Origin of the sequence: Neobacillus terrae (genome assembly GCF_011393025.1) — a bacterium.
In the GTDB taxonomy this organism is placed as follows: Bacteria; Bacillota; Bacilli; order Bacillales; family Cytobacillaceae; genus Neobacillus_A; species Neobacillus_A terrae.
In genome coordinates, this window is the sequence record NZ_JAAOEO010000014.1 from 1 (window position 1) to 57,671 (window position 57,671).

Annotated in this window: 52 protein-coding genes and 2 pseudogenes (1 of these 54 running past the window's edge); 18 read left to right on the forward strand and 36 right to left on the reverse strand. The window is 37.8% G+C overall.

The features are described 5' to 3' along the window. From G8761_RS17910 to G8761_RS17930, 5 genes and pseudogenes are all read left to right on the forward strand, one after another. A partial coding sequence (locus tag G8761_RS17910; RefSeq protein WP_166029157.1) for an IS110 family RNA-guided transposase occupies positions 1 to 996 on the forward strand: 996 nt, incomplete at its 5' end. A gap of 1,252 nt (positions 997 to 2,248) precedes the next feature. After that, the gene (locus G8761_RS17915) at positions 2,249 to 2,419 is read left to right on the forward strand and encodes a hypothetical protein (protein WP_166029159.1); all 171 of its coding nucleotides are present in this window, start codon (positions 2,249 to 2,251) and stop codon (positions 2,417 to 2,419) included. A 181-nt stretch (positions 2,420 to 2,600) separates the two neighbouring features. Then, positions 2,601 to 2,936 (forward strand): annotated as a pseudogene (locus tag G8761_RS27345) (aminotransferase class III-fold pyridoxal phosphate-dependent enzyme); the annotation flags it as partial. A 16-nt stretch (positions 2,937 to 2,952) separates the two neighbouring features. Then, positions 2,953 to 3,951 (forward strand): ornithine cyclodeaminase family protein, encoded by a 999-nt coding sequence (locus tag G8761_RS17925; RefSeq protein ID WP_166029163.1) that lies wholly within the window; start codon positions 2,953 to 2,955, stop codon positions 3,949 to 3,951. A 155-nt stretch (positions 3,952 to 4,106) separates the two neighbouring features. Next, positions 4,107 to 5,072, forward strand: coding sequence for a carbon-nitrogen hydrolase family protein (locus tag G8761_RS17930; protein WP_166029165.1), 966 nt, complete (start codon positions 4,107 to 4,109; stop codon positions 5,070 to 5,072). Between the two features lie 1,132 nt (positions 5,073 to 6,204). Here G8761_RS17930 and G8761_RS17935 read toward each other — a convergent pair. After that, the gene (locus G8761_RS17935; protein ID WP_243450075.1) at positions 6,205 to 6,453 is read right to left on the reverse strand and encodes a hypothetical protein; all 249 of its coding nucleotides are present in this window, start codon (positions 6,451 to 6,453) and stop codon (positions 6,205 to 6,207) included. A gap of 345 nt (positions 6,454 to 6,798) precedes the next feature. Between G8761_RS17935 and G8761_RS17940 the strand changes: the two genes are divergently transcribed. From G8761_RS17940 to G8761_RS17970, 7 genes are all read left to right on the forward strand, one after another. Then, positions 6,799 to 7,278, forward strand: coding sequence for a DinB family protein (locus tag G8761_RS17940; RefSeq protein ID WP_166029170.1), 480 nt, complete (start codon positions 6,799 to 6,801; stop codon positions 7,276 to 7,278). Between the two features lie 779 nt (positions 7,279 to 8,057). Continuing rightward, a complete protein-coding gene (locus G8761_RS17945; RefSeq protein WP_166029172.1) occupies positions 8,058 to 8,534 on the forward strand; it encodes a CarD family transcriptional regulator in 477 nt (158 codons plus the stop codon). A gap of 814 nt (positions 8,535 to 9,348) precedes the next feature. Next, on the forward strand, positions 9,349 to 9,762 hold the full coding sequence (locus G8761_RS17950; protein ID WP_166029174.1) for a CoA-binding protein: 414 nt from the start codon (positions 9,349 to 9,351) through the stop codon (positions 9,760 to 9,762). Positions 9,763 to 10,225: 463 nt separating this feature from the next. Next, positions 10,226 to 12,211, forward strand: coding sequence for a DNA topoisomerase IV subunit B (gene parE, locus G8761_RS17955; protein ID WP_166029176.1), 1,986 nt, complete (start codon positions 10,226 to 10,228; stop codon positions 12,209 to 12,211). Continuing rightward, positions 12,208 to 14,646 carry a DNA topoisomerase IV subunit A gene (parC, locus tag G8761_RS17960; RefSeq protein WP_166029178.1) on the forward strand — a complete coding sequence of 813 codons (2,439 nt, stop codon included), beginning with the start codon at positions 12,208 to 12,210 and terminating at the stop codon, positions 14,644 to 14,646. Before parE ends, parC begins: the two co-directional genes overlap by 4 nt. A 95-nt stretch (positions 14,647 to 14,741) precedes the next feature. Then, positions 14,742 to 15,488, forward strand: a complete 747-nt coding sequence (locus G8761_RS17965; protein WP_166029179.1) for a hypothetical protein — start codon at positions 14,742 to 14,744, stop codon at positions 15,486 to 15,488. Positions 15,489 to 15,583: 95 nt separating this feature from the next. Further along, positions 15,584 to 16,063: a staygreen family protein gene (locus tag G8761_RS17970; protein WP_166029181.1), complete on the forward strand. Its 480-nt coding sequence runs from the start codon at positions 15,584 to 15,586 to the stop codon at positions 16,061 to 16,063. 701 nt (positions 16,064 to 16,764) lie between these two features. Here G8761_RS17970 and G8761_RS17975 read toward each other — a convergent pair. The 13 genes from G8761_RS17975 to G8761_RS18035 form a co-directional block, all read right to left on the reverse strand. After that, positions 16,765 to 17,781, reverse strand: coding sequence for a hypothetical protein (locus G8761_RS17975; RefSeq protein WP_166029184.1), 1,017 nt, complete (start codon positions 17,779 to 17,781; stop codon positions 16,765 to 16,767). A gap of 15 nt (positions 17,782 to 17,796) precedes the next feature. Next, complete coding sequence (locus G8761_RS17980; RefSeq protein WP_166029186.1) at positions 17,797 to 17,961, reverse strand: hypothetical protein; 165 nt, start codon at positions 17,959 to 17,961, stop codon at positions 17,797 to 17,799. Between the two features lie 18 nt (positions 17,962 to 17,979). Further along, positions 17,980 to 18,333, reverse strand: a complete 354-nt coding sequence (locus G8761_RS17985) for a hypothetical protein (RefSeq protein WP_166029188.1) — start codon at positions 18,331 to 18,333, stop codon at positions 17,980 to 17,982. A gap of 1,491 nt (positions 18,334 to 19,824) precedes the next feature. Further along, positions 19,825 to 20,646, reverse strand: coding sequence for a BtpA family protein (locus G8761_RS17990; protein WP_166029190.1), 822 nt, complete (start codon positions 20,644 to 20,646; stop codon positions 19,825 to 19,827). Between the two features lie 41 nt (positions 20,647 to 20,687). Beyond that, positions 20,688 to 21,518 (reverse strand): inositol monophosphatase family protein, encoded by an 831-nt coding sequence (locus G8761_RS17995; RefSeq protein WP_166029192.1) that lies wholly within the window; start codon positions 21,516 to 21,518, stop codon positions 20,688 to 20,690. Continuing rightward, entirely contained in the window at positions 21,515 to 22,342 is an 828-nt protein-coding gene (locus G8761_RS18000; protein ID WP_166029194.1) for a carbohydrate ABC transporter permease, read from the reverse strand. Before G8761_RS18000 ends, G8761_RS17995 begins: the two co-directional genes overlap by 4 nt. Then, positions 22,339 to 23,238, reverse strand: a complete 900-nt coding sequence (locus G8761_RS18005) for a carbohydrate ABC transporter permease (protein WP_166029195.1) — start codon at positions 23,236 to 23,238, stop codon at positions 22,339 to 22,341. The genes G8761_RS18000 and G8761_RS18005 overlap by 4 nt, the downstream gene beginning before the upstream one ends. After that, positions 23,235 to 24,488, reverse strand: coding sequence for an ABC transporter substrate-binding protein (locus G8761_RS18010; RefSeq protein ID WP_243450078.1), 1,254 nt, complete (start codon positions 24,486 to 24,488; stop codon positions 23,235 to 23,237). Before G8761_RS18010 ends, G8761_RS18005 begins: the two co-directional genes overlap by 4 nt. A gap of 35 nt (positions 24,489 to 24,523) precedes the next feature. Further along, on the reverse strand, positions 24,524 to 25,306 hold the full coding sequence (locus G8761_RS18015; protein ID WP_166029197.1) for an SDR family NAD(P)-dependent oxidoreductase: 783 nt from the start codon (positions 25,304 to 25,306) through the stop codon (positions 24,524 to 24,526). Further along, positions 25,303 to 26,814, reverse strand: coding sequence for an FGGY-family carbohydrate kinase (locus G8761_RS18020; RefSeq protein WP_166029199.1), 1,512 nt, complete (start codon positions 26,812 to 26,814; stop codon positions 25,303 to 25,305). Before G8761_RS18020 ends, G8761_RS18015 begins: the two co-directional genes overlap by 4 nt. A gap of 29 nt (positions 26,815 to 26,843) precedes the next feature. Then, positions 26,844 to 27,608, reverse strand: coding sequence for a DeoR/GlpR family DNA-binding transcription regulator (locus tag G8761_RS18025; RefSeq protein WP_275940717.1), 765 nt, complete (start codon positions 27,606 to 27,608; stop codon positions 26,844 to 26,846). 1,648 nt (positions 27,609 to 29,256) lie between these two features. Continuing rightward, positions 29,257 to 30,462: an MFS transporter gene (locus G8761_RS18030; protein ID WP_166029202.1), complete on the reverse strand. Its 1,206-nt coding sequence runs from the start codon at positions 30,460 to 30,462 to the stop codon at positions 29,257 to 29,259. Positions 30,463 to 30,824: 362 nt separating this feature from the next. Next, entirely contained in the window at positions 30,825 to 32,732 is a 1,908-nt protein-coding gene (locus tag G8761_RS18035; RefSeq protein ID WP_166029204.1) for a sigma 54-interacting transcriptional regulator, read from the reverse strand. Positions 32,733 to 33,021: 289 nt separating this feature from the next. Here G8761_RS18035 and G8761_RS18040 point away from each other — a divergent pair, with 289 nt between their 5' ends. The 3 genes from G8761_RS18040 to G8761_RS18050 are packed head-to-tail and all read left to right on the forward strand — an operon-like array spanning position 33,022 to position 37,784. Continuing rightward, complete coding sequence (locus G8761_RS18040; RefSeq protein WP_166029206.1) at positions 33,022 to 33,915, forward strand: carbon-nitrogen hydrolase family protein; 894 nt, start codon at positions 33,022 to 33,024, stop codon at positions 33,913 to 33,915. Between the two features lie 11 nt (positions 33,916 to 33,926). Continuing rightward, positions 33,927 to 36,005, forward strand: coding sequence for a hydantoinase/oxoprolinase family protein (locus G8761_RS18045; protein ID WP_166029209.1), 2,079 nt, complete (start codon positions 33,927 to 33,929; stop codon positions 36,003 to 36,005). After that, a complete protein-coding gene (locus G8761_RS18050; RefSeq protein ID WP_166029211.1) occupies positions 36,006 to 37,784 on the forward strand; it encodes a hydantoinase B/oxoprolinase family protein in 1,779 nt (592 codons plus the stop codon). A gap of 58 nt (positions 37,785 to 37,842) precedes the next feature. Here the strand turns inward: G8761_RS18050 and G8761_RS18055 are convergent, their stop codons facing one another. The 20 genes and pseudogenes from G8761_RS18055 to G8761_RS27890 all read right to left on the reverse strand — a co-directional run bounded on the left by G8761_RS18055 (position 37,843) and on the right by G8761_RS27890 (position 53,700). After that, on the reverse strand, positions 37,843 to 38,667 hold the full coding sequence (locus G8761_RS18055; protein WP_166029212.1) for an HpcH/HpaI aldolase/citrate lyase family protein: 825 nt from the start codon (positions 38,665 to 38,667) through the stop codon (positions 37,843 to 37,845). Positions 38,668 to 38,725: 58 nt separating this feature from the next. Continuing rightward, entirely contained in the window at positions 38,726 to 39,913 is a 1,188-nt protein-coding gene (locus tag G8761_RS18060; RefSeq protein WP_166029214.1) for a CaiB/BaiF CoA transferase family protein, read from the reverse strand. Between the two features lie 24 nt (positions 39,914 to 39,937). Beyond that, the gene (locus tag G8761_RS18065) at positions 39,938 to 40,435 is read right to left on the reverse strand and encodes a MaoC family dehydratase (protein WP_166029216.1); all 498 of its coding nucleotides are present in this window, start codon (positions 40,433 to 40,435) and stop codon (positions 39,938 to 39,940) included. 34 nt (positions 40,436 to 40,469) lie between these two features. After that, the gene (locus tag G8761_RS18070; RefSeq protein WP_166029218.1) at positions 40,470 to 41,630 is read right to left on the reverse strand and encodes an acyl-CoA dehydrogenase family protein; all 1,161 of its coding nucleotides are present in this window, start codon (positions 41,628 to 41,630) and stop codon (positions 40,470 to 40,472) included. Then, on the reverse strand, positions 41,627 to 43,015 hold the full coding sequence (locus G8761_RS18075) for an MmgE/PrpD family protein (protein WP_166029220.1): 1,389 nt from the start codon (positions 43,013 to 43,015) through the stop codon (positions 41,627 to 41,629). The genes G8761_RS18070 and G8761_RS18075 overlap by 4 nt, the downstream gene beginning before the upstream one ends. 367 nt (positions 43,016 to 43,382) lie before the next feature. Next, the gene (locus G8761_RS18080) at positions 43,383 to 44,015 is read right to left on the reverse strand and encodes an isochorismatase family protein (RefSeq protein WP_166029222.1); all 633 of its coding nucleotides are present in this window, start codon (positions 44,013 to 44,015) and stop codon (positions 43,383 to 43,385) included. Between the two features lie 18 nt (positions 44,016 to 44,033). After that, a complete protein-coding gene (locus G8761_RS18085) occupies positions 44,034 to 45,812 on the reverse strand; it encodes a hydantoinase B/oxoprolinase family protein (RefSeq protein WP_166029225.1) in 1,779 nt (592 codons plus the stop codon). A gap of 58 nt (positions 45,813 to 45,870) precedes the next feature. Next, a complete protein-coding gene (locus G8761_RS18090; protein ID WP_166029226.1) occupies positions 45,871 to 47,988 on the reverse strand; it encodes a hydantoinase/oxoprolinase family protein in 2,118 nt (705 codons plus the stop codon). Positions 47,989 to 48,561: 573 nt separating this feature from the next. Then, positions 48,562 to 49,047 carry a hypothetical protein gene (locus G8761_RS18095; RefSeq protein WP_166029228.1) on the reverse strand — a complete coding sequence of 162 codons (486 nt, stop codon included), beginning with the start codon at positions 49,045 to 49,047 and terminating at the stop codon, positions 48,562 to 48,564. A 196-nt stretch (positions 49,048 to 49,243) separates the two neighbouring features. Then, positions 49,244 to 49,423, reverse strand: coding sequence for a zinc-ribbon domain-containing protein (locus tag G8761_RS28130; RefSeq protein WP_166029231.1), 180 nt, complete (start codon positions 49,421 to 49,423; stop codon positions 49,244 to 49,246). Continuing rightward, positions 49,396 to 49,698, reverse strand: coding sequence for a zinc-ribbon domain-containing protein (locus G8761_RS28135; protein ID WP_420800267.1), 303 nt, complete (start codon positions 49,696 to 49,698; stop codon positions 49,396 to 49,398). Before G8761_RS28135 ends, G8761_RS28130 begins: the two co-directional genes overlap by 28 nt. A gap of 305 nt (positions 49,699 to 50,003) precedes the next feature. Further along, a complete protein-coding gene (locus G8761_RS27665; protein ID WP_275940718.1) occupies positions 50,004 to 50,135 on the reverse strand; it encodes a hypothetical protein in 132 nt (43 codons plus the stop codon). Positions 50,136 to 50,231: 96 nt separating this feature from the next. Then, positions 50,232 to 50,420 (reverse strand): hypothetical protein, encoded by a 189-nt coding sequence (locus G8761_RS18110; protein ID WP_166029235.1) that lies wholly within the window; start codon positions 50,418 to 50,420, stop codon positions 50,232 to 50,234. Positions 50,421 to 50,466: 46 nt separating this feature from the next. Beyond that, positions 50,467 to 51,321 carry a type II toxin-antitoxin system SpoIISA family toxin gene (locus G8761_RS18115; RefSeq protein WP_166029237.1) on the reverse strand — a complete coding sequence of 285 codons (855 nt, stop codon included), beginning with the start codon at positions 51,319 to 51,321 and terminating at the stop codon, positions 50,467 to 50,469. 162 nt (positions 51,322 to 51,483) lie between these two features. Further along, positions 51,484 to 51,876 (reverse strand): acyl-CoA thioesterase, encoded by a 393-nt coding sequence (locus G8761_RS18120; protein ID WP_166029239.1) that lies wholly within the window; start codon positions 51,874 to 51,876, stop codon positions 51,484 to 51,486. Positions 51,877 to 52,007: 131 nt separating this feature from the next. After that, a pseudogene (locus G8761_RS18125) lies at positions 52,008 to 52,494 on the reverse strand (CocE/NonD family hydrolase C-terminal non-catalytic domain-containing protein). Next, positions 52,424 to 52,576 carry a hypothetical protein gene (locus G8761_RS18130; protein WP_166029243.1) on the reverse strand — a complete coding sequence of 51 codons (153 nt, stop codon included), beginning with the start codon at positions 52,574 to 52,576 and terminating at the stop codon, positions 52,424 to 52,426. The pseudogene G8761_RS18125 and the gene G8761_RS18130 overlap by 71 nt, the downstream one beginning before the upstream one ends. Beyond that, positions 52,569 to 52,880 (reverse strand): CocE/NonD family hydrolase, encoded by a 312-nt coding sequence (locus G8761_RS18135; protein WP_166029245.1) that lies wholly within the window; start codon positions 52,878 to 52,880, stop codon positions 52,569 to 52,571. Before G8761_RS18135 ends, G8761_RS18130 begins: the two co-directional genes overlap by 8 nt. Before the next feature lie 133 nt (positions 52,881 to 53,013). Then, positions 53,014 to 53,301 carry a CocE/NonD family hydrolase gene (locus tag G8761_RS18140; RefSeq protein WP_166029247.1) on the reverse strand — a complete coding sequence of 96 codons (288 nt, stop codon included), beginning with the start codon at positions 53,299 to 53,301 and terminating at the stop codon, positions 53,014 to 53,016. A 327-nt stretch (positions 53,302 to 53,628) separates the two neighbouring features. Continuing rightward, positions 53,629 to 53,700 (reverse strand): DUF1450 domain-containing protein, encoded by a 72-nt coding sequence (locus G8761_RS27890; RefSeq protein ID WP_338000992.1) that lies wholly within the window; start codon positions 53,698 to 53,700, stop codon positions 53,629 to 53,631. Positions 53,701 to 54,227: 527 nt separating this feature from the next. On the opposite strand from G8761_RS27890, the gene G8761_RS18150 reads away from it, so the two are divergent. The 3 genes from G8761_RS18150 to G8761_RS18160 all read left to right on the forward strand — a co-directional run bounded on the left by G8761_RS18150 (position 54,228) and on the right by G8761_RS18160 (position 55,942). Continuing rightward, positions 54,228 to 54,722: a hypothetical protein gene (locus G8761_RS18150; RefSeq protein ID WP_166029249.1), complete on the forward strand. Its 495-nt coding sequence runs from the start codon at positions 54,228 to 54,230 to the stop codon at positions 54,720 to 54,722. A gap of 180 nt (positions 54,723 to 54,902) precedes the next feature. Beyond that, entirely contained in the window at positions 54,903 to 55,226 is a 324-nt protein-coding gene (locus G8761_RS18155) for a winged helix-turn-helix transcriptional regulator (RefSeq protein WP_207789269.1), read from the forward strand. Positions 55,227 to 55,306: 80 nt separating this feature from the next. Further along, positions 55,307 to 55,942 (forward strand): FMN-dependent NADH-azoreductase, encoded by a 636-nt coding sequence (locus G8761_RS18160; RefSeq protein WP_166029251.1) that lies wholly within the window; start codon positions 55,307 to 55,309, stop codon positions 55,940 to 55,942. 48 nt (positions 55,943 to 55,990) lie between these two features. Here G8761_RS18160 and G8761_RS18165 read toward each other — a convergent pair whose 3' ends face one another. Continuing rightward, the gene (locus G8761_RS18165; RefSeq protein WP_166029253.1) at positions 55,991 to 57,328 is read right to left on the reverse strand and encodes a glucose-6-phosphate isomerase; all 1,338 of its coding nucleotides are present in this window, start codon (positions 57,326 to 57,328) and stop codon (positions 55,991 to 55,993) included. A 101-nt stretch (positions 57,329 to 57,429) separates the two neighbouring features. Further along, a protein-coding gene (gene fsa / locus G8761_RS18170) for a fructose-6-phosphate aldolase (RefSeq protein WP_166029255.1) crosses the window boundary here: on the reverse strand, positions 57,430 to 57,671 show its 3' portion. It continues 421 nt past the right edge of the window; 242 of the gene's 663 nt are visible here — the last part of the coding sequence; its start codon lies beyond the right edge, outside the window; its stop codon occupies positions 57,430 to 57,432.

Genomic DNA, 57,671 nt, shown 5'->3' on the forward strand with positions numbered 1-57,671 from the left:
CTATTTAATCATAATATTGAGGTCGTAACGGTAAACCCTTACTCAGTGAAAAGAAATAAAGAAAACCGGGATAATACTCAATCAAAAAGTGATAAAAAAGATGCACTCGTTATTGCAGATATGGTAAATAATGGCTACTACTCATTTGTAAGGAATACCCCGGAATCCTTTGAAAAACTAAGAGTCTTAATGTCTAACCGGGATGTAGTGGTGAAACGTCTAGTTAGTTCTATTAATCAATTAAATCGATGGGTTGATATTGTCTTTCCAGAACTCAGACAAGTATTCAAAGATGTTACTGCTAAAGGAGCTATCGCCACCCTTCGTTTATTTCCAATGCCAACGAAACTCCGTTTCATGAAACCTGATGAGTTGGTCACAAAGTGGAAGTCGATCATGAAAAGGCAGCCTGGATTGAAAAAAGCGCAATTACTTGTTCAAGTCGCTAAGAGATCCATTGGTTCCCTACAGGCACTTGATGCTTATGAATTCCATTTGGAACAGCTGTTAGAGGAATATGATTTGACTGTAAAGCAACTCGAAAGAGTTGAAAGTCAAGTAACCGAAGTACTCCAAAAAATTCCTTATGCGAAGAAACTTCTTATGATAAAAGGTATTAGTGAAGTATCATTAGCTGGCATATTAGGAGAGGCAGGAGATTTGAGTGGATTCTCTCACGGCAATTCTCTCCTCCGTCACGCTGGCCTGCATCTGGCCGAAGCAAGTTCAGGAAAGTGGAAGGGGCAAATTGTGATTTCCAAACGGGGAAGATCCAGGCTGCGGCGTTTCCTCTACCTAGCGACTATGAGCCTTGTGATGAACAATCCAGAATTCAAAGCCATCCACTCTCATAATGTTAAGGTGAAAAAAATAAAAAAAATGAAGTCGATCATGAAACTAATAGGCAAACTGGCGAGGATATTTGTAGGAATGTCAAGACGAAACGAGGCCTATTCTCCGGATAAACTTCAATCCCTATTACCGCAAGCAGCTTAAAAGTATAAGAAATTATTATAAAGCTAGATAACGAATGTTGGCTTATTCGCAGGATTTTAAATATGTACGGAGTACCAGGTTTCTTCAACAAAAGGGCTCTGACCCATCAGGTTAGCATAACTGGCCTCCACCCCTTGGATAGGTATGACGAAGGAATGAAAGGGCCAATGGACCCGTTGAGACATGGGAGGGTAAACCTCCAGGGGCGGTGTGGAGAATGTACATCATATGGTAAAATATGGAGTTTTTTATTACTCCTTTATTTGACTATGCCTCCACGAGCTATTATTATCTGAACTCATTACCTTTTAATCGATTCCTTTCTATAAAGGGTTATGAAATCCTGCGAATAAGCGAGTATTTGCTAGAAAATCGTATTAAACTGAGGGAGTTGAAGAGTCTTGATAAACAGTTATTCAAAAAGCGGGCAGATTGTTGAACACGACCTTTTCGTGTTGCACGCATCGATCACGTTTACCAGCTGATCACCAAGACGTAAACCTGTTCGTCTGTTGGGGAATGGTACGCGTTAATCATCTCAATGGCCAAGTCATTATTACCTTTAAACACAAGGCCATTTTCATGGCAGTAGATCTCGCGAAAATAGGAGCGGAAATCCAAGGCAAAGGAATGTCCTTCGCTTAAACATGAGAGGTTACCACACAATGAGCCGTACACTTTCCCGTCCTGTGGTAAAGTGTACGGCTCATCTTTCTATTCTGGGGATAAACCGGTCCTTCTTGGATTAAGTGTCTTCAATAATCAAAGAAGTGAGGGGACCGAGGTCGCCTTGCTTGACCCAAAGCTTTTTAATTTTATTCATCATAAACTGAATGTGCCGGCGGGTCCCGGTTAGGCACCAGGGAGGTTCTTTCAGGAATCTCGTGTATAAATGTCAATAAATAATGCCTTTGTGTTTTTGTGAGTTTAAGGCACCGAGCAAAAAAGAATTGACTATATGAAAGAGAAGGTTTCCGATGAATTGATGCTTCTTATTTGAAATAGATTTGTGGTATCAACATTAAAAAGAGAAGTCCTTTTTTATTTTCTTTGTTCGACATAAGCATCTAAAGAGTGTTATTTAAAGACAGTATTCTTCATGACAAACTTTTGCAGAACTCAAGGTAAATATTAAGTATTGTATATTATATCCAAAACTGAATATTTAGAGTATTCTATATAAAATAGAGGTTTAAATAAAACGAAGGAAATTAATATTCAATTTTGAATAATGGGAAAGGAACTGGAGCTTATGACCCTTCAAAAGCAAACATGGAACGAATATGAAACGATTCTTCGCTCACTTAAGGATGACATTTTGGTGACCAATACGAATGGAGTTATTCTCAATGTTAGTGAGGTAACTGGTTCAATACGGTGTAAAGACAGAACAGCTTATTGGGAAATCGGTATATCACCTTGAAAAGGAAGGGTTATTTACTCCTCTTGCTGTTCCGATGGTCCTAAAAAACAATGAAAAAACAACCTTTGTTCAAACAACACGCAATGGAAAAAAGCTACTGGTTACAGGAATTCCTGTCTTTGATGCAAATAAAGAGATATTTCGTATTGTCAGTTACTCCCATGATGTAACGGAGTTATTAGAGATGGAAAAATACCTGATTCAAATGAAAGGTGAGAAGGAGAGAGTAAAAAAAAAAATTGAACCTGTCATTGGCAGCATACGTTCTGTTGGACTCATGATCGGTATTGAAATCGTACATTCAGATTCAAAAGAACCGAATGGTGAGGGATTAGTAAGAATTCTCGATCTTGCCCTTGAGAAGGGGGTATTGTTTTATTTATGCGGTAACTTTGGAGAAGTGATCCGTATGATTCCGCCATTAACGGTTAACCAAGAGCAGATCGATGAAGGTCTGCAAATGCTGGATGAGGCTTTATATGCATACGAAAGAGAGATTCATATTTTTATCAATTAAAGAGGAGTGGGATAAATTGACAGATGTTATGTTGATTTCACAAAATCAAGTAAAGAATGCTTTAAGCATGGAACGCATCATTGATATCGTAGAGCAAATTTTTAGTGTACATGGAAATGATCAAGTGCTTATGCCTTCCAAGATTACTCTAGATTTGGGAGAAGGAAATGAATGGCCGCCATATGGTGGGTCTTTCAACGCAATGCCGGCTTACATTGGAAAAGAGATGGATATTTCGGGGATAAAGTGGGTTTGTGGATTTGAAGGGAACAGGGCCAAAGGACTTCCGTATATCAGTGGTACCATTTTACTGAATGATCCGAGAACAGGTGAGTTATTAGCGCTTATGGATGGAAGCTATATTACGGATTACCGCACTGGTGCTGCAACGGGCGTAGCGGTTAAATACTTAGCTAAAAAAGACGCCAGCGTTGTCGGAATTATCGGTGCAGGCATCCAGGCCAGGACAAATTTGGTGGCTATCGCGGCAGTAGCCCCAATCCAAAAGGCCAAAATCATTGATATAAATAAAGAGGTTGCGAGTGCATTTGCGGAAGAAATGAGTAAAGAGCTGAATATTGAAGTTGTCGTGGCCGACACGAATCAGGAAGTTGTAGAAGAATCAGATATCATTGTAACAGTCACGACAGCTAATACGCCACTAGTTATGAAAGAATGGCTACAAGAAGGTTCACTTGTTATCTCGGTGGGCTCGTTCCAAGAATTGGACGAGACAATCCCTTTAACAGCAGACAAACTTGTGGTCGATCATTGGGAGCAAAACACTCACCGCGGGGAGCTAACTAAACTCATAGAAGCTGGGCATCTAACCGAGAAAAATCTCTATGCTGAACTTCCCGAAATTGTTACAAATAGAAAAAAAGGCAGAGAAAACGAGAAAGAGATTATTTGTGCATGCTTGATTGGAATAGGCTCTACAGATATCGGGATAGCTAATGAAATATATAAAGACATAAAAAAGTCTGGTGAATTTCAAGTGTTTCCCATTAGATAAATTGAAGATGGGAACCTAATATTCTCTGAGGGTACATACGCCCGTCAACAATTGTAATCTACCTTTTAATATCAAACTTATTGACTTTTAGGATGAGGAGCAAAATTTTGCCACTCTAATCATAAGTTCAGCCATTTAGAAAAGAGGATCGAGAAATGAATAACCAACAGCAAAGCGTACGAGTGGCTGTCGTCCAAGCTGCTTCTGTCATCATGGATAGGGAAGCTAGTACGGAAAAGGCCGTTTCGTTAATAAGACAAGCAGGAGAAAGTGGAGCTAAGATTGTCGTATTCCCTGAAGCTTTTATTCCTGCTTATCCACTTGAGCTCTCCTTTGGAACGAAGGTAGGGGCACGATCCCCGGAAGGACGAAAAGATTGGCTTCGTTACTGGGAAAACTCGGTATCCGTCCCAAGTGGCACGACAGAAATTTTAGGAGAAGCAGCCCGCAAGGCAGGTGTCTATCTTGTGATCGGAGTAATTGAAAGAGACAATGAATATAGTGGAGGGACCCTCTATTGCACGGCATTGTTTTTTGGGCCGGATGGGGCATTGCTTGGCAAACACCGCAAATTAAAGCCTACCGGTGCAGAGCGATTTATCTTTGGAGAAGGAGATGGCAGTACTTTGCCGGTATTTGATACGCCCTACGGTAAAATAGGGGCGCTGCTTTGCTGGGAAAATTACATGCCGTTAGCTAGAGCGGCGATGTACGCGAAAGGAGTTCAAATCTATATAGCTCCTACAGCAGATGACCGGGAAGTCTGGCAATCTACCATTCGCCATATCGCCCTCGAAGGAAGGTGCTTTGTTCTATCCTGCAATCAGTATGTTACAAAGGATATGTTCCCCACTGATTTGGCCTGTTATGATGAGCTGGCATCTTCTCCCGATGAGATCTGTACAGGAGGCAGTGCGATTGTCGGTCCCATGGGTGAATATGTTAAAAAACCGGTATATGGCCATGAAGACATTCTCATAGCTGATCTTGATTTGCGTGAAATTGCTTACAGCCGATTTGATTTTGATGTGGTAGGTCACTTTGCAAGACCTGATGTATTTCAACTACTGGTAAATGAAGAGAAAAAAGAGAATGTGAAGTGGATTAATCGAACGTATTGAAATGAGCGGGTCTTTGTGGATTTGTAGATATAAAATTACAACTCAAGGGCAAGATGTTTGTATTAGCATAAAAGTAAGGATAAATAAAGATAATTGTAAAAGGGTTGGGGATTAATTGGATGGAAATCTGATGATTCCTAATCCTTTTGTTATGTCTGCTTGAAATAAAGTAAGATGAAAGGAGATCATTTATGATTAGTTTGGGGAATGAATATCTCGAAAAGTGGAAAAGAATTGGAACATGAAAATGATAATAATACTAAATCGATTAATAATCTTTAAAGTAAAAAATGGTCTCTTATACATGCCATCGATTATGACGTTAAATCGAAATATAGCGAAATAAGCTGGCTAAATTGCTTTAAATTGTAACGAAACATTATTTCTGGGGTAATCATGAATTTTGTCCGAAAAAACACTAGAAAATATCCTGGGGATGGGATTGTGAATCAAAAGACCTAAATTACTACAAATTTCACATAGAAACCTACTAGAAACGACTTTTGAAACGGTGAAAGAATAGGTTAAAAGTCTTTTGGTATTCAAATACATTTCAAAAATGTAGTAAATTTTAACTGTTTTTACTTTTTTGTGATGTAGGAAGAAACAATGAAGCGTAAACCTCCAGCCAAAACCAGATAAAAATATCGATAGACTAAAGATACATGGATTTTCTCTTATTAAGCAAACGGGCCATTTAATGGAATAACATACTGTAATGAAAATTGTTATAGGTAAAGAGATTGTGATGATTTTCACTTAAACTACCATGAAAATAAGTTTCTTTATGATTGGAAAAAATGACAATACTTAAGAAGACCCTGCTCAATCGATAAAAAAAAGAGGAGAGCGTTAATTAATAAGTCTATGGAGTGGCGTGGACTGGATTAAGGTCAGTATCAGTATTGACACTTCCTACCCATTTTCATTCTCTGTGGTGCAGCACTGATTTTGTGCTGCATGGATGGCTAACGGGGCAGGTTACTTTAAGAAGGTTAATTGGATTTAGTGGGTAAAGATGGTCTCTTTTGAAATCGAATCATTTATTGTCTTTAGTTTCAAACGCTAATATAATCTGTAGTACCATATTTAGATGCTCTAAATAAATGAAAATGCAGCAGGGGTTGCCCAGCTACATCTCATGCATCTTATTTAACAAATAACAGCTTCCATCTTCCGCAAACCATAAAAATTCTCCAAATTTAATATTAAACTCAACGGTATTTTTATTATAAATTAACTTTGTTACTTTTTTAAATTGGTTTAGTAATTCCATCGGGGGATCTGTGATAATGTCCTGAGTGTCGTTAGTAATGACAAATCCTTTTGGGTCTAATCTTCGATCAGGTTTTACTTCTGTCATCCAATTGCCGTTAAGCAAAATAGATTTAACCGTTATCTTCTTTTTTCGATTCTGTATAGACCAAATATTACGACAATTACACCGATGTATTTTACACTTCATCCCATAACCCTCTTTTCTTTTAAAATAAGGTCATGGTTCATTATATTTAAACTTGTAGCAAAACATTATGATAAGATGGTTGCCTTTGATTAGTTTTTTTAGTTAACATGTGATATAAAACAATTACATAATGATTTAGGAGTTTATTTGTATGACATCAAAGGTAATCTTAGATATTGATGAAACCATTCTCCCACATGGGAAAACGATTAGTCCGGCTCGAGCAACTAAAAGCGTTTCTTTCATAGGGGGCGGGGTATTATGACGAACGATATGTTGCTGAGACAAGTGGAAGTGGTTCGAGCCATTACTCTCCAAAAGTTGGAATCTACTACAGAAGACGTGGCTGATATTATACCTAAGGGATTTAACAATACGATTCGTTGGAACGTTGGTCATATTTTAATTGTTCAGGATCAGCTTGCTTCGAACTTTGCAGGATTACCGCAACAACTTTCTTTAGAATTTGTCACCTTATTTGGCAATCGGACGAGACCAAGCGAATGGCAAGTAGAACCTCCAACGTTGCAAACCTTATCCTATGAATTAAAAAAGCAAACAGCTTACATAAAGGAATGTCTCGGCAACCGTCTGCAGGAAAAAGCAATAAAACCCTTTGTACGGATTGGTTTTATGATGGAAACAATCGGAGAAATTCTCGCGTTTAGTTTACACCATGAAGGAATGCATACGGGAGTTATTTATGCGATTCAACGGGCAATTGAAGGATCCAACAATTGAAGAATCTTTAATCAGGGGATATTTTAGTGGCAAACCTTCCTAGTATCAAAAGGACAAAAGGCAGGTCTTTTTGGAATCGCTTATGGTTGATAGGGCAACCCTTTTTTATTATGAAAGTAAAAGATTGTGAAAGAATGTACTGTGCGAAACGTTTCCTTATAAGTGCCAAAGCACGAAATAGGAGGATTGCTGAAAGGCAATTACAACTGATTAATCGAAACTCGGAATGTTCGACTGGCATGTGTAGGTTTTTTAATAATCCCACTTTATTTAATACATTCAGCATAAATCATTCCTCCTTGGATCTTTCGAGTAGGTGTTAAAAAAAGCGTTAATCAGACATACTGACTAACGCTTTGCGAAGTAAGAAAATATCTTGTTGGATGTTGTTCCGAACTTGGTTATCGCTACAGTTATTAAGTTCAATTAGTAAACGTCCAAGTTCTTTAATAAATAGTAAGCATTCAAATTCACTTACCATAGCGTACTCTCCCTTACATAGGATAAAACACTATGTCAACAAAGACTATCACAGTCTTCATATATATACAATCGAGTAATCGAACTAAAACATAAAAAAGCTGTGGAAATACAATAGCAAATTTGACATACGCGGGTAAATTAACCTTCCCTTTATTGGTAATCCGACACGATTCCTATTGTTTTTGCTTTTTTTGATTTTTTAAGAAAAATTAGTTGACACTGAAAATAAATTTATGATATTATTATAAATTTGTTAAAAAATAATATATATGTTAAGGTTAAGAAGGTTACCATATATGGAGGTGGATTATTTGTATCAAATTGGCGATAACATTGTTTATCCAATGCACGGTGTAGGTATAATTAAAACCATAGAAGAAAAGGAAATCTCAGGGGAAAAACAACAGTATTATGTCATAAAAATGTTAATCGGTAATATGCAAGTCATGATTCCTACGGGTAAAATATTGAGTTCAAGTATACGCCCTGTTACTGACATAATTGCATTAAAACACATCATAAACATTTTTCATCATGGAGAATCAGATAGATTACTGCCGTGGAAACAAAGGTATAAAGTGAACACGGACAAAATAAAAACGGGTAAAATACAAGAATGTACTGAAGTTGTACGTGATTTAATGCGTATGAAGAAAGAAAAAGCACTTAATACAAGCGAAAAAAAAATGTTAGATAACGCACATGAATTTTTGATTAGTGAACTGGGATTAATTAAAGGGATTACTGAAAATCAAATAAAAAGTTTCTGTTAAGGTTAATTTAAGATAATGTATTACATCTCCCCGAAAATATCCTGAATTTTTTGGGAATATATTTATTATTAAAAGTAAATCTTTTCAAAGACATTCAACTTCTCCAACACACCTTTAGAGCATTAACCTCTTTTGTTATTTCTACAATCTAATCCATTTTTATTATTTAAATTTCCTTTACGAACGTTTGAAGTTTCATCAAACAACTCGATAAAATAGTCACTTGATTTTTGCAATCCTGATTCACACTGGCACGGACAAGGAGCCGTAAGGATGAAAGAGAGGTAGGGCTTTCATTGTTTTAGGTATACAATATATTATTTAAGTCATTATTTCGAGAAGAAAAAACAATCCATCTCACTTCTATCTTTAAGAATTTTTTACATCTACTGGGACAGTGATTAGTAATTGTTTATCTTCTTTACGTAAAAGAGAAAAACGAATTGGTAACACCGAATGGTCAACTACAAAAATGGTTTCCAGACCAGGAAACCATTTATTATTTCATTTACATAACAATAGTAAAGATTACTGGGGACGGTTTTAAATCCTTTGATGAAGGGCAACGCGTACAATTTGATATTCTAAACGCACGCTTTCCGCGGGAGGTTAGGGAGCATTCGAACTCCAGCGACTAGACCCTAGAAGCGGCTTCTGTCCACGCTAAACCAGGGATAAGCTTTAACACAGCCAAAATGAATAATAGTATAATTAAAGAAAAAATCACCTTATACTTAGTTTATGATTTTTTTCTTGAAAACAGGTAGAATAAATATAGTGCTTTAATATGAAAGCTTTAAAAGGAGGAACTGGTATGTCGATTGAAATCCCTTCAAGGGCTGAATTAGGAGAAATTCTAAACAAAGCAAAGCGGATTGCTGTAGTAGGCCTTAGTGACAATCCGGCTAAAACATCCTATATGGTTTCTGAGGTTATGCAAAAAGCCGGTTATGAAATAATACCTGTAAATCCTACAATCAAAGAGGCTCTCGGCGTAAAAGCGGTGCCGTCTTTAAAAGACATTGAAGGCCATATTGATATTGTAAATGTTTTTCGACGTTCCGAACAATTAATGGAGGTTGCCAGGGAATTCGCTCAAGTTGACGCAGATGTTTACTGGTCACAGCTGGGACTTGCTAACGAAGAAGCTTACAATTTTTTAAAGGAAAAAGGATATACGGTTGTAATGGATCGTTGTATTAAAGTAGAATATGCTCTGACAAGATAAGTAAGGTGAGTGGCATGAGATTTTCCTTCTCATGCTTTTTTATTTGGCAAAAATGAATTTTATTTAGAAAATCTGCAAATATTGCATAGAACAAAGGATATTCTACCTCTTGTTTTGTTGATTTCCAAGGCCTTGTATTGTTGTGCTTAAAAGCCGATTAAGAAGTTCTTCACACTTGCTTGTTTATTTAAAAAAGGCTCTTATTAAGCCATTTCTCCATATTACAAAATTAAGTTGTTTTTCAAGAACCCTTTGCCAAATTGAAATAAATCGATACAATAGAGCATAGACCTTTGTGAACTTATGGTACAATAGAATCGCGAACATAAGTTCTTAGCCGTAAATTTCCTTGCCAACATAAAGGAAAACGGTTTTATTTGAACGAATACATTTACGGAAATTTTATTTGAAAATCTTTTTTTGAATGTTAGTTTTTTTGGAAGTAATGAAAGGGGTATTTTTAGTGGCAAGAACACAGCAAGCATTTGATTACAATGATGATGCCATTCAGGTATTGGAAGGCCTGGAAGCAGTCCGCAAACGGCCAGGCATGTATATTGGAAGCACGGATTCCCGCGGCCTCCATCACCTGGTGTATGAAATAGTAGATAACTCTGTCGATGAAGCACTGGCTGGTTTTGGCAATCAAATCATCGTCAGAATACATAAAGATAACTCAATCAGTGTTATTGATAAAGGACGGGGAATGCCGACCGGAATGCATAAACTCGGCAAACCAACACCTGAGGTTATTCTCACTATTCTTCACGCAGGCGGAAAGTTTGGCCAGGGCGGATATAAAACGAGCGGAGGCTTGCATGGCGTAGGTGCATCCGTTGTAAACGCACTTTCAGAGTGGCTTGTAGTAACAATTAAAAGAGACGGATTTGTCTACGAGCAAAGATTTGAAAAAGGTGGAAAGCCTGTAACAACTCTTGAGAAGATCGGGAAAACCAATCAGACGGGTACAACCATCCATTTCAAACCGGATCCAACCATCTTTTCAACGACTACGTATAATTATGAAACACTGTGTGAGAGGTTAAGAGAATCCGCTTTCCTTCTTAAAGGTTTTAAAATAGAAATCAATGATGACCGAAACGATTTTCATGAAGTATTCCATTATGAAAACGGGATCGAAGCTTTTGTAGAGTACTTAAACGAGGAAAAAGATGTACTTCACCCGGTTGTAAGCTTTGAAGGAACTCAAAATGGAATCGAAGTAGAGTTTGCATTCCAATTTAACGATGGATACTCGGAGAATATCCTTTCCTTTGTTAACAACGTACGGACAAAGGATGGCGGTACACATGAAGCAGGCTCGAAAACAGCTATGACAAGGGCATTTAATGATTATGCAAGAAAGGTATCCCTTCTTAAGGAAAAGGATAAGAACCTCGATGGTGCCGATATCCGTGAGGGTCTTTCAGCCATTATCAGTGTCAGAATTCCTGAGGAGCTATTGCAGTTTGAAGGACAGACAAAAGGAAAATTAGGTACAAGCGAAGCAAGGTCTGCAGTTGATTCAGTAGTTTCAGAGCACCTGGCTTATTTCTTTGAAGAAAATCCAGATATCAGTTCCCTTCTAATCCGTAAGTCAATTAAGGCCTATCAAGCTAGAGAGGCAGCACGGAAAGCCCGTGAGGATGCGCGAAGCGGCAAAAAACGTAAAAAGTCTGAAGCTGTTTTATCGGGCAAACTTACACCTGCCCAATCCCGAAACCCACAAAGAAATGAACTTTACCTGGTAGAGGGTGACTCTGCTGGCGGTTCTGCAAAACAGGGCCGAGACAGACGTTTCCAGGCAGTTCTTCCCCTTCGCGGTAAGGTTATTAACACAGAGAAAGCTAAGCTTGCGGACATTTTTAAAAACGAAGAAATCAATACGATTATTCATGCTATTGGAGCAGGTGTCGGTACAGATTTCAACCTGGAAGATGTGAACTACGAAAAAGTTATTATCATGACTGATGCTGATACAGACGGAGCACATATCCAAGTTTTGCTTCTGACTTTCTTTTATCGCTATATGAAACCACTTTTGGAAGCAGGAAAAATCTTTATTGCCCTGCCGCCGCTTTATAAGGTAAGTAAAGGTACGGGTAAAAAAGAAGTCATTGAATATGCCTGGAATGACGATGAGCTTCAAGGTGCTATGAAGAAGGTCGGCAAAGGTTATATTATCCAGCGTTATAAGGGACTTGGCGAGATGAATGCCGACCAATTATGGGAAACCACCATGGATCCTGAAACACGGACTTTAATCCGTGTTAAAATAGATGATGCTGCAAGGGCCGAAAGACGTGTGACAACCCTTATGGGTGATAAAGTAGAGCCTCGCCGAAAGTGGATTGAATCCAATGTAGCTTTTGGCCTGGAAGATGACGACGATATTGATACTATTTTAGAGAATGAAAACATTATGGTCGCAGAGGAGGAAACTGAATGAGCACACCAGAAAAATTCCGTGACTTGCCTCTTGAAGATGTACTAGGCGACCGATTTGGAAGATACAGTAAGTACATTATCCAGGAACGCGCCCTCCCTGATGCAAGGGATGGCTTGAAGCCTGTACAGCGAAGAATACTATATGCAATGCATGTAGAAGGCAACACTCATGAAAAAGGCTTCCGTAAATCAGCAAAGACAGTTGGTAACGTAATTGGTAATTATCACCCGCATGGTGATTCTTCAGTTTATGATGCGATGGTAAGGATGAGCCAGGATTGGAAGGTCCGTAACGTACTTGTTCAAATGCACGGAAACAACGGAAGTGTTGACGGGGATCCTCCGGCTGCCATGCGTTATACAGAGGCAAGATTATCAGCTATTTCTACAGAGCTTCTAAGGGATATTGAGAAACAGACAGTTGATTTTATCCCGAACTTTGACGATACCTCCAAGGAGCCTACTGTACTGCCTGCAATGTTTCCCAACTTGCTGGTAAATGGCTCTACAGGTATTTCTGCCGGTTATGCAACTGAAATACCGCCGCACCATCTTGGAGAAGTAATTGACGGGGTTATCATGAAAATGGATAAACCAGATGTCACAGTAGATGAGCTAATGACGGTTGTAAAAGGTCCAGATTTCCCGACCGGGGGCATTATCCAAGGTTTGGATGGGATTAAAAAGGCTTATGAAACTGGAAAAGGAAAAATTATCATCCGCGGTAAAGCTGATGTAGAGGATTTGCGCGGGGGGAAACAGCAAATTGTTGTTACAGAGATCCCTTATGAAATAAATAAAGCTAATCTTGTTAAGAAAATGGACGAGTTCAGATTGGACCGCAAAGTGGAAGGTATTTCAGAGGTTCGTGATGAGACAGACCGGACAGGCCTTAGAATTGTCATTGAACTGAAAAAAGATGCCGATGCTGCAGGTGTTCTTAATTATTTATACAAAAACAGTGATCTTCAGGTAACTTATAACTTCAATATGGTTGCAATCCATAAGAAGCGCCCTAAATTAATGGGTTTAAATGATTTGCTTGATGCCTATATTACCCACCAGAAAGAAGTAATTACCCGACGTTCAGAATTCGAACTAAAGAAAGCCAGTGAGCGCCAGCATATTGTCGAAGGATTAATGAAGGCACTTTCCATCCTTGATGAAGTGATTGCAGCGATCCGTGCGTCTAAGGATAAACGTAACGCAAAGGAAAATCTGATGGCAAAGTTTGCTTTCACAGAACCTCAATCGGAAGCAATTGTTTCCTTGCAGTTATACCGTTTGACTAATACAGACATCACTGCATTGAGAGCAGAGGCAGAAGAATTGGCTAAAAAGATTGACGAACTTACTTCCATCCTGGGAAGTGAAAAGAAGCTGATTTCTGTTATTAAAAAAGATTTAAAAGACGTTAAAAAGCGTTTTGCAGATGAGCGCCGCTCCAAAATCGAAGCAGAAATCCAAGAAATTAAAATTAATCTTGATGTTATGATAGCAAGTGAAGACGTAGTAGTAACGATTACGAAAGAAGGCTATATCAAGCGAACCAGCCAGCGATCTTTTGCTGCTTCGAACGGTCAGGACCTTGCCATGAAGGATTCGGATCGAATACTTGCGACATTGGAAATGAATACGAAGGACGTCCTTCTTCTATTTACAAGCAAAGGTAATTACTTATATATGCCGGTCCATGAGCTCCCTGACATACGATGGAAGGACCTTGGCCAGCATGTAGCGAATATTATTCCAATTGACCGAGATGACGAGCTGATTCATGCACTACCAATTAAAGATTTTGAAACAGATGCTTTCCTGGTTTTTGTTACGAAAAATGGAATGGTTAAAAAGACGGAGCTAAAACACTATAAAGCTCAAAGGTATTCAAAATCATTAACGGCTATCAATCTTAAGGATGATGACAGGGTTACAGACGTTCACCTCACAGATGGCAAAAAGGAAGTATTTATGGTCAGTCATTATGGCTATGCCCTCTGGTTTGATGAGGAGGAAATCAGCATTGTTGGCGCCCGGGCTGCTGGAGTTAAAGGCATGAACCTTAAAGACGGGGATTATATCATAGCAGGCAAAGTTTTTGATTCCGAAACTAAAATCTCCATCTTAGTTTCTACCCAGCGAGGGGCCGTTAAGAAAATGAAATTAAAAGAATTCGAGAAATCTTCGCGAGCTAAACGCGGTCTTGTCATTCTTCGCGAGCTAAAAGCCAACCCTCATAAAATTATTGGTTTTGAGACTGTTACAGAAGAGGATGAAATTTTTATTCAGACAGAAAAAGGACAGATCGAATCCTTTAAAGCAGCAGATCTAAAAAATAGCGATCGCTACTCAAATGGCTCGTTCCTTATTGATGAGTCAGACAGCGGAAAAGCGGTTCAAATTTGGAAGGCTGAAGAACCAATAAGTATTCAAAAATAAAGAATTGAATGGCCGCCTGATAATTCAGGCGGCTTTTTGCATTAATTTCCCAAAACTTCGCAAAATAACCTTAAAGAAGATTGGGAGGTTATTTTATGGTTAGGGAATTGTTTTTTTCATTTGCAGCATTCTTTTTCATGTCCATTTCAGCAATGACTGGATTATTTTCAAGTGAAGAGCAGGCGAAGGATCATACCCTATATAAAAACGCTGTGGACCTCACTGGGGATGGCAGAAAAGAGAATATACTGCTGCATGCAGACCCTTACCAGGGGAAAAATCCACTTTTAAAGAAAGTATTTATTGAAATACATTCATCGAATGAAAAATCATACAGAATAGATTTAGATAGTGGATTTAGGCCAAATTTAAGTTTCAAGGACTTGAATGGAGATGGAATAAAAGACATTTTTACAGCGGTAGAGACGGGAGGGATAATTCAAAACCATCTATATACCTTGAAAGACTTTAAATTAGAGGAACTGCAGTTGCCTGTGCCATTGGAAATGGACGGGAACTTCACAAATGGATATAAGGCAGAATTAACATTAAGCGCAAATGGAAAAACCTTTTTATTTGATCTCAGTAGCAGAAATAAAGAATATGAAAAACTCGGGCTTTACGTTAATGGGAAATTAAATGAACCAACTGAACTAAAAATAAATGGATTTCATTCATTAGACCCCTTTTCTTTTCGAGATGGCTCCTGGGGGCTTCGGGGAATACAGCTGATTGATGGTATTGCCCCGGCCGACAGCATTGGGATTGTAAAAACACTCTGGAAGCATAAGGAGGGAGCATGGACACTGAGTCGGGTATCCGTTCTGGAAAAAGGAAGATAGTAAGAACTCCGCAGCTAGGCCACTGTCACGACTTTTTCTTTTTTTCATATATTGTGAGTAAGCATTTAACAACCTAAAGAGGGGGGATGCTTGCCATGAGTTTATTTGATCCTTCAAAGCTATCAGTAAAATTTTTGGCTCCTGCTACACCTTTTCGGCCAATTGACGGCCGAAAATATACACTCACTCATTCCGATCAAACTGGAGAGTTATTTTTAAGTATAGGGAATGAATATGATAATCCGTCAATAAACAAGTATTTCCGCGATGAGGTTATAGCAGAATGGCAGCCGCAGATGGGGGAATTTACACTTTACGGAAAAGTATATGTTGATAGTGGGGAATTTGATGAAAATTACTCCAGTATCCGGTATATGATTTTTAAAAAGGAACTGCACTTAGCGTTATCAGCTATCATATATGGGGATCAGATCCTATTTTCTTATTTCCCATGGCTGCTGGATGCACCGATTTACATTGAATTTGAATCAACATACCCGGCATACAGGCAGCTATTGTATTATGGTACACCAAGACATTATTTAACAGAAGCAATTCAGACAACGACCATCTAAGCACAGGGCCAACGCCTGTGCTGTTTCTTTTTTGTTAATATTATGATTGCAGGAAAAACAGGTAATAATATAATAATAATGTTATGTAAACTAAAACAAAAAAAATAACAGCAAGAGCATAACTATCTAAAAAAAGCCTAATTAATAATATTAAATACAAAATTTAAAACTAAGACTAAATAGTTCATTAGGGAAGTAATAAATAATTACAAATAAACGTCAGTCAGCTACGATAATGAACTTAACCAACTAAGACCAAGTTGAAAACTAAGATTAAGATATCAGAATGTAAATAATATAGTAGTAAGATATTAGAATTTATTAAAGTATTTTAGCAGCCATAGCTTGAAATTTATATGGTACAAGCTCAAATTCATTTCATCGAAACCATCCAGAACATTTATACGTAATATCGAAAAGAAAATTTAAAGTTACAAAGAAATCATTCAGACTGTATGATATGAATTTTTTTGTTTTGTCTCAGTATCTTAAGTATACTTAGTGTTTGAGACTATAAAACAGCCTTTTTATCTAGGTTCCGAGAATATATATTATGTAAACTGTAAACAAATTATCGTTGGATAAGCATTCTTCCCTGTAAGTTCCGATAATAACTCATATCGTGAACTTCGTTCCCACACTTAGTTGCTGGTCTGCCCTTATCTGGTGGTCTGCCTATAGCCCTGCTTTAGATCAGCATCTTACTTGACGGACTTTTGATAAACTTTATGAATAATAGTCTTTTTAAAAACTTCAAGTGCCAGTTCATTCTGAAGTTGTTCCGGAAATAACTCCGGTAACAAGAGATAAAGTTCTTTAGAAGAAATCGTTCGTCCATACTCTTTCTCAATCCATAGAAGGAGTTCGAAACTCTCCTCCAAGATAGTCAGGGCTGTGTTGAGTTCATGGTATATTCCGTCTACATTAAAAATGGATGAAGGCTGCCTGGAGTCATGTTTAGGAAATCGACTCAGTCCGATGGAAATGGCCATATCTGATACTCCTATATCCTGATAGAATTTTTCTAGAGAATTCCGGAAGACAGGTAAGGTGATATTCCTATCCCAATTGAGAGCATGCTGTAGAATCCTTCCCATCCGATTAAATATGCGTGGATCAAACTCCATTCCCTTTTGTTTGGAAAAGAGATTGTCATTGGGGTTCAATTGATTTACCTTTATATATTCTTCGATTCTTCTTAGGAATCGAGGAGGAAGAGGAAGATATCCAGATTTATTTTGATTTAGATCTGCTTCTCTTCTGCTATTCGTTTCGGCAGATAGATTCTCTATCCTCTTGTAGCACATATCATCACTCGCTCCATTTCCCACCATGGAAAGACGGCCAGCGGCTAATCCGCTAAAAGTCATTATGCGTGATCCTGTAAACAGTGCAAAGGTGACAGGAATATCTAAATGGGATAGATTTTCGTCTAATCTTATTACTCGATAGATTTGATAAATCTCTGGGAAGCTTAGAGTTTTATGGGAAACACTTTCCTTTGTTACAAAAGATTTCATTGCTTCAAAAGGATTTGATTGAATGACTCCTAATTCTTCCAATGATGAGAAAAAAGAAAATAAGATATGTATTCGATGAATGACTGTCTTGTTAGTTTCCTTCTTTATTAAGGCAGAAACCCAGGACTGGCCTAAATTTGGGGTTACGTTTATTACTACAGGCTGTATGTTAGAGTTTTCCATAAAGCCTGAAAACATTAAAATGCTCCTGCCTTAGGTAGCAACTGTAGATTTTGACCAATGGGTATATTCATCCTTTAGGACATCCAACGCTTCAACCAGTGTAGATCTTACATTAATACCTTCTTGTATGTTTTTTGAATGGGACTTCTGCTCTTGAAGAATTTGGTTACAGGTTGATTTGTTTCTTTTTTTCATGGATTAGTCTCCTCTTTCTTATAAATATTTTTCGATTTCTAAGTAGCTGCTGTGAAAAGGGTTTTCTTTCATTAGGGTTATTTTAGTTACACACTCGAAAAGTGACATCATTAAAATGTTCATGAAAATGATTTCTGAAAGATTGCTTTTCCTCCTAATTTCAAAATCCAACCAAGCTAGACAGACTGTGGGAGTTATGTTTGTTATGATTGCTTCCATTCCAAGTCCATTCAAATATTTTTCGAAACGTTTAATGGCCCAGTTAAAACTATTTATTTCATCCGCCTTACATTGAACAAATTCTATTTTGTGTAGTAAAAGGGCTTGAAACGTTGAAAATTCATTTAGCTCGCTTTTGACTTCGAGTATCATCTCGGACCTTCTTTCCAATACTTTTTCTTTGAATAAATATCACCTTAACTGTGTTAAACACATTCCAATGGAGAGAAAGTACCCTATGGGGGTATAAAACAAAAAGAACCTGTCCTATAAAGGACAGGTTCTACCTCGCTCGCTTTGGTCAAAGGATATTCAATTTAAGAGTTATTATTTAAAGATTTCTAACCCGTGTTTTTATCTAGATGAAACTGATATTTATATCCTAAAGAAATTTCTATAATCTTTCAAGTAATAATTATTAAAAAATGTGACAACTTTGTTACATTTCTAATTATATTGTCCATCCGACCTTTTTCGATTGAACCTTCGTATAACGAATATTAGTCAAGTTAATTCAGCTAAGAAGGTTAGGTTTATTGTTTATTGGCAAGTATAAGTGAGTAGTCAAACTTTGCATGTCTCATTTTTCTGTGGAAAATGGACATTGCATATCATATCCCTTTCCATAAAGAAGGTCCGCTTTATTCCCTTAGTATCCTGGCCATCTGCTACTTCTTGGAATTAGCAGATCGACTCCTATGATTAGAGTTGAGAAGTTTGTATAGTAACCTTTATATTTTGTTAAAAAGTTTAAAAAGCTTTCTGGAATTTGAGTTTCGACCTTTTCGCTGGGAAACTTTAGACTCTTTTATTCTTCCAAGATGTAAGTTTTTGTACTAACCCGTTTTCAATCATTACAGTAACTCTGTCCTGATTTCTATTGGAACTTGTCATAATTTAATTCCTATTTTAATCTGTTTAAGAGGATGATTTATATTTCCTCATTCGTCGGTTAAACTTTTCACACTCAGTTCATCTTCTATTTTGAATACACGAATGCTTTCTTTATCTTTTGCAGTTATTGATATTTCTTCTATTAATTCTCGTACTTGCTTTAAAGATTGACAATAGTATACTTCTTCTGATTTAAAGACTTAAACGATAACTATGTACAAAATCTTTCCTCCTACTAAAAATTGTGTACAGTGATAAATTAATAGTTTGTACTGATATTATATGGTAACTCACCTTTACCTATAGTTGAGAGAATCAAAAAAACCTCCCTCCCTTAAAGCGTAAGAAGAACATGCGACGCCATATTTATTGATATTCTTAAAAGTGGTCGATGGGTTTTAAGTATGCGAAACTCACCATTATTCTTTAACAGAGGTTAGTTATTTCTCTTTTTCTACAATTAACTTTTCAAAATCTTTTTAGGAAACGGGTTGCCTTTATAACTAGAAAAACAGCGCTTAGATATTTATCTACGCGCTGTTCCTTTCCTTTAAGTCTTACTCTTTTACTCAAGAGAAAAGCTTCCATAGATTTTTTGATAAATGCCATTTTATTTCGTATCTATAGATTGATATGAACTATGAAAAAATGACACGTCCATTTCTTCATACTTGGTTAAGTATTTTTTTAGTAAAATCTTAATATTAAAACGTTCCAAATAAATCACAAAATAACTAGTGGTATAAATCGTTAGCGAACAAGTAAATGAGCACGGAAATCCTTTGCTTTATCCATAAACTCTTTAACTCTTTTAACATCGACATGGTTTTCAAATTTGCCATCATATTTAAACGTTGTTCCAATAACGGCTCCGTCGGCAATTGTTAGTTGCTCCTCTAAATTATGCAATCTTACTCCAGTATTTGCAAATACAACTGTCTCCGGAACGACACTCTTAACACGTTTCAGCAAGTCGACATCCGTTTGCGCACCGGCAGTCAGTCCAGATACACATAAAGCGTCTGGTTTATTATTAAATACCGTTGACCTTGCAATACTTTCAATATCTCTTTCAGCTAAGTACTTTGCTGCTTCTGGCACAATATTGAACAAAAGCTTAACATTTTCTGCCCCAATCCTGTACTGATGACGTATAGTTTCCCCTACATTTGTATCCCATGTGCCAAAATCACTTGCATATACCCCTGTAAAAATTTCTCTTACAAATTTAGCTCCAGTTGCAGCAGCTAAATCTAAAGATTTTTTTGCATCCCATAAAACATTCACACCAAATGGAACTTTTATTTCTTTTAACAATTCACCAATAATTCGTGCCATAGCTGCCACTGTTTCCGTCTTTACATTAGTAAGGTACGGTAAACTAAATTCATTTGAAAACATAACAGCATCTACTCCGCCATCTTGTAAAGCATGCAAATCCTTCCTGGCCATTTCTACTACATATTCCAAACCTTTATCTTTATCAAAATGCGGATCTCCAGGTAATGGTAATAGATGACACATCGCTATTATTGCCTTTTCTGTTCCAATTATCTCTTTTAACCAGGTCATTTTTTTCACCCTTTATTTTTAAATTTATGAGCGTGACTAAATTATTTTTGAATTTTTGAAAATAATTCCGTTACTTTGGCATGTAGAATGGGGTTTGCAACGATAATATTGTTATTTGGTCCTTCTAAAGTTCTTCCTTTCATGTCGGTCACTTTAGCACCCGCTTCACTACATATTAGGGAAGCTGCAGTCAAATCCCATCTTTCTAGCCCTTGTTCCCAAAAGATATCTATTCTCCCTTTTGCAACCTGACACAAATCAATAGCAGCTGCACCCAGTGAACGTACTGTCAACACCTGGGGAGTTATGATAGACCACTCCGTTAAATTGTTTGTTAAGGGGTCATCAAAAGAATAAGGAAAACCCGAAGCTGCAACCGAACGATTTAAGTTTTCGGTGTTTGAAACGCTGATTCTTTCTCCATTACACCAGGCGCCTTTTCCTTTCATGGCTGTATACATCTCTTCCATCAAAGGATTATATACTACACTGCAAACCACTTTATTGCTATCATCAACAAGTGCTATAGAAATGCACCAATGTTTTATTCCCCTTATATAATTAACAGTCCCGTCAAGTGGATCTATGTACCAACGCCGATTATTTTTCACGCTCTTTTCTTCCACTGGGTTCGACTCTTCCGATATTATGATATCGTCCGGAAAAGCATTAACTATTGTTTTAATAAGAATATTTTCTGATGCCTTGTCAGCTGATGTAACAGGATTAATTTCCCCTTTCCATTCTTTCTTTAGTGGCTTTGACCAATTCTTGAGAAGTGTGCCTGAGTTTTGAGCAGCCTCAATTGCTATGCTTAACTCTTTATCGTACTTTCCATATATTTTTGGTATACCTTCAGTTGTTTTTGTCATTCTTTAACAGCTCCTCCTCCCATTCCTTTAATAAGGCGCTTTTGAATAAAGAAAGAAAGAATAATAGTTGGAATCGCAGATACTAAAATAGCCACTGACATCTCCCCTAATTGAACACCTCGAAATGTATCAAAGCTTGAGATAGCCACCGGCAGTGTTTGAGTATCCTCCCCTCCAAGAATAAGAGCATAAAAAAGGTCATTCCATGATAATACAAATCCGAAAATACTTGCGGCTCCAATACCAGGGAGAACTTGAGGCAATACTATTTTTCTAAAAGCCTCAAATCTTCCACACCCATCAATCAATGCCTGCTCTTCAAGTGATTTAGGAACGGAGTCAAAAAATCCAATTAAAAACCAGGTGACAATTGGCAATACAAAGGTTAAATGGGCAATGGTAACCGGAATCAATGTACCATTGATCTGGAAAAAGTATGATACTAAAAAAATTGGAACTACCAATACTGCAGAAGGAACAATTTCGGAAATTAGAATAGTAAAACGAGCAGTATTTCCACCTGTTTTAAATTGACTAATTGAGTAGGCGGCTGGTAAACCCACCAACAATGAAACCGCTACGGTAATAAAACCAACTATTAAACTATTAACAAAATTAATGGGGATATTTCCCGTTAGAACATTTATCCAATTATCAGGAACAGGCGAAAATACGATACTGGTAGGTTGACTTAACTCTGCAGGTGTCTTAAATGAAGATAATATTACCCATAGAAAAGGGGTTAGAATGAATATCAATACTATAAATAAGAATAAAATTCTAATTGTTTTATGAAGATTAGTCTCTTTTTGGTAAGCCCTCATCTGGCTTTTTCCCCCTTCATTTGACCCCTAAGCATGGCAATAATCACTATCATGATAATGATGACAACTGTCCAAGCGACGGCCGAGGCTTCTGAAAGACGATAATACCCGAATCCGAGTTTATATATATGGTACTGCAATGTCTCTGTTGCATTTCCAGGCCCCCCTCGTGTAATGGCATAAACGTACTCAAAGACTTTTAATCCATCGAGGGCTCTTATTAAAACAGCTACAATTATTATTGGCTGCATTAATGGTAAGGTAATATTCCAAAAGGTCTTCCACTTACTTGCTCCGTCTACATAAGCGGCTTCAAATGGTTCTTCTGGCAGGCTCTCCAATCCCGCGAGAAGCATTAAAACCATAAAGGGAGTCCATTGCCATACATCAATAAAAGCCAGGGTTATCAGAGCGGTATGTGTACCAAAAAAGTTAATGGATATTCCAAGTGATTGTAATAACGCTGGTATGAAACCCAATTGTTGACTTAATAAGAATTTGAACATTAACCCCACGGCAATAGGTGTAATAAACATAGGGGCCAGTATGATTGACCGTGTAACATCCGTCATTCTGATTTGTCTCTTTAAAGAAAGTGCAATTAACATACCGAAAAATAATTCGAAGCTAACGGCTACGATTACAAAAATAATTGTATTTCGAAAGACGGTCCAATAAAGTGAGTCGACAAAGATTTTCTTATATTGGTCTAAAAAAACAAAGTGATCTTGATTAGGATTAACAATAGAAAAATTTTTAAAAGAAATCCACAACGAATAGGCAAGTGGATAGGCAAGAATTACAAACATGAGGATTAGTAAAGGCATTACCATTCGCCATTTGTAAGAAAATAGGAAGAAAGATCTCCTTCTTCCTAAATCGTTTTTCTTAATCATTTCTTTAATGTCTCCTTTGCCTTAGCAGCAGCATCTTTAATAGCTTGATCTACACTTTTTTGTCCATTAACCGCTGCATTCAATTCCGTTCCTATAACTTGAATTGTTTCTTCGGCATTTGGTCCTTCAGCAAGTGGCTCAGCATCCTCCAAAATGTTCTTAAGAGTTTTATAGTAACTTTCTCCATATCCCTTTTCCCAAACCTTAGGATTATCCATTGCACTATTTCTTACAGGAGCTCCACCTAAAATTACTCTATTAACCTCCTGTTTACTTGAAGTAATCCAGTTAATAAATTTCCAGACCTCATCTTTATGAGTAGTTTTGGCTGGTATTGACCAATACCATGCTCCCAATGCAGCTTTACCGCCCGGTACCTCAGCAAGATCAAATTTCCCTGCTAAATCGCCCGCTGGACCTGTTTTGTTATTTAGAGTAGGCAACATCCAGTTATAATTAAGAGTCATAGCACTTTGACCACTTGAAACAGATCTCATCGCCTCATCAAATGCCCAGTTTGAGCTGTTAGGCGGGGCAGAACTTTTATAGGTTTCAATGTATTTGCTGAGTGCTTCCCTGGCTTCAGGGGAATCCAGCTTAATATTTCCTTGATTATCTTGTATTTCTCCTCCTGCGGCAAATAACCAGTTAGACCATTCCTCTAATATCTTATAGCCTTTTTGTGGTTGGGAAGCAATTCCATAATGATTATCCTTAGTAAGTTTCTTTGCAGCTGCCTGTAATTCATCCAATGTTTTTGGAACCGCAATATTATTTTGTTCGAATTCATCCTTGCGATATATTACACCAGTGGCATAGTTATAGAATGGGATGCCATATACTTTTCCTTTTACAGTTGCAATTTTCCTGAGTGGTGCAGAGAAATCTTCGAAATCATAATTCTTAGCGTTTTTAATTCTCTTATCTAGTGGTTCAAGATAACCAGCGGATGCAAAGTCATACATCCACGGATTGTCTACTACAATAATGTCATAAGATGACTTAGGTGCTAAAAATGAAGAGACTAGTTTATCTCTAATTTGATCGTAAGATAGCATTTCAATATCGATTTTAATATTAGGATTTTCCTTGTTAAAATCCTTGGTCATTTTTTTTACAATATCGGAATCAGGAACTTGTTCCATCAGTAACTTTAATACTACCTTACCATCAGTCCCCTGTGTTTTAGCAGTACTGCACCCTGCTAAAAGAACCAACATTAGAACAAAATAAAATAATTTCTTTATCATTTCATCCACCCCTTTTGCTTACCTGTAATTGTTTATCAATCCATATAGGCCCCACCATTTACGGCTATAGCTTCACCAGTAATAAAGTCTGAATCCGGACCGGCTAAAAACGAAACTACCTTTGCCACATCTTTAGGTGATTCTAACCGTCCAAGAGGTGTTACAGCAATCATTCCCTGTTTTACCTCTTCATCAGATTGGTTTTTTAACCTCCCTTCCCATTCAAGCTCCCTTTCCTGCATTGGAGTTGAAACAAATCCTGGACAAACGGAATTTACTGTAATTTTATATTTACCTAATTCATGGGCCATCGATTGTGTTAAACCAACCACCGCAAACTTTGACGCCACATAATGACTTAAAAATGGGACATTCCCTTGTTTTCCAGCCATAGAAGCGGTATTTATAATTTTCCCTCCTTCATTTTGAGAAATAAATCTCTGGGCAGCGACCTGACCGCATAGAAAGGCTCCCTTTGCATTGATGTTCATGTTAAAATCCCAATCTTTTTCACTTAAATCTACAAAATGATTCATAGAGGATACACCGGCATTTGATACCCAAACCTTTAAGTTTCCAGCTTGGTTTACAAGCTGCTCCAATGCACTAATAATAGATTCCTTATCAGTGACATCTAAATAAACACCTCTCGCATCTCCTTGATTCTCCCTAATTTCAGTGACTACTTTATTGATGGCCTGCTCATCAACATCCGTTACGCCAACTAAAAAACCGTCCTTAGCTAACCGTAATGCAATTGCTTTACCGATCCCGCTACCTGCCCCAGTTACCACAGCTAATCCTTTTGATTCAGTCATGCGTTTCCCTCCTCTGGTACAATAAAATCCGCTAAGATATGTTGCTCTTTTATTAGTTTTGGATAGATTGAACGGTATACATCATATAAAACTTTATATTTCTCTATATTTTCTTCCCTTGGTTCTATTTTTTCTTCAATTTTTATAAATTTATCAATCTCCGACCAAGATTTAATTTCACCAACTCCCATTCCTGCAATAAAGGCTGCTCCTAAAGATGAACCTGGATGCTCAATTATTGACTCAAGAGTTAAACCAGTGATATCAGATATAATTTGTCTCCAAAATCTTGATTTTGACCCCCCATTTGTAATTCTCACTCTATTTATTCTAGTACCAAGTTCTCGAAATACCTCAAGATGATGTTTAAAACCAAATCCGATGCCCTCCAAGATAGATCGATAGATATGTGCTCTTGTGTGGCTTAAATTCAGGCCTATAAACATCCCTCTTGCTTTGGTATCGTTAATAGGTGTTTTTTCTCCTAGAAAATATGGCAATGTAATTAAACCATCAGATCCGATTGCCGTTTCTTCGGCTTCTTGGTCAAGAATTTCTAATGGGATACCATTAGCCAATTGTTTCTGAAACCAGCGAATTAAACTTCCGCTTGAGGCCATACATCCGTTGGGCAAAAAGTAACCAGGGACTAGGTGATAGTCTAGATATAATCTGGAATCAGAGATGGGGATTGATGAGGACAAAAGAATATCGCCTGCTCCCCCTAATTTGATTAATAAATCTCCATCCTCAATTAATCCGGCAGAGAAGGCGCTAGCCACATGGTCTGCAGCTCCTGCAACAACAGGCGTACCATCTTTTAAACAAGTACCATGATTACCTTGAACGGTACCCACTAATTGGTGGGAGGAGTAAACCTCACCTAACCATTCTGTTTTAATACCTGCCTTTTCTAGTATGTAATTGTCCCATTGTTGAGTTTGATAGTTGTAGAGTCCACTTTCTAAAGCCCAATTAGCTTCTAAAGTTTCTTTTTGATTTCCGGTTAATCGACGTGTGATGTAATCATAGGAGCCGCAAATCGATACAGTTTCATCTAAAACTGCTGGTTCGTGTTTTTTTAACCACATAATCTTAGGTGCAATCGACTGCTGTGTTATTTCGGAGCCTGTTTTTTGAAATATGTTATATTCTGAGGTTTTGTTTGCTAATTCTATAATTTCCTTTGAAGCTCTTGCGTCATTCTGTTGAATTGAATATCTGATTGGTTCTCCATTTTTATCAAGGCATATTAGGGTTGGCACCATACCGCTAACACCTACTGCTGAGATTTGCTCTGGACTTACGTTGGAATTACGTAAAAGAATGGGCAATAATTCTTTTACGTTATCCCACCATTCTCGCGGATCCTCTTCCGACCACCCAGGTCTTAGGGTATATAGAGTTACTGGTCTTGAAACACTATTTACAATAGTCCCTTCTTTATGAACCAAAACTAATTTTGTCGCTGTAGTCCCAATATCAATTCCAATTAGATATTTTTCCATAGAATCCCCACTTTTATAAAATAATCGAATTAAGTTAAAACAACTGTCAGTTCAGTTTTCTTTAATCGATTAATTTTTTCCATATTTAATGGTTTGTTGGTTATTAATGTATCAATCTCGTTAATTGAGGCAATCTTAACAAAGGCTTTTTTTTCCAATTTACTTTCATCGGCTACTACAATGGTTCTTTGCGATGATTTCATTGCTTTTCTTTTAACTTTTACATCTTCAATATTAAAATCGGTAAAACCACTTTCAGCATCCACACCGCCAACGCCCATTATAAAAGTATCAGGATAAAAGTGATCAAACACATCTTCCACTAACTCACCTACCATGGACCTCTCGCCTTTTCGTACCATTCCTCCTAATACTATAAGATTGATATTGGGACGATCTGCTAAAACCCAAGCCACTCTTAGGCTTGAAGTTAAAATAGTAAGGTTATTTCTTTCCTTTAATTCTTCAGCAACAGCTAATGCTGTTGTACCAGTATCAATAAATACTGTCTCCCCATCCCTTATCATGCTTGCTGCCTTTTTACTTATTGAATTTTTCTCTTCAAACTCCTTTTCATATCTCATTTCAAAAGGCATTTCATAGGAGCCTTGATTAATTTTAATTGCTCCACCCCTAATTCTTTTGATTACTCCTTTCTGGGACAAGATATCTAGATCTCTTCTTAGAGTCATTTCTGAAACATTAAAACGTTCACTAAGTTCGGCAATCAACACTTTATCTGTTTGATTTAACAATTCTAATATCTCTTTTTGTCTGTTTTTAACATATTTCATGTTAAAACAATAACTTTTTTTGTTAAATTCGTCAATAAAATATTTAAAATTTTCAGAGTATATTTTGCGATTAGTTTACTAAATGGTGAAAATCATTATAAACAACTCTATTTTTTGAAAAAGACACAAAGTTTTATTAACAATGAAAAAGGAGCTCCCGAAGGAACTCCTGACATTAATAACAACATTCCACGACATGCCCTTTCACTTGCAGTTCAACAATTTCAATCGATAAATGGTGTAAATTTTTTCCCGTTTCTTTATAATGGCGACGATGAAATTGTTCTACCAAATCACTTCGCCATTTCTCATGAAAACGATCCAACTGGAGATAAAAAAATTCATTCCGATCCTTATACCTGCATAAGAGCCCCTTTTCTATGTTCCAGCTAGATTCGCAATAATGACCCAAGCCCTTAGGCTTTTCATGACTTAATAACTTAATGATTAAATCTGAATAATAGTTCATTAACAGTTGCTCACTAATCGAATGTACCTCTGATTTAATTTGTCGAAGCATGATATGCTGCTCATGCTTCGATCTCTCCGGTACGTAAAGAATGTTAACTCCCCCTCTCTGAAAAATATATATGTTATTTAAACAACTCTGCTATGTTCCCCCTACTTCAGCTCTGTGGACTCCCTCTTGCCTTTAAGTTCACCATCTGCTTATGCTTAGGAAATTCCTTAACAAAATAGTCCAAATAATAAAAAACAAAGAAGAACATACCGATTGGCACAATTAGAAATATATACCCCATTGTAAGCCTTAAGTAAGTTTGGCTTAGATCCTGTTTCTAACAAATACTGGACATCATTAAACCCTACATACATAAGAAACTAGCCAAAGAAAACCAATAATAGAGTTTAATATTGCAGTAGGCTTCTTTAAACGTGTTCCAAGCCTATGACTACTAAATCAACAAATATGTGATTTCCTTCCTTGCCATTTTTACAAAGAGTTAAGAAATTCGCCCAAATAAACGTAAACAAGACTACTTCTTCCAATATGGAAAAGGACTTGGAGAAAACATGTCTGCTTATTGCTTAAACCATACCAGGTGCATGAGAAAATAAATAAAATAACGGCAATAGTGTAATAATGTGTTCCTCAATAAAGTTTATGATCTTCACTTTTTTAGTCCTCCTTCTTATAAAGGACCCTCTTCGATTTACATTAAAAGTGATGTAAGCCTATTCATCCCTAACTAATGTAAATGAATACGCTTAACTCCTATTATTCCTTGATAGCTCATTAAATTCTTTTAAAGCATCCGAGTATCGTTTCTCGAATCTTTAAATACTCCTTCTGTTACCTTTTTTCAATCCTCCCATTACTTTCTGGAACATAATTGACGTTTACCCAGTAATTTGTATCTTTTTGATATATTCTTTATCAGACGCCATAGATTCCTTCTATTTAGTGACAGTCATTTCATAAATTGTCTGTTGAATTAATATTTAAATAACTTTAGGAAGTTGCTTTTTCCAAGGCAATGGATATCCGCCACAACAAGTCAGTATTTTGTTAAAGAACCGACAACAATGCCACATCAATGTTGGTTCCGATTGTTACAGCAACAATAGGATACTAAGAAAATAGATATTTCCTTGGATTTCCCCTTTCAATATAGAAAATGATTAGGTCCTATGCATCTAGTTTTAGAAAGATCGTCAAGCCCCCTATAATAAAAATAGTTGCTCCACAAATCATCCACATAACTTCAAAATTACCGGACATATCGATAATCCAACCTGATATTGGAGTTCCAAAAATGGCCCCTGCATAAACTGTTGCTAATCCTACCCCACTTGCTAACCCAATTTGTTCCTTCTTTACCACCTCGGATATCATTAAGACAAACATCCCGTTCCATCCTTGGGTGGTAATTCCTAAAGTAAGAGATAAGAAACCAATAAAGACTTCTGGTAATTCGTTTGATAATGTTCCAAGGAATATCACCAATACTCCTGAGAACATACCAATCAATGCAATTATGACTCCCCTATTTCGATTGAAATACCGATCACTTATGACTCCCCATACAGCCCTGCCCAAAGCCCCTCCAATTTGTAATAAAGCTAAACAAAATAATGAAAAGGACAGGGAGTAATGAATCGATTCATGTAAGTAAAGAACTAGGTAGGTCATCACACTTAGCTGCACCCAGATAAAAAAAGTAATAATGGCGATAATCTTTAATAATTTTTTGTTTTTTAAGATGTCTTTAATATTATTAAAAACCTTGGTATGCCTACGATAATCCTCCTTTTGGTCTAACACTTTAAAATGGAAAATACAGACAAGGACCAACAAAACAGCAATACTTAAAAGGCTAACTCTCCATCCCCATTGATTGGCAATGAGAGGTAAGAGTAAGCTGCCTATCGAACTTCCTAAAGAAACCCCCATTTGCTTTAAACCCATTGCTGTTCCTCGGTTATGTAAATCGAAGTTTTCCATTATACTTTTATTCGTTCCAGGAGTAATCCCTCCATAACCCATCCCCAACAAAAACAGCAGCACTAAAATAAATATGAAACTATTCGATAACGAAAAAGAAAATATGACAAAAACGAGTAATAAACAGAAAGAAAATAACGATTTTCTTGCGCCAAATTGATCGGTAATCAAGCCAGAAGGTATTGCAATTATAGAAGAACCAAGGAATACCGCCGAAGTCATCCAGCCGATTTCCGTATTGTTTAGTGAAAATTCTTCCACCATTAGAGAGATTAGCGGGACATACCCGTAATATGCCAGTGCAGTAGCCATTTGGATGGTTAATAACCATAGAAGGTACTTATTTAAAATGACAAATGAAGGCGTACTTTTTACGTTTTCCAATTTCATTTTTAGCTTTTCACCTACCTTATGTAAATTACTTGCAATAAGTATGCCAAGTATTTTTGTTGTTTTAACAATATAGAAAATTAAAAAAATCCTTCCCTTGATACTCTCCTCTTTCGTTCTTAAATAAATTCTTTTAAACCTATTTTGAAATAGCAGTAGAATTGTTGTAATGGATCTCATTATTTCATATAAAAGGAAAAAACAATTTTTATTACAACATTTTGTTTCAAAAGGTGTTTCAAAGTACCAAGAACCGAAACATCTATTTGTTCGTGACCAATCCAGCTTTCCTAAAAATTAAAAATCCCCTCACCTATCAGATGGGGGATCCTTCCACTTACTTATAAATTAAACCATCATATTTAAAAGTTCATATCAATATTGTATTCTTTTATTTTCCGCCAAAGTGTTGTCCTGGACATGCCAAGTTTAACAGCTGTCTGATTCTTATTCCCCCTCGTTTCGAGAAGGATATTTATAATTTTGAATTTTTCGAGTTCAGGTAGCGGCATGGTATCTTGGACATCTATCTCATTACTATTAAGGAGACTACTAGCAATTTGATTTTTCTGTTCGAAGAATTCACTTAATATATCAGTAAACAATTTAATTAAGTCATACGTTGTGTTAGAGACGGATTTTAGTGCACAAAATCGCTGAGCGAAATTTTCCATTTCCCTGACGTTCCCTGGCCAGTTATACAATAATAGACTATCCTTCATTATATTAATTAAATAGCTGGCTTGGGGTGAGTCCATTCCATATTTAACAAGTAGGTGATTAAGTATCAACGGTATATCTTCCTTACGCTCTCTAACAGATGGTACATTTATTTGAAGTACATTGATCCTATAATATAAATCCTCTCTAAATACTTTTTCCCTAATCAAATCGACTAGTGGTTTATTGGTTGCAGTAATTACTCTAACATCCAGTGGAATGATAGTTTTCCCGCCTAACCTGATGACTTCTTTTTCCTGCAATACCCTGAGAAGCTTCGTTTGAATATCCAATGGAATTTCCCCTATTTCATCAAGGAAGATAGTACCATTTTGAGCCATTTCAAAAAAACCCGGTTTACCGCCTTTTTTTGCACCGGTAAAAGCCCCCTCCTCGTAGCCAAATAATTCGCTTTCTAGTATATTTTGAGGAATTGCAGAACAATTAACAGGAAGAAATGGTTGTGACTTTCTATTGCTGTACTGATGAACGCTATGAGCGATTAACTCTTTGCCTGTTCCTGATTCACCAAAAATCAATAATGGAGCATTCGTTTGGGCGTACTGTTTTGTTTTAATAATGACCTTATTCATGATTTGAGAGGAGTGAATAATATTCGTAAATTCATACTTCGAGTTAAGAGTATCTTCCTTTCTATTTTCCGTTGTTACACGAACCCTTGCCCCCTCTACAGCCACAATATATGATTTGCTGCTTGCTCCATTCGTAATCGGTTCAATTACAATTTGTTCTGATTTATATTGTACTGTCATCGATTCTTTTAATTGATCATTTATTTCAATATTAATAAGGTTGGTAAACTTCTCTCCGATGATGTCGTACTTACTGCTTTTCTTTACATATTTAAAACCAAGTACATTTGTATCTATTATCCGCTGCTGCCTGTCTAATAAAAAAATAGGATTGCCAGCATATTGAAGAATAATATCTTTTATTTTTCCGTAGTTTACCATTTTACTTTTAGTGGTGGCTAACTGATAAGCTTTAATAATTTCTAATTTTAAAAAGTCCTTTGAATAAATCAGCACATTTTTTATCCCTTTACTATCTGCTATTTCACAGACAGAGCTTGTCCCAATCACTACAGTAAATCCCTTTTTATAATAATCATCCATAAGTTGTTCCGCTTCATTTAAGTTGGAAAATGTAAACCTTTTCAATTCAATGTCTAATAAATCCTCATATTGCTCCAATTGATAATCTTCTTCTGGAAAATACATTAATAAGATTTTTCTTCCATACTTTTTAGCCTGAGCCAGCCCCTTTACCAAATCGGCCTCTGTGAATTGTAATGGATAAAAAGGTACAAGATAGGTTAACTCATAATAATCTTTATTGATCATTTCAAGATGGGCACCACTTGTAATGACTAAATCAAATTCGGAAAACATCTCATGATCAATTTTATGTAACTCTCCAAAATTCACCTCAAGTACTTCTAAACTTAAAGGTAAGTTTAATAGTTCCATTACTTCGTAGTATAAATGAGAAAAAATCTTATGTGTGATGGCTAGTATTCTGGTCGGCAATTTAGTTCATCTCCTCTTTAGGCATACATTCAAACTTTTCAACTAGGATTATTTGCTACTGACATAATAACATAATATTCAAAATTGTCGGAATAAAAATGTTTCAACTTAAGTTAAAGTTGTTTCATTTTGTGTTAAATAATAAAACAATCCTTGTTTAATTTTTAATCTTTTAATCTTAAATATCTTAGATTTACCCCCTTTTGGCTATTTATTTTCCGTTAATTTTGTCATGGCACGCTTTTTGCATTACCTTTTACTGATAACCTATGAAAGAGAGGTGACAAGGTTGTATAAATGTAAGTTTGCAGGTCTCCAAGTTGGTTCTTACCCCGGAAGCTATGAGAGAAACTGGACCATTCTTGCTCAAAAAACGGAAGAACTTATTCTAAGAGAAAGGCCCTATCTAATTTCCTATTCAGAGTTAATGACGGCACCCTATTTTGGCACAATCCAGGATGACAAATTTTTCTCGTACGCTGAGACGATGAACGGCCCCACTGTAATAAAAACAACAGAAATGGCTGTTGCCTATGACGTTCATATTTTAGGTACATTTTTTGAAAAAGCAGAGGAAAATGGACAGAACAATTACTATAATACCGCTTTTATTTGTTCACCAACGAAGGGCCTTATCGGCAAATACAGAAAAGTTCATCTGCCAAAGCTACAAAGTCCAAGTCTTTCAACTGATGAAAAATATTACTTCGAACAATTTGGGGGCGGCGGAAAGGAGTTTCCTGTCTTTACTCTTGATAACGGATTGAAAGTGGGGATCTTAATCTGCTTTGACAGGTCTTTTCCTGAAGGATGGAAAGCGCTTACAGTTCAGGGTGTAGATGTAGTAATTGTTCCTACGGCTACATTTGGATTTAGAAAGGATTTGTACGTAAAAGAATTGCAAATACGAGCGATGGAGAACAATGTATTTGTTTTAGGAGTCAATAAAGCCGGTATTGAGCAAATTCAAGGAGAACCATCAGCAAGACACCATTTTGGAAATAGCTGTTTAATTGATCCATTTGGTGAAGTTATTTCTCAGTTAGAAGACGAAGAATGGTCCTACCTAGTAGGGGAAATTGACCTTTCTCTAGCGGCAAGCAGCAAAGGGAGAATTAATTGGAATCAGGAAAGAAAACCAGAAATTTATCAAAAATATCTTAAAAACTACTTAAAGATATAAGGAGGGTTACAATGATTAGAGTTGGAGTAGATGTTGGTGGAACAAATACGGACTTAATTCTAACAGGTCTGGGACAAAAGCATGTTTACCATAAGGTCCCTTCTACAAAAGCCGATCAGTCAATCGGTATTATTCAAGGTGTAAAAGAAATTTGTGATAAAGCCGGTATTGAGCCAAGTGATATTGATATGTTTTTACATGGGACAACAGTCGCTACAAATGCCCTGATTGAGCATGAAGGTTCCAAAACGGGTTTAATCACTACAAAAGGTTTTAGAGATATTCTGCATATTGGCAGACATAGACGCCCTCACAATTTTTCAATCATGCAAGATATCCCCTTCCAAGTAAAACCACTGATTGAAAGAAAGCATCGAAAAGTAGTAAATGAGCGAATTATCCCTCCTGGAGACATATTTGTACCATTAGATGAAAGCGAAGTCCTTTCCGCCATTAATGAACTTAAAGCATCTGGTATTAAATCCATTGCAGTGGCATTCTTATTTTCTTTCTTGAATCCCATTCATGAAAAGCGTGTGGGCGAGTTGATCGCTGAACTTTATCCTGAAGCTGAAGTATCCCTTTCACACGAGGTTATTTCACAATACCGTGAATTTGAACGATTTACAACAACAGCCATCAATGCTTTTACAAAGCCAAAAATGAGATCTTACATGAAATCTCTCGAAAAAGGCTTAAAGGAAATTGGTTGTGGGGCTGAAATTTTAATCATGCAATCAAACGGCGGAATCAGCGGCATTGATGGTGTTTCTGAAAAACCTGTTTCCACATTAATGTCCGGACCAGCAGCTGGTGTTATTGGAACACAATTTATTGGGAATCTCCATAACCATACAAAATTAATCGGTCTTGATATTGGGGGCACATCCGCTGATATTACAGTCATACCAGAACAACTTTTAGAAATCGACTTCCAAAACTGTAATATAGCTGGTTATCCTGTGTTATTCCCCCAGTTGGATGTCATCTCAATTGGTGCTGGCGGAGGCAGTATTGCATGGGCCGACAGTGGCGGCGGTTTTAACGTTGGTCCAAGAAGTGCAGGTGCCGAACCAGGTCCAGCCTGTTATAATCGCGGCGGTACAGAAGCTACGGTTACTGATGCAAATGTGATACTAGGGCGAATTGACCCAAATAATTTCTTAGGCGGCAGAATTGAACTTCAAAAACATTTATCTGAAGAATCAATGGGAAACTCTATATGTGAGCCGTTTAATATGGATGTGAAAGAGGCGGCCCTATCCACTCTTGAAATTATGAATGCAAACATGGTAAAAGCAATTCGTCTCCATTCGATTCAAAGAGGTTATGACCCTCGGGAATTCGCTCTGGTTGCATTTGGTGGCGCCGGTCCACTTCATGGCTGCGATGTGGCAGATGCCCTGGATATCCCAACAATACTTATTCCGCCTGCACCTGGTATTACTTCAGCAATGGGACTGTTGTCTACTGACTTGAAATTTGACTTTATTCGTACCATTGGCGTTCTGCTAGATTCTGCTAAAGAATCACGGATTAATCAATATTACCTTGAAATGGTTTTAGAGGCGGAACATCAAATCGTAAAAGATAGTCAGTATGGAAAAGAAAAGCGAGAAACCATTACCATTCAGCAAATGGATTGTCGCTATGCCGGCCAAGGTTATGAGTTATCTATTGAATTCAACGGATTCACTGAAAATTGGCGCGAGGAAATTCAAAAGAAATTCGATACAGCCCACCAAGAAGCCTACGGATTTGCATTTGAAGGAAATCCTATAGAAATTATTAATCTGCGGGTTCAAACCGTGGGCTTGATGCCTGATTTGGAAGTCCCACACGCGTATGTTGCACCTCAAAGGGTTGTTGCAGCCTCTAAAGTTACAAAGGCGGTCTTTGGAACACCAAAGAATCATCAAGAATACGAAGTATCTCAATTTGAGAGAGCCGAACTGCCAAAAGGGTATATCTTAGAAGGACCTGCCATTATCAACGGGCTAGATAGCACAGTTGTCATTAATCCAAATTGGCAAGGAGAAGTTTTATATGATTCCACTATTAAGTTAACGAGAAAAGGAGTGAATTCATAAATGAGAATGAACAAAACCCTTGATCCAGTGCTTTTGCAAATAATTGGTGGAGAACTTGATAGTATTGCGAAGGAGATGGCTTATAAACTAGTCCGCAGTTCGTATTCTGTGATCATTCGTGAATCTGAGGATATGGGCTGTGCCATCCTTAATTTAGACGGCGAAGAAATTGCTGAATCAGATAATACTCCTTTCCATGTCGGCTCTTTAGTTGCTTACACACGTGGAGCGTTAAAAACATTGAAGGAACGTCGGGTACAGCTGCAGCCTGGTGATGTCCTCATTCATAATCACCCCTATTTAGGAGCCAGCCACTCCCTGGATTTAGGTGTAATTGCCCCTATATTTTATCAGGATGAACTAGTTGGCTTCGCCGGGAATACGGCACATGCTCTTGATATTGGAGGAGCTCAGCCGGGAGGATCGATGGACCTCTTTGATATGTTCTCTGAGGGAAGAATTTTTAATGCTAACTTTCTCTATAAAGCCGGCGTAAAATGTGAAGATTTATGGCATTTTATCGAAGGAAATACCCGTGCCCCAAGAGAGGTAATTGGCGATTTAAAATGCCAGGTGGCATCTGCCCAATATGGCGTGAAACGATATACTCAGTTAATTGATAAATATGGACTTGATACAGTTAAATTGTATTCCGAAGAACTAATCAATTATTCGGAAAGAATGCTTCGAGCAGAAATTGAAAAGATACCAGATGGCGAATATTACGCTGCCGGATATCTAGATGATGATGGTATTCATCGGGATCAGCCAGAAAAAATTGGTGTTAAAGTTATTGTAGAGGGCAGTAACATCACAGTCGATTTATCTGAGGCACCGCCACAAAGACCAAATGCTTTAAACACCCCTTTTGAAGGAAGCACCTGTGTGGCAGTATACAGTTTATTTAGGTCTTTATTGCTAGATACGTATTTAACAGATAAGTATATTCCTGCAAATTCCGGTGGATTCCGCCCTATTAATATAGTGGCACCAGAAGGAACAATCTTTAATCCTAAATTTCCTGTAGCAACACAAATCCGTTTCTGTCCTGCTAACCGAGTGGCAGACCTGATCCTCCAAGCCTTAGCCCCTGTCATGCCAGACCGAGCTACTGCCGGAAACAGTGCCCAATTAAACGGGATGTACATGAGCGGAACGTATGAAAACGGAGACTACTGGATTACGATTGAAGTAGATGAAGGCTCCTATGGGGGAAGACCTGGCAAGGATGGAATGGATGCGGTCGACTGTTTATCAGCAAACATTAAGAATCAGCCAATCGAAGAGCTGGAGCTCCACCTACCGTTCAGATTTTATAGATATGAGTTAATCGAAGAAAAATTCGGAGCCGGAAAATACCGTGGAGGCACTAGTGCGGTGCGTGAGTATGAATTTTTGACTCCATCTGTTATTACAACTGAGTCTGAACGTCATAGTGAGATTGATCCGCCGCCTGGTGTGCACGGTGGGAAGCCAGGTACACCTGGAGCATTCTATAAAGTCAATTTAAATGGTGAACAGGAAAAACTATACTCTAAGAATAATGCAGCTACTTTTGAAAAAGGCGAACGTCTTGTCATTTATGGAGTAACCAGTGGTGGATATGGGGATCCAATGGAACGTGATATCAATAAAGTTTTAAATGACTACTTAGACGGGTTAATCAGCTTGAAACAAGCAAGAGAGGATTATGGAGTAGTAATTAAAGGCAAACAGATCGATCTTGAAGAAACGAAAAAAATACGCTCGGTTTCTGTGGATGTAGAAATACTCAAGTAAGCAAAAAAAGCGTCTATACCAAGCTCTTAAACAGGCTTGGATATAGGCGCTTTTTCTTTTAGCTGGATGAAACTAACCTCTTAGCAAGTAAATAGACAGGGCGATCGATTAATTTCCCCTCCAGGTCAATTGCACCTGAATGGGTGGAAGATTCAAATACATTAATTACTTTCATACACCATTCGAGTTGTTTTTTAGTAGGTGCATAAACCTCTTTCACCCATTCGGTTTGCTTAGGGTGGATTACCATTTTTCCATAGAAACCAGTTTGTTTTCCCTTTATTGTATCTTCTATAAAACTCTCCCTATCATTAATGATAGGAAATACTGCATCAATTGGAGGATTTGCTCCACATGTTCTCGAGGCTAACACCAATTTTGACATGGCATATGAGCGTTCTATTCCTTCTTCGGACCAATCCACTCCAATATCCAAAGCAAAATCAACAGAACCAAAAGCTACTTTCTTTACTGCCGGATGACTCTTAAGAATGTCTTCAATATTCATAACCCCTGCAGCAGACTCGATGAGAGGAATAATTTCTATATCCTTGTTTAGCAGCTCCGCAGCAAGTGAAATGGATGTTTTATCCTCACTCTTCGGAATCATTATTCCATCTAATCTTTTTAGTTCTTTCACCATATTTATATCTTTAAAAAACCATGGTGTTTTAAGGGAATTAATTCTAACGTACAGTTTGGATCGAACCGTGTTGATTTCCTCAGTGTCGAATATAGAGGAAACTAATTGTCTAGCCATTGCTTTTTCATTTGATGGAACGGAATCTTCCAGGTCAATAATGACAGCATCGGTGTGAAGATTTATGGCCTTTTGCATCTTTTTTTCACTGTTACCAGGAGCAAATAAATAGACTTGGCCCAAATGATTCATCTCCTTATAAAAGAAGGAGTAGAAACTTGAGTATCTACTCCTCTGCTATTTAAATAATTCCCTTACTTTTTAGCTGTTCAATATACTCTGAACTGTACCCCAGCAGGCTCCCATAAATATCTTCATTATGCTCGCCTAAACCCGGTCCTGCTTTGTATTCTGGTTGATCATTTGACAGTTTAATAGGTGTCCCAAGCATTTTTACATTACCAAATGTTGGCGTATCCACTTCGACAATCATATTCCTTTCTTCAACCAGTGGTTGCTTTAAGGCTTCCTCTACCGTGTTTACTGGTGCAATGGGAACCTTTCCCTTCAACTTTTCAAGCCAGTACTCAGTTGTCTGCTGTAAAAATAGTGATTCCAGCTTGTCTAATAAATCTTTCTTATTGTTAAAGCGGGATTGGAAATTCTTGTACCTTTCATCCATTGCCAGTTCTGGTGCTTCTAATCCCTCGCACAGGATAGAGAAAAACTTTTCTTTGTTACACATCACCACCACATTCCCGTCCTTGGTTTGAAACTGCTGTGACGGCACAAGTGTTGGATGGGCAGAATTTGCGGTTCTAAGCGGTTCGTAGCCCTTATTCAAATGCCAGATGGCTAGATAGTTTAATACGGAAAGGGATGTGTCAAATAAGCTAACATCCACATCTGACCCAACCCCATGGTTTTGAGCCTGATAAATACCTATCATTAATCCTAAAGCAGCCATCATCCCAGTGGAAAAGTCTATGATGGAAAGGCCGTACTTAGAGGGTGGCCCGCCTGGTTCTCCAGTCAGACTCATATGCCCATTCATCGCTTGCAACAAATAATCATAGGCAGGTTCTTTTGTCATCGATCCCCATGTTCCAAACCCGGATAAAGAACAGGTAACAATTTTAGGGTTTAAGTGTTTGAGATGTTTATAGTTAATCTTTAGCTTTTCAGGTACATCTCCTCTTAGATTATTAAAAACTGCATCTGACTTCTTTACTAGTTCTTCAAAAATCTTTCTTCCTTCTTCAGATTTTAGATTTAAGGAGATACTCTTTTTATTGCGGTTCAATGCCTGAAAAAATAAACTGTCGTTATTTTCCGCATAAGGAATAACAAATCTAGAAACATCCCCCTTTGTGCCAGGATCTTCAACCTTAATTACCTCGGCTCCTAAATCTGCCAGGTGAAGCATGGCATAAGGTCCTGCCCCGTATTGAGAGACAGCAATGATTCTCATCCCTTCTAATGGTCTCATCTTATCCCCTCCCAGTCAGGACTCTTATGATTGATTGCGGTGTGTATAAGGACGTGGAGCAAACTCACGTTTAGGCACTAATAATTTTCGTCTGTAGCTCATTACGTCTTCTTCTCTCTGATTACTAATAGTAGTTTCCACATAGACGATGCCACGGTCATCTTTACTCGTTTCCCTTTTATCTAAAATTCTTGTTCTGCCATATAGGGTATCACCATGAAATGTTGGTTTTAAATGTTTGATATTTTCATATTCAAGCATGGCAATTGCGGCCCCGCTAATATCATTCACTGTCATACCGACTGCAATAGAAAAGACAAGTGTTCCGTTCACTAGATTCTGTTTAAATTGCGTTTTTGATGCGTAATGGGCATCGATGTGAAGGGGATGCTGATTAAGAGCGAGCAAACTGAACATCATATCATCCGCTTCTGTAATGGTTCTTCCTGGCCAGTGCATGATCACGTCACCTACATTAAAATCCTCATATACTCTTCCAAATGGTGTATGAATTTCCGCCATACTGTGTTCCTCCTCGTCTCTATCAATATGAATTTTAGATTTTATATTTTTGAACTAACCCTTTGCTAATAATAATTTTCTGCATTTCATTTGTCCCTTCACCAATCAGCATGAGTGGCGAATCACGATAATACCTTTCTATATTGAACTCTTTTGTATAGCCATAGCCTCCATGAATTCTCATCGCTTCACCTGCTAGTTCAAAACCTACTTCTGTCGCAAATAATTTGGCCATTCCCGCTTCCAGGTCACAACGCTCACCATTTTGAAGCTTCGTCGCAGCATTTAACGTTAATAAACGAGCTGCTTCTAATTTTGTGCCCATCTCACCCAGTTTTAATTGAATAGCTTGATGCTCACAAATTGGCACCCCAAAGGTCTTACGCTGCTGGGAATATTTGATGGAGTCTTCAAAAGAAGCTCGTGCCAAGCCCACACCACGTGCCGCTACATTCACACGACCTAACTCGAGGCCGCCAAGTACTTGCTTAAATCCTTTTCCTTCCTCGCCACCAATTAACTGGTCAGCAGGCACACGGAAATTTTCAAAGGTGATTTCACAAGTCTTTACTCCTTTGTAGCCCAACTTGTCAATATCACGTTGAACTTCAAATCCTTCCCCGCCTTTTTGAATTAAAAATAAACTGATTCCTTTATAACGAGGCTGCGTCTTTGTATCCGTCTTTGCCGCCAAAATAAAGGTATTACCATATCTAGCGTTGGTAATCCACATCTTACTTCCATTCACCACGTAATGGTCTCCGATTTTTTCAGCTTTTGTTGACATATTCTGAACATCCGTACCTGCATCGGCTTCAGAAAGTGCAAGACCACCGCGCCATTCCCCAGTTGCAAATCTTGGCAGGAATTTACGCTTTTGTTCCTCTGTTGCATATTTCTGAACAATATAGGCCATGATGAGGTGGCTATTTAAAATTCCTGCAATACTCATCCAATGCCGGGTAATTTCTTCAATGACAAGTGCATAGGTGACAAAGTCCACCCCAAATCCGCCATACTCTTCTGAAATGGTAAATCCAAAGAAACCAAGTTCCTTCATTTTTTCCACGATTTCATGCGGGTACTCATCTGCGTGTTCAAGTTTACTTGCAACCGGAGCAATTTCTTTTTTACAAAAGTCCTTCACTAAATCAAGGACTTGTTGTTTATCTGGTGCGAGGGTAAATAAACTCATGCAAAAACTCCTCCTTTTAATAGAACAGAAAATTCACTAACTTTGTGAAAATTTTCTATTGTACGTACTCCCTTTACTAATTGCAGCTGCTGTTTCTGATCAAATACGGGGGCAGTTACGTAATTAAATTTCGTTATCATTTCTTCCCACGATAATGGATTTTCTGGATCTCCTTTTGGATAATCAATTCGATTAGAGAAGGTTCCCTTGGTGGTTTCAATCTCTACTCTTGCTGGCCATTTTTTCGGAAACTCCTTTTCGAGCTCCTCGTCTCTAAAGCAGTACACTTTTTTCATCATTTCTTTCACTTCTGGTAAAGCTACAACCAAATCATCATATTGCTCTAGTAACGTATTTCTATAAATAACAGCAGCCGCCGCACCGAAATGCATACTAAACTGAGCATCAACCGTAGATTGTGGATTCCGCTTTTCTTCTTCTGGCTGCGCCACAATCGGAAGACCTGTTTGAACTATAAAAACATTGATTTTTTCAATATCGCCAGGTTTCAAATCAAGTGATTTGACCATCTCAAGAATAAGGTCTAATGGCCCCTGCTTATAACGGCAGCAGGCATGTGGCTTAATACTTGATTTCAAGATAAAGTTATCCTCATTCAAATATCTCCCTGTCAAAGAGCCTACATTAAGCTCACCCGAATAGGCTTTTGCAAAACCTTTATCCCCTTCAATAATGGAATTTGGGCCGGTGAACCCTGCTTTTGCCAGTTCTGCGGCAATAATACCGTTATGAGCAGCCCACCCTGGATGAAGCCGTTTAGTCCAGGATCCTGTGTTTAGGAATTCCATAGAAGCAGCTGCCTGGCTGCCCACAATTCCTAATGCGTTAACCGTTTGTTCATAAGTTAAGCCCATTAATTTACTTGCTGTAGCCGCTGCAGCAACAGCCCCAACTACTCCCGTAGGATGAAAACCACGGGCATAAACACTTGAGGGATTCAACGCTCTTCCAAGTTGTCCCATTACTTCGTAGCCGATTACGGACGCTACAATCAAATCTTCTCCTGATTTTTCATAAGCGTCTGCAAGTGCGAAAGCTGCTGGGAAAACAGCAACTGCAGGATGGAGTGATGCTTCATTAATGACATCGTCCAGCTCCAAGCTATGTGAAGCGGATCCATTTGCCAATGCAGCATATTGTGGAAGCGGGCTTAAATCTTGTGCCCCGATAATAATGCCCTTTCCCTGTCCGCCATGAGTTCTAATGAAATCATGAATAGGTTTACTTGATTCAAATTGACTACCCCTTGCAGCCAATCCAATAAAGTCCAGTGCTAGATATTTTGTTCGGTCAATCACTTCTTCGCTTAAATCCTGATACTGTAAGTTGTGTACCATTTGGGCAAAAGTTTCTGCAATCTTCATTTGTTTCCTCCTTAAACTAATCGTTTAATTTTTGCTCTCACCAAATATAAAGCAAGTTCCGTGCCAACTTTTAGAAAATGGAAAAGAAAGAAGAAAATATATTCAAAAACTCATTGGTATCAAGTGTATCCAAAATTATTTTTTAATAATTTTGATTTTTTCGAAAAGTAATTCCCAAAATATAGGTAGGTATATAAGTAAGGCGTTTCAATTAGTTTCATCACCTCTCAATAAATGAAACACTTTGTTAAACACAGGCCTTTGAACACTTCTATCTCATAGAAGAATTTTTAATAAAGTAAAGATTAATGTTTCAAGTTCTTCCAAAATAAAAAAGGCACCAATAAAAATTGGCACCCCATTTTGTTCAGTTTATTACTTTAGTAAAATGGCTGATAATCCGGCTGTTTGAAAGAATATCACCATATCTATTTCGTATATCAAATAAATTTGCACGGTGAGGTTCAACTCCCTGATCGCCTACACATTCCTCCGCAATGATAGTACGGAAACCATAAGAAAACGAGTCAATCGCAGTCGCTCTGATACAGCCACTTGTTGTACAGCCGGCAATAATAACCGTATCAATTTGACTACTAATTAATATGTTCGTTAAGTCCGTATTAAAAAATGCAGATGGCATTTTCTTCACAATGACGACGTCTTCCTCTTTTACTTCCAGCTCATCATCAATCTCAACCCACTTTGACCCCAAAGTTACTTCAGAAAGAGTACTTACTTTTAAAGGCCAAAGTCCCATATCTTTTTTGTCTTTTCGATAACCAACAACTGTATAGATAATAGGCAGGTTTTCTTGTCTTGCAAGGGAAATTAACTCCTTCGTTTTTTGAACGGCTGCAGTTATTAATTGACTCCCCCCTAATGGTGATTCTTCGCTTGTAAAAGCCTTTTGAAAGTCAACTATAACGATAGCAGGTTTTTTACCTATTTCTACGCTCCCTTGTCCATATCCAGCTTTCCGATAGGGATTTTCTGACATTTACACTCCCCCTTAAGGTTAATTGGTTACCTGTTCTTTTTCCATATTAGACCGGAGTTCTGAGGTGGCAGATAAATCAAGCTTGCCCTCCGAATTGATGACCACTCCGTATACATCGCGGGCTGTCTCCAAGCTGATATACTGATCAAGTACATCTTCAAGAACATCTTCCGGAATTCGTTCAAATGGATTCCCATATCCCCCTGCGCTTGGAGTCTTGATTAAAAGCGTGTCCCCTGCATTGATTTTGTAATTTGTAACCTTTGCATGCAGGTTTTTCTCATTTTCTGTCCTACGATTTAAAACAAGTGCACCCGTTTCACCATCACGCCCTCCTCTTACACCTTTTGGCGGGTCATAATGTCTGTCTCCTTCACCAGTAAAAAGAGTATTCGTGAAAAACTCCCATTCCCTTGCAATTCCAATCCCCCCCCGCCATTTTCCGGCTGCAGGTTCTTCCTCTCTTAACTCGTAGCGATGGCAGCGCATCGGAGTTCTCATCTCTAATTCTTCTACAGGGTTATTACGTGTATTAGCGACGAGTGTATCGACTCCGTCTAATCCGTCCTTTCCATATCTTCCGCCGTACGATCCCTCATTAATCTCGATACTAATCCAGTAGGAACCAGAATCAGGATTTACTCCAGCGTAGGAGTTAGCATGAATATGTGCGGAGTTCCCCGCAGTTGTTTTGGTCGGCAAAATTTGCGAAAACGCCAAATTCACTTGATCTGCCAAACGGTTTACTTGATTAAATCTGGCAAAGCAAGAAGCCGGGAATCTTGGATTGAAAATAGTACCTAAAGGTGCTATGACCTTAATCGGGCGAAAAATCCCGCTATTCTGTGGAACAAAAACCTCCGAATTTGCTTCATCTAAAAGAATTGAACGTACGATGGTATAGATAGCTGGCAATGTTGATCCAGAGAAGGGAACATTATAGCCTGTTTCCACTTGTGGCGAACTTCCTGTTAGATCCACAATGATTTCACTGCCTCTGATTTCCAGACTTGTTTCAATCCTTAACGGAACACCGTAATTGCGGCCATCATCATCCAGCCATCCGGTAGGTGCTTTGTAAATCCCATCCGGAAGTTTTTCAATTTCTTTCCTTAACATTTGCTCAGAATAATCCATCCAACGCCGCTCCGCTGATTTTAACGTTTCTAAATCATAACGTTCAATTAATTCCAAATATCGTTTTCTACCTAAGCGTGCAGAGGCGATCATTGCCTCAATGTCACCTTTGTTCTCTTTAGGTGTGCGGACGTTCTCAAGCACATGCTTCCAGATTTCTTCATTTTTTACACCCTTACTGTAAAGTTTAAGGGCATTGTAATGTTTACCTTCCGCAAAGACATCGACCACATCGACCATTAAACCAGGAGACATTCCCCCCACATCCAAGACATGCCCGGTATTAGCTGCATAGGCAACGAGTTTATCCTTGTAGAAAATAGGAACAATAACCGCTAAATCAGGCGTGTGAGATGCGCCATAATAAGGGTTATTATGGAGTATCACATCTCCATCCTGTATATCGTCTTTCAGAAAATGCTTGACCCCTGCTATATAACCAGGAAGTGAGCCAATGTGCATTGGAGAAGAATCACTTTCACAAAGTTCATTTCCATCTTCATCAAATAATCCAGCTCCTAAGTCCTCAGATTCACGAATAATACTGGAGTACGCCATTCTATAAAGAACTAGGGCCATCTCCTTTGCAATCGCATTTAATGAACCAGCAATAACGCCTAATGTTACAGGATCAATGTTTTTTTCGTGTGATTCTCCCATAATTGTAACCCCTTCCATTTTTATCTTCTTATTAAAAAGGTAATCTTCAATGATTACCTTATTTTGTAACCATGGCAACATTTTTTAGATTCTTACTCGCATTCTTGTCCTGCATATCAATAACGATATTGCCATACTCATCAAAGAGAGCTTTACATAAAGGAGGAATAACTGTTGTACTATCCTTTTGTTGGATAATTGCTGGACCTGTTAATGTGGTACCATTTGGAATGTCTGAACGATGGTAAAATGACGTTTCTACCTCTTCTAATTGATCATTCACCCAAAAGTAAACAGGTGCCTTCTTTACCTTTTTAGGATTAAACTCTAATGTCTGCGGTTGTGGAACTAAGCTGCTTTCATTTGTAACAATACCTATACCGATTAAACGAATGTTTATCGCCATTACTTCTTGATCTTCAAATTTGCTTGCATATTCTCTTTCATGTACAGCATGGAAGGAATTGACGACTTCCTCAGCCCATTCTTCATTAATTTCACCTGTAGGCGCTTCTACACGTAATTCATAGCCCTGGCCTTCATAACGACAATCACATACTCTTTTTAAAATGATTTTATCTTCACTGATTCCATCTGCTTTTAAAGAACTAATTGCTTGTTCTTCCAATCTGGCAAACTCTTGACGCAGCTTTTCGATATTGCCAATTTTAAATGAACTCCACACGGTAGAAACCTGTTCATAGGTAATATCCGTACCAAGCAGTCCGATTGCCGCTGTAATACCTGGGAACGGAGGTACGACTACGTAAGGGATGTTCAGCTCTTCTGCAATATCACAAGCAAACAATGGACCTGCACCTCCTGCTGCTACCAATGTAAACTCCCGTGGGTCATACCCCTTCCTCACACTGTTCATTTCGATAGCGTTGACCATGTTGTGCGTCATAATTTTTAAGGCTCCGGCTGCTGCATCCAGAACATTTATGTTTAATTTTTCGGCAATATGCTCTTTGTAGACTTTTTCCGAGAGTTCCGGCTTTAATTCCATACTTCCAGCAAGCCTGTTTTCCCCTCGAATTCTTCCTAATAAAACATTCGCATCTGTAGAGGTTGGTAATGTTCCGCCGCGGTTGTAACAAGCTGGACCAGGATCGGCACCGGCACTTTGTGGGCCCACACGGAAGATTCCACCTTCGTCCACATAGGCGATGGAACCTCCCCCAGCACCTATCGTATCGATATCCACCATTGGAATCATGGCATTATATTGACCAATTCTTGTATCCAATAAGTGACGCATTCTCATTTCTCCGCCTGGTGCTACGCCGATATCTGCTGAGGTACCGCCGATATCCAGTGTGATGACATTTGAAAAACCAGCGTTTTGGGCTGCTTTAATTCCACCAATAAGACCTGCAACTGGACCTGATAAAAGTAAATTGATTGGTTTTTCTGCAGCCATTTCAGAGGTAGCAATCCCACCATTTGATTGCATGAGGTGTAATTCTGACTTTACCCCCATATCCTCAAGGTTCTTTTTAAGTTTCTTTATATAATTGCTTGTTTTAGGACCGATAAACGCATTTAGTGCAACAGTACTAAACCGTTCATACTCCCTGTATTGAGGAAGGACTTCATTACTAATAGAAAGGAAAACCTCTGGGTACTCTTCCAAAATGATTTCCTTTACGCGATTCTCGTGTTGAGGATTTTTAAAGGAGAACAAGAAACACACGGCAATGGCATCGACTTTTGCCTCTTTTAATTTTCGGACGTGTTCTCTTGTTTTTTCTTCATCAAGAGGTAATAATACTTCACCCTCTGCAGTGATACGTTCAGAGACCACCAAACGATTGCGTCTCCTAACAAGAGGGTATTTCTGCCAAGGTAGATCTTGATAGAGCGAGAAATTATATGGGCGTTTGTGTCTTGCGATATGTAATACATCACGGAATCCCTCCGTGGTCAGCATTCCTACACTTGCACCATTATGCTCCAAAACAATATTTGTTGCTACAGTCGTTCCATGGAAAAATTGCTCGATTTGCCCAGGATGGATATTTGCCATTTCGCATATTTCGAAGACACCTTTAATTACGGCTTCGGATGGGTCTTTAGGAGTTGAAGGTACTTTATGGACAATCGCTCTACCTCCATGTGTATCAGACAAAATCAAATCTGTGAATGTACCTCCTACATCAACACCAATTTTCATATCTTTCTCCTCCTTTTCAATCTAGCAACATTCAAAGGAGATAGGGTCGCCTAACATCCATATTCCATCGAACTAGTATTATGGTTTAGTAAAACGGATGTTTTTATGATTCGGCACTATTTTCCTTATATCCTGCTACTAGTAAATAATATATTTTCACTAACTATACCTTGCAAATTTCATGCCAACTATTACATTAATAATGAAATTAGCAAAAACTATCGTAAAATTGCAAATATTCTCACTTTAATTATTGTTCAAGGGTATTACTTTTCGAACTATTAAATTATTTATGTTTCATGGCTGTTTCATTATTCTATTAGATGAAACACAAAGATTAACAAATTTAAACAGAGCCTACGCCCTAATCCTTATAAAGGGGGAGGTATCTGAACAGAACCATCATTATATCTTCACTGAAAATACCTTGGTTCCTGAATTATTCAAACAAGAAGAACTGGAAGAGCTAAAGAAGCATACCGTTCTATTGGGATATTTTAATTTGGGGATGATATTTGGATTGCTTAAAAATGCGAGGAAAACGAGTGGACAAATACAGCTTTAAAATTTATTTTAAAGACACATTAGGGAAATTGTGGAACGAGGAGGGGAAGCAAAAGCCCCATGCAAAAGTACCAAGGCATCCGAATTACATTTGGGATCAATTATCAGACGATCGGCTCTGGGTTGTGAACGTCCTTTAATAATATCGGGAGTTTCTAATAAGAAAAAAATCGAAGTTATCCCTAACTTCTGGCCAACCTTGTCGTATCCCCCGTTAACAATCCGCGAAACCACGTTTTGGTAAGTGAGGTTCCCTTCCTTGTGCCATGAGGTATAGTCAAATAGCTCATTTTCTAATGCTTGCCCCGGATTGGTTCCGTCAATAACCATTCCCAGAGCTTCACTATCTCTTTCGTGTTTCTCGAAGTGTAAACACCTCGGGATATGTCCGGTTTCCTTATTCCAAAGGATGTCGCTGCCATTACATGCGTGCGGGCAGTCTAAAAGTCTTTCTCCTTGTTTCACAATCTCTTCCTCGATTTTTCTGATGTCCATGCCTTCACCCCATACATTAGATATTACATCATATCGAAAATGAGGGAATTTTATACCCTTTCCGGATTCCATGAATTGATAGATTTTTTCGACCGTCTTTTGTTCCACAAATGCATATCGGTATTCAGGGGAGCTAATCTCCGAGTTGAGAATAGCAGTGGATGGAAAAACCGCCGAATTACAAAAAGCCACTCAGTCAGAGCGGCTTTTTACCTGGTTTTCGACAATGCGGGCATCCCGAACCCCTCGTAGTCCTATTGGCAATACTAGCTTTCCATTCGTGTGATGGATTTAATAGGCACGTCCACCAAACTTTCTTTTTACTTGCCTTAGTTACATCTTCCGGTTTCAACGTTCCAATTTTTTTGGATGCCACTGTTTGGCGATCTCAAGGTATAATGTAGCCAATGAATTGGATTCATGGACAACCTTTCCTGCACATATTGGGCAATTGTTACCTGCCTTTCGGTTAAAAACCTGTACTTTCCATTCATGTGCAGCGTTATTGGGACATTGCCACCATGCTTTAGCTCCAGAGCCGGGCACAAAAATATTAAGCATTTTAGCTCGATTCTTAGAGGAAATATAAGGTGTAACAAATGCAAAGAAAGGTATTCTTTTGAGGAAGTTAAGGAAAAGTTCAATAAGGATATTTGTACTTTAATAACAGAGAAAATTGTTAATAGGAATACAGAAGTTGGAATATCTTTGTCCAAATGGCCATCATAACACCACTGCTTTACGACTCTTTCTTAAACGAAAAAATTATGAATGCGATCGTTGTAGAAAAGAAGGATATTACAACTTAATAATCCAGAAGGCAAAAAGTCAAGGTCATACTATCCTTAATAATTTCTATGAGAATCAAAATACAATAATTATGTATGTCGATAAGTATGGAAAAAAGAGAGTACGCAGAACCATATACCCTCGATTGTTCCGACAATTTAGTTATCTTAGCTAAACATACCTTTAAATGCCCGAATCACTTTAAGAGCCTTTTCATTTTCTTTTGTCATTTTGGTTTCGGACTTCAGACGGGTAACTTTCTTTGCTTCAACCTTTTTCGGTTTCTTTTTATCTCCCATTTCCTCTCCCTCTCTTCTTGTAACTTCTGGTACTAACCTATACAAGAAAAGGTGGTTTTATACATAAAAAAAGCAAGATGCGTCATAGCACCTTGCTTAGTGATTTCCAATGTATTGAAGAACCTTTTTGTTCATCTCTTTCACATTCTGAGACATCCGGCTGGTTGATTTATCTGATAAATGTGTGGTCTTGCTTGCTCTGGCAAGTGTTGACCCAGCCGTTTCTTTCGTCTTAGCGCCACCCGTTTTACCTGCTGATTTAAGAGTACGCCCCATTGGCTTCATATAATGCCCTCCCCGTCAGTGGTCTTTTTACCATTATACCACTCATTTAATGAAACGAATAAAAAAGATAGATTAAATTGGTAATATGAACAGCATCAACTTCAAGAAGCTCGCCGCTTGTATTCTTTAAGACGATAAGCATGCTTCTTTGTTCCATATATACCGGAACAATCATGCTATCCTCTTTTATCAGGGAAATAATCTCAGAATGAAAAAGGGAGGAAACGTATTCTTCCTTCTCATTCCCTAACTCAAAGGAATTAAGCCTTTCGATGTCATCTACTAGCCTATTGATCGCTTGAAGGAGCGAAACGTCTTCAATATACGTTTCAAGTTCTTCGTTGTTCATTTTTGCTCTTTCTTCACTTGGTATAAGGTTAGCATCAAAGGGTTCAACCGCCAGTTCCCATAGTTGAAGGGCAAATCCATACTGGTCAGAATACAGTTTCAGATATTTCTCTAATTCGTCCCTTTCAAAAATGGCATTTGGTTCAGGAATCGCTTCCTCCTCAAAATACGTGCCTGCATTCTGAATCATCTCTGACATTGTTCCTACACGTCTCATTGTCCCTCTATGAATCTTGTTATTTGCTTCAATAACATTTTCCACATAATCCCCATACTGAAACTCCGCCTTCCAGATTTTCATTATACTTGGCGTTAATATCAGTGATAGGTCAATAAAGATAACAATTGCCGTCAGGGTAATCAAAAACTGCCAATTGGATATCTTTATTTCATCCATTAGGATGCCCAATGCCACTGCACCTATAAAAATGGTATAAAGGGTTTTTCTTAATGCCCTTAGAGAAGCATGGTATTTCATATTATCAACCAGGAAAAACACCAGGTTCCCGATAGAAAAAGCCAACAATATACTTACAAAAATCTTAAATGCCACTCCCCCAACTCCTCTCTTACTTCTTTCTTTCTACGAGTGGTTGAATTGCCTTCTTTTATTCTATCATAATGAAATATCTTCCTGAGCAATTTGAAATAAAAAGATGCCATAATCTAGGCATCCTCCTTCTCGACACAAGGTACTATAACATCTTGGGATGGACTATTTGCGTATATGCTTCTCAAGCTCCTGGCGGATATTATCCGAAATAGGTTCAGCCTTTCTTACTTTTTTATTAAAATTGACATAGGTAGCAGTCCCCTTAGCACATAACTCTCCTGATTGATAAAGCTCTTCCTCAAGAATAAAACTGGAATTCCCTATATGTTTAACCCATGTATGTACTTCCACTTCACGGCCATAAAAGATTTCTTTAATATAATCAATGTTAAGGTTTACTACAACGCATCTCCAGTCAGCAAATGATAAATCAGGGTTAAATATCCTAAATATATTTTCCCTGCCAGCCTCAAACCAGACAGGTACACAAGTATTATTAATGTGTCCCATACCATCTGTTTCAGAAACACGGGGTTGAATGGTTAATTTAAACAACAAATTCCCTCCAATTTAATCTATGTATTTAAACAGGCTCATAATAAGCCAATTTTTCTAAATAGTCAATCAACTGGATAAATACATACCTATAAAGAAAGTCCATTCCAGCCTGGAACGGACTTTCTTCTTTACTTAACTATTGGTAAAACCACTGATGAAAGATGCAGACTGTCATGCATGATTGTTACAATTCCCCCAAGTTGTTTACCAAACTGCGGAAGCGGGGACAAGGAATGTGGGAAATCACTCGGACCAACCGCAATTCTTAGCTTGTGCCCCTTTTGAATAAAAGCATTCGTTGGAAATATTTCTACATTGAGTTTCATAAACTGGCCTGGAACAACCTCTTCCTGCTGATTCAGCCGTAAAAGGGTGCCATGGCTGAATGAGTTCGCCATCCAGGTATCTCGATTTGCTTTTATCAAGCTTCCTGAAACTCGCAGCCAGCCAACCTGCAGTAAGCTCAGTCGATGTTCCATCAGGAGCAACATCTGTTACCCTTACAGATACTACAGCCTCTCTCGCTGTTGTTTTTATAAATAACTCAGCACCAATCGGACCCGCGCTGGAAAATATCATGAAGCACTCCTGAAATAAATGCTGGCACCTTAACATTTTCAGCGGAGAAAATAGGTGATCTCATATGCCAGTTAGGGCCATCGTAAGCCATCTCTCCGCCTGTCAGCAATTCAGACAAAGTGGTCCCCGGGAAATCCTGTTGTACTGCCTGCATGGCTAAGGATCAGTGTCGACGCATCAATTGGCTCTGTTAAAGTGTAAGTCAGTGGAAGCAGTCCTGAAGATGTAACAAGTCCCATCCTAAGCGGAATAAATCCGGTATTCATCAGGCCCCCGGACATCAATATGTCGCGGTATGTATCAGCCATTGGCACAATCGGAAAAATGGCTTTTAAAGCGGGCGGCTGCTGTGGGGCAGTTAAGAGCTGATTAATTGCACTATACGATGCTCCCCATAATCCACAACATTCCCGTCGCTCCACTTCTGCTTTGACGCCCAGTCGACCAGCTCATATCCAACTTTTTGTTCCGATTATCCGAAAGAATCCAGGCACCCTCTTATCTACCTGTTCCCCAAACATCTACAACTACAAGCACATATCCCCGTTTTACAAATTAGTCGTTTGCTGACCCAAGTGAACTATTTTTATTATATGGGGTTTGTGTCAGAATTAGTGGGCACTTTCCTGGTGTATCAGGCCAATAAACATTCGCAGCTAGGCGGACTCCATCTCTCATTGTTATGAATACATCAATATCCGTAACCATTTTAAACTCTTCTGGTCTGTCGTAGTCTGTCCATTGTTCGGGAGTTGCCAATGAAGTTTCAGCTTCAAATACAGGTATGTTAGTAAGCGTGGTCATTAAAATGATTACAAAAGTACTGACTAAGAAAGTTTTCAATTTATAACCCTAAAGATCACCCCATTGTTCATACTTACCTACATAATACCCCTACTTAAAAGTTATTTATCTAGACTAAGGGCAGTATTCTGATAGTACTTAAGCTGTAATTTTAAAAAGATATCATAAAAATATCTAATTTATAAAAACGAATTAAAGCTGCCTTTTTTGGCAGCCTTAAACCATACTTAAATATTAAAAAATATTTCACTGTTTAACTATCTATTTCACTGATGTTAATTAGCGTAGATCGCTAGTTCTAAATCGAGTTGATTTTTAATAAGTTCAAGACATTCCTCCGAAGATTTGGTAAATATCTGTATTTCATTAAACAATCGCATATGACCTGCGTGCACACATCCCACAGAAGGACAGACAAGTGTTTTCAATAACAGCCACTTCTGGATATTCTGCTTCTACGTTGATCTAGATCAAGACTGTTTATTAAACTGCCATCTCATATTTCTACTACAACAATGCCCATAACAGAACCAGCCTCCTCTCTTTAATGAAAAGTTCTTCCCGCTTAGGAAATAATCATTATTTCAAATGTTTATCTTCATGCTTCTTTAGGATCTCAATAATATCAACATCATCAAATAAATATTCCTATTATAGAGCTGCATCCCTGCGATATAAAAAAATATCAAATCTATACATTGTGGTTGTATTCCATTTATTGTCGGAATCACTTTTTTCATTAAAATTGACAAGAAAATATTTACAGATAATTACTCCTTTAAGTTCTGTCAACATTGCCTCTACCCATTACGTTATAGTCAAGAAAAAATAAGATGACAAAGTTCAGCCAAATCTCTTTTATTGAATTATTCACCTACTTTGATATAATAATAACAACTAGGTTACTTTTTGTACACTTGTTACTTTTCGTTTTAAAATTTGAACAACAAAGTGAGGACATAAAAATGAACTTATTAGAGTCAAAAGTTATTCAAACTGAATTTGAATCAGAGATTTTTATTGATACTGTCTCAAATATAAAAATATTGGACATCAAACTTCCTGACAGTGTCTCACACGAATATAAGCTATTGATTGGCTTAGATTTTATCCGATTAAGAGATAATAAAAATTATGGAACTAAAACAGGCTGCTTCGGATTAAAAATAGACAGGGATTTAAGAACAGTTTCTCTTTATGAACCTGAGAATCAGAGTATTTTTGCCGTTAAGAACACCAAGGAAAAAGCAGCCGCACTGGAATTAATCGAATACATTTTAACTGCGTCTCCTTCCTTTAAAGAAAGTAAATTTAACTTTATTAATCAGTTGAAAAAGAAAGACGTTACTTGTGAAAAAGAAATTAGAGAAGTAAAAGAAAAGATGACCTTATTAGAGCAGTTAGACCACATCCTTCATGGTCAAATTACAGCTGATTTAAAAGGCAATCTCATACATTAATAGAATGGATTAAGGAAAGAGCCGATTTTGCTTTTTCCTATTTTTTTACGGTAACTGTTTAAACTATTTTTAAAAAAGTGAATTTTTAATGAATCTTTGAGAATAAAGTTTAGAACACATATATAATAGGTTACAATAAGTACATTGGAAATAAATTGTGGTATGTAAGGGAGATGATACTTGGTGGAGGAACAGCCGAACCTATGTCCGAAAGTAGAAAAAACATTTGAGTTAATAGGGAAAAGATGGACAGGTTTAATTATTTATGTTTTATTAAGCGGGCCAAAGCGGTTTAGTGAAATTAACTCTTTTATCCCTGACTTAAGCAAACGTGTTTTAACAGAAAGAATGAAAGAACTAGAAGAGCACGGAATCGTTTTACGGCACGTTATTCCTGAAAGACCAGTTCGGACAGAATATCATTTAACCAAGAAAGGTTCAGAATTGGGCAAAATTCTTGGTCCTATCAGCCAGTGGGCAAACAATTGGATAAAAGATAAATAGTTAAAATGGAGTTATCTATATCTAATTTGGTTTGAACACTAGTCCAAATTACTGTTTCTTTGAAAGGAAGTATGTAATCATTGTCAAATGTTCTTTATATTACAGCACATCCTCTAGAGATTCATCAGTCCTACAGTTTAACTGTAGGTAAAGCCTTTATAGATACTTATAAGGAATATAATCCAAATGATCAGGTAGTCCATCTTGATTTGTACAAGGCGGATATCCCCTATCTTGATGCCGATGTTTTTCACGGATGGGAAAAGCTCCAAAATGGGGATAGCTTTGACTTATTGACTCCTTCGGAAAGATCTAAGGTTGGAAGATTAGCCGAATTGGGCGGACAGTTTTTATTAGCAGATAAATATGTCTTTGTCACTCCAATGTGGAACTTCTCTTTTCCGGCTATCATGAAAACATACCTGGATGCTGTTGCGGTTTCCGGTAAAACCTTTAAATACTCCAAAAAAGGTTCAAAAGGTCTTTTAAAAGGTAAAAAAGCTATTCATATCCAAGCAAGAGGAGATATATACTCTGAGGGGCAAGAAGCACAATGGGAAATGGGAAATCGCCAATTGGAAACTATCATGAAATTTTGTGGTGTAAAAAGCTTTGAAGGAATTATCCTTGAAGGACACATGAAATTTCCTGAGAAAGCTGAGCAAATAAAAGAAAAAGCTATTGCCGATGCAATAGAAGCAGCTAAAAATTTTTGAATTTTTAAACCCTAGGTCGGATAGCAGCCTAGGGGTTTAATGATATATTTATTTAGACAAACGTTTTAATAACTGAGCTTTTTCCGCTTCATATCCAGGCTTCCCAAGAAGAGCAAACATATTCTTTTTGTATGCTTCTACTCCAGGCTGGTCAAATGGATTTACACCCATTAATAAGCCGCTAATTGCACATGCTTTTTCAAAAAAGTAAACCATTTCTCCAAATGTAAATTCGTTTAACTCATCCATCTCTACAGATAAATTCGGTACCCCACCGTCTACATGGGCTAAAACAGTTCCTTGGAAGGCACTTTTATTTACTTGGTCCATAGTTTTTCCAGCAAGGTAATTAAGACCATCAAGGTTTGAGTTATCTTCCTGGATAATACGGTCTATTTCAGGTTTTTTGATTTGTAAAACTGTTTCAAGCATATCTCGGCGGCCTTCCTGGACATATTGTCCAATAGAATGAAGGTCTGTTGTGAAATCCACTGAAGCAGGATATAGCCCCTTTTGATCCTTGCCTTCACTTTCACCAAACAGCTGCTTCCACCATTCAGAAACATAATGAAGTGATGGCTCATAGTTGACAAAAAGTTCAATGGATTTCCCCTTACGGTACAGAGCATTTCTTACTGCTGCATATTGGTAGCTTTGGTTTTCTGAAAGGTTTGGATTATTATATTTCTCTGCAGCTGCGGCTGCTCCTTCCATCATCCTATCAATATCCAGGCCAGCTGTTGCGATTGGCAATAAACCGACAGCAGTTAACACAGAATATCTTCCCCCAACATCGTCAGGGATAACAAATGTTTCATAACCTTCTTCGTCAGCAAGTGTTTTTAATGCTCCCTTTTGCTTATCTGTAGTGGCAAAAATCCGCTTTCTTGCCTCTTCTTTTCCATATTTCTTTTCCATATAATCCTTAAAAATTCGGAAAGCAATAGCGGGCTCTGTAGTAGTTCCGGATTTTGAGATCACATTAACTGAGATATCTTTGTCCTTAATTATCTCAAACAGGTGAGAAATGTATTTCGCGCTAATATTTTGACCAGCAAAGTAGATTTCTGTCCTATCCCCCATCTGATTATGGAAGGTATGGGAAAGGGCTTCAATAGCTGCTCTAGCCCCAAGATAAGAACCGCCAATTCCTATTACAATAAGCGCGTCAGAGTTACTTTTAATCCTTTCTGCTGCTTTTTTAATTCTATTGAACTCTTCTCTATCGTATTCTTTAGGAAAATTTACCCAGCCAAGAAAGTCAGACCCTGGTCCTCTTTTCTCGTGAATCAATTGGTGAGCAATTTTTACGAATTCACTTAAATTTTCTATTTCACTTTGTTGCATAAATGAAAGGGCGTTGCTGTAATCAAATGTAATCGTCATTTTTCCTTATCTCCTCTAAAAAATAAGCGTTAGAAATCCGAATCAAAAACCATAACGGGTTTCTGTTAGAAATCTAACGCTTTAAGTCTTTTATCTATTTTTTATTGAGCGTTTTTCCAGTCGGCAGCAAATTTTTCCATACCTTGATCTGTTAATGGATGTTTAGAAATTTGTTCAATTACTTTAAATGGAATGGTAGCTATATGTGCACCTGCCATTGCTACGCGGGTAACATGGTCAGGATGTCGAACGGATGCTGCAATGATTTGTGAATCCAGTTTTTGAATACGGAACAATTCCGCAATTTTAGTAACAAGCTGTACTCCATCTTCAGAGATATCAT

Excerpts from the sequence above, each read along its gene's own strand:
- G8761_RS17930 (WP_166029165.1), top strand. The coding sequence starts at position 4,107 with ATGAATAACCAACAGCAAAGCGTACGAGTGGCTGTCGTCCAAGCTGCT.
- G8761_RS27665 (WP_275940718.1), bottom strand. The coding sequence starts at position 50,135 with ATGGGAGATAAAAAGAAACCGAAAAAGGTTGAAGCAAAGAAAGTTACC.
- G8761_RS18080 (WP_166029222.1), bottom strand. The coding sequence starts at position 44,015 with ATGTCAGAAAATCCCTATCGGAAAGCTGGATATGGACAAGGGAGCGTA.
- G8761_RS18090 (WP_166029226.1), bottom strand. The coding sequence starts at position 47,988 with ATGAAAATTGGTGTTGATGTAGGAGGTACATTCACAGATTTGATTTTG.
- G8761_RS17945 (WP_166029172.1), top strand. The coding sequence starts at position 8,058 with ATGGAGGTGGATTATTTGTATCAAATTGGCGATAACATTGTTTATCCA.
- G8761_RS18095 (WP_166029228.1), bottom strand. The coding sequence starts at position 49,047 with ATGGACATCAGAAAAATCGAGGAAGAGATTGTGAAACAAGGAGAAAGA.
- G8761_RS17940 (WP_166029170.1), top strand. The coding sequence starts at position 6,799 with ATGACGAACGATATGTTGCTGAGACAAGTGGAAGTGGTTCGAGCCATT.
- G8761_RS17915 (WP_166029159.1), top strand. The coding sequence starts at position 2,249 with ATGACCCTTCAAAAGCAAACATGGAACGAATATGAAACGATTCTTCGC.
- G8761_RS18165 (WP_166029253.1), bottom strand. The coding sequence starts at position 57,328 with ATGACGATTACATTTGATTACAGCAACGCCCTTTCATTTATGCAACAA.
- G8761_RS17995 (WP_166029192.1), bottom strand. The coding sequence starts at position 21,518 with ATGACAAAAACAACTGAAGGTATACCAAAAATATATGGAAAGTACGAT.
- G8761_RS18005 (WP_166029195.1), bottom strand. The coding sequence starts at position 23,238 with ATGATTAAGAAAAACGATTTAGGAAGAAGGAGATCTTTCTTCCTATTT.
- G8761_RS17950 (WP_166029174.1), top strand. The coding sequence starts at position 9,349 with ATGTCGATTGAAATCCCTTCAAGGGCTGAATTAGGAGAAATTCTAAAC.
- G8761_RS18050 (WP_166029211.1), top strand. The coding sequence starts at position 36,006 with ATGAGAATGAACAAAACCCTTGATCCAGTGCTTTTGCAAATAATTGGT.
- G8761_RS17980 (WP_166029186.1), bottom strand. The coding sequence starts at position 17,961 with ATGAAAAAAAGAAACAAATCAACCTGTAACCAAATTCTTCAAGAGCAG.
- G8761_RS17975 (WP_166029184.1), bottom strand. The coding sequence starts at position 17,781 with ATGTTTTCAGGCTTTATGGAAAACTCTAACATACAGCCTGTAGTAATA.
- G8761_RS18015 (WP_166029197.1), bottom strand. The coding sequence starts at position 25,306 with ATGACTGAATCAAAAGGATTAGCTGTGGTAACTGGGGCAGGTAGCGGG.
- G8761_RS18010 (WP_243450078.1), bottom strand. The coding sequence starts at position 24,488 with ATGATAAAGAAATTATTTTATTTTGTTCTAATGTTGGTTCTTTTAGCA.
- G8761_RS18060 (WP_166029214.1), bottom strand. The coding sequence starts at position 39,913 with ATGAGACCATTAGAAGGGATGAGAATCATTGCTGTCTCTCAATACGGG.
- parC (WP_166029178.1), top strand. The coding sequence starts at position 12,208 with ATGAGCACACCAGAAAAATTCCGTGACTTGCCTCTTGAAGATGTACTA.
- G8761_RS18030 (WP_166029202.1), bottom strand. The coding sequence starts at position 30,462 with ATGAAATTGGAAAACGTAAAAAGTACGCCTTCATTTGTCATTTTAAAT.
- G8761_RS18020 (WP_166029199.1), bottom strand. The coding sequence starts at position 26,814 with ATGGAAAAATATCTAATTGGAATTGATATTGGGACTACAGCGACAAAA.
- G8761_RS17990 (WP_166029190.1), bottom strand. The coding sequence starts at position 20,646 with ATGACCTGGTTAAAAGAGATAATTGGAACAGAAAAGGCAATAATAGCG.
- G8761_RS18070 (WP_166029218.1), bottom strand. The coding sequence starts at position 41,630 with ATGAGTTTATTTACCCTCGCACCAGATAAACAACAAGTCCTTGATTTA.
- G8761_RS18085 (WP_166029225.1), bottom strand. The coding sequence starts at position 45,812 with ATGGGAGAATCACACGAAAAAAACATTGATCCTGTAACATTAGGCGTT.
- G8761_RS18025 (WP_275940717.1), bottom strand. The coding sequence starts at position 27,608 with ATGAAATATGTTAAAAACAGACAAAAAGAGATATTAGAATTGTTAAAT.
- G8761_RS17985 (WP_166029188.1), bottom strand. The coding sequence starts at position 18,333 with ATGATACTCGAAGTCAAAAGCGAGCTAAATGAATTTTCAACGTTTCAA.
- G8761_RS17965 (WP_166029179.1), top strand. The coding sequence starts at position 14,742 with ATGGTTAGGGAATTGTTTTTTTCATTTGCAGCATTCTTTTTCATGTCC.
- G8761_RS18075 (WP_166029220.1), bottom strand. The coding sequence starts at position 43,015 with ATGAAGATTGCAGAAACTTTTGCCCAAATGGTACACAACTTACAGTAT.
- G8761_RS18000 (WP_166029194.1), bottom strand. The coding sequence starts at position 22,342 with ATGAGGGCTTACCAAAAAGAGACTAATCTTCATAAAACAATTAGAATT.
- G8761_RS18065 (WP_166029216.1), bottom strand. The coding sequence starts at position 40,435 with ATGGCGGAAATTCATACACCATTTGGAAGAGTATATGAGGATTTTAAT.
- G8761_RS18110 (WP_166029235.1), bottom strand. The coding sequence starts at position 50,420 with ATGAAGCCAATGGGGCGTACTCTTAAATCAGCAGGTAAAACGGGTGGC.
- G8761_RS17970 (WP_166029181.1), top strand. The coding sequence starts at position 15,584 with ATGAGTTTATTTGATCCTTCAAAGCTATCAGTAAAATTTTTGGCTCCT.
- G8761_RS18045 (WP_166029209.1), top strand. The coding sequence starts at position 33,927 with ATGATTAGAGTTGGAGTAGATGTTGGTGGAACAAATACGGACTTAATT.
- G8761_RS18150 (WP_166029249.1), top strand. The coding sequence starts at position 54,228 with ATGAACTTATTAGAGTCAAAAGTTATTCAAACTGAATTTGAATCAGAG.